Origin of the sequence: Priestia sp. TSO9 (assembly GCF_021029645.1) — a bacterium.
Taxonomy (GTDB): domain Bacteria; phylum Bacillota; class Bacilli; order Bacillales; family Bacillaceae_H; genus Priestia; species Priestia megaterium_E.
The window spans coordinates 1-57,671 of sequence record NZ_JAJEKD010000014.1 but is presented as its reverse complement, the minus strand read 5'-3'; the positions used below and the strand labels follow the sequence as shown (position 1 = coordinate 57,671).

Sequence of the window (57,671 nt, the reverse complement as noted above, 5' to 3'; positions counted from 1 at the left end):
TATATTGAATACCTTTTAATAGGTTCATTCGATGCTGGGCTCATGGCTCAAAATGCTTTAACGGCAGCTGAATCAATGGGATTAGGTGGTGTCTATATCGGTGGAGTAAGACTTAATATTGCAGAATTAACTGAGGTATTAAATTTACCAAAGCATGTGGTTCCTTTAGTGGGTCTATGCATAGGACATCCAGCTGGAGAGAAACCTGGACTAAAACCACGTTTGCCTCAATCAATGGTCATGTTTGATAATCAGTACCAATCACTAGATGAAGAAAAATTAGCAACTTATGACCAACAGATGCGTGAATATTACCAAGATCGTCCTGTTAGCGCACCTTTCACAGTGAAGAAAGTAAAGGGATGGAAAGATCATATTGAGGATCATCTTGAAAGAAGCCAACAGCCCTTCATGCTTGAATATTTAAATAAACAAGGTTTTGCTAAAAAATAAATTGTTTACCATTCACTTAATGCTCCCAACTCTCTAAAATCATATGGAATTGTGAGCAAGTTTATAGATGAAAAATGAAACAGCCTAATTTCTCATTTGATTTATTTATAGAAGAGTTACGTTTTGAAAATAGGTTACGTAAGAGGTTTTGACACTCTTACAAGATAACTGTTTAAACCAATATATTATAAAGGAGATTTTTAAAAAATGAATTTGAAAGAAATCAGTTGGAAAGAAGTTCTAAAAGATATTACGCAGAATAAAGAGACATCAAATATCCCTACAGGCGCGCCTACACCAGAACATATGAGAAAGGCTATGCAAAGCTATATTGATATGATTAATAAAAACTATCATGAGGGTACACATAATTTGTTTGCAGATAATTACACGCTTGAAGATCCATTTGGTACAAAAGCTTTAACAATTAGCAATGGATTTACAGAGAAAGATCTTGAAGATGAAGATGTGCAATTTATTCCGAAAAAAGCAGAATTAATATCTCCAATTAGTACATCGTATGGGAATCAAGCAGCTATGGCATTCAAACTGTGGATGGACGTTGGGGGACAAGAAATTACTATAGATATTATTGACGTCATGACATTTGATGAATCAGGTAAAATAATTGAAGTATTGGCTCATTGGGGTAGGGATAATGTAAAAATAATGAAATAGAAGAAAGAATACTTCTATAAATGATATTCAACAATCAGGCACAATTGTGGATTAAGCGTCCCTTTTCCTATTTAACTATTGGGGGCGTTTGTTGAATAAGGGGTTCTTACATATATAATATGTAAGAACCCCTTATTTATCTATATTATTTGAATTTTAGTCTTGATAAAACCTTATCCGGAATGTCAGTATAGTCATACACTTTATCAAGATTGATTTCTTGCTCCTTCGTTTCTTCCAGGTCGATCACTCTTTTCGAGTTGCCTCTTATTAGATTACCACAAATAGTAAAGGTAAAATTATTTTATGTGAAATGAACATCAATCAGCTCACTTAACCTCATTTTATTTTTTAATTCAAATACTTCATCGATGAAAATAAAGAGATCCCCTAGGGAATCAACAAACTGAATGAATCCTGTATCTGTTATGCATTGGCCTCTCTTATAATATGTAAGGTACACTTGTTTATTTGTATGTAAGGCTTCAATTAAGGTGAAATTCATCTGTTCCATTTGCTCTTCTGTTAAAACAGGTTGAGCTACCTCTAGTTGCTTGCTTATGACTTCTTTTAACCCTATGTATTGCTCTGGCATTGTAGCAAAAGGGCGCCATTTCTTCATTCCTCTATGTTCCATGTTTCTGTCCTCCTTACGCTTTGTGGCCTCCAAGTAAGCCATTTCGATAACGAACGGTTGAATGCTCGAGGTGACTGGAAGCTCGCAGCAAACTATTCTTTCCATAACGCATCCGGATTTCATCAATCGTTTTAGCAAGCGCATGGGCTCTTTCACGCTGATCAATGTCCTCGAATAAACTCATTTGCTCCTCTTCTTGAATGCTTGTGTTTGATAAGGAGATCCCAATGGAGCGAATTGGCATTCCACTATCATAGGTATGTAAGATGGTTAAACAATACGGAAAGATATCTTGGCTTAAGTTCGAAGCTCTCCCCATTTTCTTTTGTCTGGAGAAGCCTCCACCTGTTTGTTTGCTGTAGCCAATGGATAAATGGATCGTTTGAGCCACCACTTGATGCATGCGTAGACGAAAACAAACATCGTCCAATAGCTCCAATAGCAATAATTCCACTTCTTTTCGGCTTGTATAATCTTGAAAGAGAATCTGACTTTTTCCAAAGGAACGAGAGCTAGGAATGTACACATCGGAAATGCGACTAAAATCAATCCCATTCGCATGTTGGTGAAGTTCCTCTCCCATGATGCCAAATTCTTTTTGTAACATCTCTTTCGAAGAAAGAGCGAGTTCTTTTATGGTATAGATGCCTAAACGGTTTAATCGTCTTTCTGTAGCTGACGAGATCCCCCAGAAATCTTTCATTGGATGAATCGACCATAACTTAAAGGGAATATCCTCATATCGCCAATAAGCAACTCCTGTTGGGCTATGCTTTGCTTCATGATCTAAGCTGACTTTAGCTAGTAAGAGATTCGGACCGATTCCTGCGGTAGCTGTCAGTCTTGTTTTGCGATAGATTTCATTAAGTATTCGATGAGCTAGCTCCTCTGGTGTTCGAGCAAATAAATGCAAAGAAGCAGTCGCATCAATAAACAACTCATCAATGCTATACGCATGAAAGTCTTCAGGAGCCACATACTGTAACACCAAACTTGAAATATAGTTGGAAGCTTTGATATATCTCTCCATGGATGGATTCACCACATGGATATCTTTCCTTTTAGGAATGTCGAAAAGGCGACTTCCTGTTTTGATCCCTTCTTTCTTTAATAAAGGTGTGGCAGCTAACACAACTGATCCTGACCTTTTGATATCTCCTACCACCGCAAGCCTTGTTTTCAATGGATCTAACCCCCGTATGACAGAGGAAACTGAGGCAAAAAACGATTTCATGTCGATACAAATAATGATTCTGTTTGGTAGCTGCCCATAATCCATAAAAGAACTCCTCAATTAAAAGAACATTTGTTCTGTATATTATATACGAACAAATGTTCTTTATCCAGTGGAATATCATCCCTTTTCCCGATTATTGCTATCCTATTGGAACTGGAATACAAATTATCTTTTTACTTTTATGCTTTTTCTTTCTTTTTTAATAAGAAAAGAACTTCGAATTACATGATAAAGAGCATTACCAATAACACCAATTAAGGCACTAAACCAAAATAAATTCATTAAATCATCTCTCATTCTTAAATTTTTAGAGGATGCTACAGACGATTTTTTCCTCTATACAAGTAATAGTGAAATGAAATATTAAAAACTAAAAAGATTTTATAAAAAGTTAAATTTTTTTGAAATGAGGATTTTTATATTAAGACACGATATTAAAAAGAAAAGGAAGACTGAAGAGGTAATAACCCTTCAAGCTCATTTGAAAATAAAAACTAATTAGTAATAAAGTTACAATGATAATTAAAAAATTCCATTTAAAGATGTATAATTACTTATAAGATAGATAGCATAGCTAAGGGGATGAAATTACGATGAATTTTAAGAAGCTACATATCAAACATTTTAGAAATTTTAAAGATGTAGAAATTGAATTAGACAATAAAAATGTATTATTCGGAATGAATGACGTTGGAAAAACAAACTTTTTATACGCAGTAAGATATTTACTGGATAGAGAAGTGAGACAACAAAAGTTTGTAATGTCGGATTTTCACAAAAATGATATAACACAAAAAATAGAAATAACACTTGAATTGGATCTGTCAGACTATGAAACTAGTGAAGATACAAAAAAACTTGTGGCCCAAGTCAAAGGAGCGAGAACTTCAGAGTCTTCAGATATTTTTTATATAAAATTGGAATCTGAATTTGATGAAAGGGAAGTATATGGTGAAGCTATTTTAAAATGGGGAGTAGATTTGGAAAATCTTATAGATATTCCAGCCAGAGGAACTTCTTATATATTAGATAATGTTTTCAAAGTAGTTTATATAAATCCACTGATTGACTTAGATCAACTATTTCATAAAAATAAGAAAATAATATTTGATGAATCTCATAGTGATGAAAATGACATAGGCATTATAGGTGAAATTAAAGGGATAACCGATCAATTGAATGATAAGATAGGCACAATGAATATAATAAAGGGATTTCAAGAAGAAATAACGACTGAATATAAATCTTTAAAAAATGAAAACATTTCTATTGAAATTAAATCGGAGATGTCTATTAAAGGATTTTTTTCAGATGTTATTCCTTACATCAAAAAAGATGGTGATGATAACTATTATCCTACATCCGGTGATGGCAGAAGAAAATTACTTTCTTATTCCATCCTTAACTACATAACTAAAAGGAAAAATTCAGATAAAATTATAATCTTTTTAATTGAAGAACCTGAGAATAGTTTGCATAGATCCATGCAAATTGCACTATCAAAGCAATTATTTCAACAACCTACGTATAATTACTTTTTCTTGTCGACCCATTCCCCTGAATTGTTATATGAAATGGATAATACTAGACTAATAAGAGTATTTTCAAAGGACAGAGTGACCTGTTCTTCACATATGTACAAAGTTGATTCTAACTACAAAAATGTTAAAAGGAAACTTAATAAATCCCTATCAGCTGCACTATTTGCAGAGAGAGTTTTATTGATTGAAGGTCCCTCTGAAAAAGTTCTATTTGAAAAAATATTAGAAGAAACCCACCCTGAATATGAATTAGACGGCGGATACTTACTAGAAGTAGATGGAATTAGTTTCTCACAATATACTGAGACTCTGAACAGTTTGGAAATTAAAACCTTAATTAAAACAGATAACGACTTAAAAGCAAAAAGAGGTTCAAGTTCTACTTATGACCTTATTGGATTTAACAGATGTTTGAAGTTACTGGAAAAAGATAGTTTAGCTCCAATAGAAATTACTCTTGCTGATAACATTAGTAAGAAAGATAAAAAGAGAATACTTAATGAAACAAAGTTAGAAATCTATGGAAAATCAAAAGATATTGTAATGGAGTTGGAAGCTAGTAACATATACTTATCTAGAATAGATTTAGAACATGACTTGAACATTGTTATTGCAGAAAAGATGCAATCGGTTTTAGAAACAACTACTCCTATAGATTACTTACAAACAAGTAAGCTTTATAATATGGTCGAATTAACTAATGGTTTAGATGCTCAAGATTGCGAGAAAATTTTTAACAGTGATCAATTTTGTTGCCTAAAGGAGTTGGTCAACCATGACTGATGAAAAAAGTCGAGAGGAAATTATCGAAGATATTGAAAATGTTCTAATCTCAGCTGGTGCAGGATCTGGAAAGACATCTATTTTAGTAAGAAAAATGAATTGGGATTTAACAAATAATACAACTCATTATAAAATTGCTGCAATTACTTTTACTAAGAAGGCGGCTAAGGAAATTAAGGATCGCCTTGGCGGAAAAGCAATAGGAAGTTTTGTTGGTACTAATGATAGTTTTGTAGAACAAGAAATAATTAGACCATTTATAAGAGATGCATTAGGCAGTAGCTATAATGATAATTTTGATGTAGAATATTCAAAAAGTAAATTTGACACAAGTGAAGAAGGATTAAGCATACTAAGGAATCAGAATATTTTAAGTGCGTTTAATGATAATAAAAAAAATTTTAAATTTCAGCTGGCTCTTAGAATCTTAAAAAGCTCTAAGGCAGCAAGACAATATTTATGCGCAAAATTTTTCAAAGTATTTATTGATGAATATCAAGATTGTGATAAGGATATGCATCAATTATTTATGTATCTAAAAGATGAACTAAAAATAAAACTGTTCATTGTTGGAGATCCTAAACAATCTATTTATATTTGGAGGGGAGCAGACCCGGAATATTTCAAAGGTTTGATTATTAATCCAAATGATTTTAATGTTTATTCACTAACTAATAATTTTCGTTGTTGTTCAGACATTCAAAACTATTCTAACTTATTCTACGAAGAAACAAGACACTTATTTTCTGAGAGAGAATGTGTCGAAAATGTCATTGGAATTAGCGATTCGGGGCCTATAAGTGACATTTTAGACAATTTAACTTCTGGCGAAAATTTACTAAATATTGAAGAAGAGCTAGCTATTTTAGTTAGAACAAATAATCAGGCACAAACAATACTAAACGAATTAAATGAACATGGCTATAATTTCACCTATATACCAAGAACCCCCTTAGATAATGGCACGAGAAACGTTGTGTTACTTATAGAACTTGCAAAGTATGCTAAGAACGATCGTTATTCAATATATGATGTTATAAGTGAATTAGCAGGCGAGTACAGTTCAGCCGATGTAAAAGAAATTAATGATATAATAAAAGTCCTTAAAGAGCAGGATATTGAAGAAGAGCAAATAACAAGGGTATTAACAGACTTGTTTTATAAGTTAAATATTCCTATGGATATTAATGAATTACAATCATTTATAGAAGTAATCAGGGTTTCAGACTATGATATTGCATTTGATGGTAGTACTCATAATCATAAAATTATGACGGTGCATTCTTCAAAAGGGCTGGAATTTAAACAAGTTATATTATTCGCTTCCGATTATAAAATCTATTGGAATCGGGATGTAAATGAACACTATGTAGCTACCACAAGAGGAGAAGAAAAAATGATTGTTATATTAGACGACACCAGGTATATAAATCATTTGCAACAACTAAGGAGTTTATGTAATCTAGATTCTATAGAAAAAGTAATAAAGGTAATATAATTTTTAAAAGCTACTTAAAATACTAAGCCCAATAACAATGAACGCCTTTGTTTTTTTAACAAAGGCTTTTTATTCATAATTTATAATTCCCTCTTATTTCATTAAAAACGTTCGTAAAAGTGTATGTATTTTGGAATACGTTCGTAAATTCTTTTTTAATTTAAACGAACGTAAAAATCGATAAATTTTTTATACATACTCAAAGTCCGTAAAGGTATACTTTTACGGACAACATATTCAAATCTATTACAAGATGTTAAAGTAGTTATTATTGCTAACAAAATGAAAAGATTACCAAATGCTTTTCGAAATAGTTAGTAGTAAGAAGTGAGGTGATTAAATGAAGGCTATATATCCAGGAAGCTTTGATCCAATTACAAATGGACATATTGATATTATAAATAGAGCTAGTGAATTTTTTGATGAAATTTTAGTGGCTGGTTTGGTGAATTCTAAGAAACAATATTTATTTTCTACCGAAGAGAGAAGACAGCTAATTGAACAATCATTTAAAGATAATAAAAAAGTCAAAGTTGATACATTTGAAGGATTACTTGTAGATTATATGAAAGAACACAATTATAGAGCGATTATCAAAGGCTTGAGAACCGTGACTGATTATGGATATGAAGCCCAGATGGCGCTAACAAATAAAAATCTATATAAAGAAGCTGAAACATTCTTTATTCACTCAGAAGAAAAATATTCTTTTCTTAGTTCAAGTATGGTAAAGGAAATCTATTCTAATGGGGGAAGGTTAAGCAGTTATATTCCAGAGCACGTTGAAAAAGCACTTTTATTGAAAGTTCCATGTTACCAGGGATAAATAATGTACACGCACATATTATCTTGGAGTAAGGGTGCTTTTCTATGCTTTTATGAACATACTCTATTTATAGAAGTAAATGAAAAGATCCTACATCAAAATAATGTAGGATCTTTTTGTGTTGTCATGCGGATCATCTTTGTTTAGATTATTTAATCCTTACCTAAATCCCATTTAATAATATGACCTGCGTGGGTAAGTCCTCCTCCGAATCCGTAGAGTAAGAGAACGTCTCCATCTTTTAATTTCCCTTCGTTTATCCCTATTTGTAGTGCTAGAGGAATGGAAACGGAAGAAGTGTTTCCCATGTACTCGACACTAGTTAATGTCTTCTCAACTGGAAAATCTGATCTTTCACATATAGACTCAACCATTCGTAAATTGGCACTGTGTGGAACGAACCAATTTACTTCACTCTTTTGTAGATTTGCTTGTTCTAGCAATTCAGCCATACCTAAAGGAATTGTCCGAGATGCCCACTTATATACTTCCCTTCCGTTTTGCACCATCTTGCCACTTGAACTCAAAGGTTGTCCATGCATGGTAGTAGATAAATTGGTGCGGTATACATGTTTACCTCCCTTTCCATTTGTACCAATATGCGTAGCAATAAAACTTGGGCGCTCTGCATCACTTTCGACCAAAACAGCTGCAGCCCCATCCCCAAATAGAACACACGTAGTACGATCCGTGTAATCTGTAACCTTCGATAACGTTTCTGCAGTTACGACTAAAACTTTATGATGAAGTCCAGATGTAATAAAGGCGTTTGCCATGTGTAATCCATATGTAAAGCCCGCACAGGTAGCATTAAAGTCTAGCGCCCCAGTTGTAGGAATATCAAAGTAATCTTGTATTTGGGCTCCCACGCTTGGAAATGCATAGTCGGGTGTTGTAGTGGAGACAACGATACACCCTACATCCTTTAACTCTTTTTGATACTGCTCCACTAAGTTTTCAATTGCTTTAATAGCTAGGTCAGAAGAATATTCATTTTCATCGGCAATTCTTCTTTCCCTCATGCCAGTTCGTTTCACGATCCATTCGTCGTTAGTATCTACAATTCGTTCTAAATCGTCATTTGTAAGTCTTTTTTCTGGTACGTATGTACCTATTGCTGTAATACGTGCAGTTGATTTCATTATATTCACCCTTTTTTATTACTAAGATATATAAATAGATATTAGTATTAGGTACTAATAAAGTCAATGAAATTATATGAAAAAAATGTAAATTTGGTTTATTTAGACCTAATAATAAAAATAAAAACCCTTTAAAACTATTGATTTTAAAGGGTTTTTTCTTATTATAATACCTGTTGTGTAAATTAAATTTGTGTATGATATATAATTAAAAAAGAAAAATTTGGATAAAGGTATTGTTAAAATTACTTTTATTATGTAAAATTTTCTTATAAAACAGACTATGTGTTACTGGCGTAAACATGGAGAACCATGAGGAAGCACATAGATAACGGCCGTACGCCTGGGCAAAGTATTTGAACATGAGTTCAAATACTTTTTTTATTTGGAAAGGAGATTTTCAAGTGAAAGAAATTGGTTTACGATACGGGATGAATCCAAATCAAAGTAAAGCTAACGTTCAGAATGCTGAGAACACGCCTATTAAAATCTTAAATGGAGAAGCGAGTTATATTAACTTTCTAGATGCATTAAACGCTTTTCAACTTGTTCGGGAGCTTCGACAGGCTACTGATCAACCTGCAGCTGCATCTTTTAAACACGTAAGTCCAGCAGGTGCAGCTGTGTACTCTCCACTAAATGAGACACTTACTGAATCCTATTTTGTTGAAGGCCTAGACCTGTCTCCTTTAGCGATTGCTTATGCAAGAGCGCGTGGGACAGATAGGATGTCTTCATTTGGAGATTGTGCTGCTTTTAGTGATGAAGTAGATGTAACTGTAGCTACTCTCCTCAAAACAGAGGTTTCTGATATGATTGTTGCACCAAGCTACACCCAAGAAGCATTAGAGATTTTGAAACAGAAAAAGAAAGGAAAATATCTAATTTTAGAGATTGACCCAAACTATGTGCCTGATCCAATTGAAAAAAGAACGGTATTTGGCATTACTCTAGAACAACAAAGAAATAATATACAGATTGGAAAGGAAGTTTTTAATCATATTGTTACGACTCAATCTGATATTCCTGATAATGCAAAAAGGGACCTTCTTGTCGCTCTTATTACATTAAAATATACACAATCAAACTCTATTTGTTTCGCCTTAGATGGCCAAACAATTGGGATTGGTGCCGGACAGCAGTCCCGTATTCATTGTACGAGGTTGGCAGCTGAAAAAGCTGATAAATGGTGGTTAAGACAACATCCAAGAGCACTTAATATGAAGTTCAGAGAAGGCATTTCTCGTGTAGAAGTGAATAATGCAATTGATGGATGGTTGAATGATGATATTACTGAAGTAGAAAATGAACAATGGAAACAGTGTTTTAAAGAGATCCCTGCTAGGCTAAGTAAAAGTGAAAAACAAGAATGGTTAAAAAGATTAAAAGACGTTTCTTATGCATCTGATGCCTTTTTACCGTTTCGTGATAATATCGATCGTGCGGCTCAGAGTGGTGTTAAATATGTGGTTCAAACAGGCAATTCTTTACGAGATGAACAAGTTACAGAGGCAGCAAATGAATATGGAATGATCATGGCACATTCAGGTATACGTGTATTCCATCATTAAGCTATGAATTAATATATAATCAAACCAAAAGAGCCAAGATCTCATAAAGGGACTGGCTCTTTTATACTGTTTCCGATAAGGCACAATATGTTAACTAATTCTGAATATCGTGTACAAAGTTCTTTAGTTTAAGAAATCCTTTTTATATCGAACAGCAAGATATATACCTGAAGCAATGAATGCAAGGGAATATTTAAATAAGAAGAAAATTTGCCACATATACTCTTTTGGGAAAATGAGGTCGCACAAAATGATTCCACATAACATGATAAGGGCACTTTTTAAATTTATTTGGTTTGTTCTTTCGTCAGATACACTCATACCCAATTTTTTTTGAAATACGTATACCAAAATTATTGCAATTATAAGCGATAAAAACCCAATACCAATAAGCATATTCCAGTTACTATTTGATTGTTCTGTCCAGACTTTCAAAGGATAAAAAATGGCATTTTCTATTTTGTCAGTTATCATTTCAGTCACTTCCTCTCACATAATTAAAAATATCGTTAACATCTACGCCAAAAAAATCAGCTATTCGATAAGCTAAAACGAGAGAAGGAGAATAATTATTTTTCTCCATTACATATATGGTTTGTTTAGATACTCCTACAGCGTCAGCCAATTCTTTTTGAGACATTCTTTTTAAAACTCGGTGCTCATACACTTTATTTTCAACGTAGTCACCATTTTTTTCTTTCAATGTAATCACCTTCCTTTTTTTGACTACAAACAAATAATACAACAAACTTATATAAAGGTAAAGTAAACTTATACAAAAGATAAATATTATTATACATATTAGTATATTAAAAAGGGTTCGATTCATCGCTAAGAATCGAACCCTTTTTCTATTTCATTCAAAAATATGGATTATTTCTTACTTTCTATAAGAAATATTATGTTAACTAAATCTATGTGCGATATACATAGAAACTTAGATGTTTTGTAAAAGATATTTGACATAATGAAAATATTACCATATACTATAAATGTAAAAAGTCTTTTACATTTTAGAGGTAGGTTGATAAGTATGGATAATCGGATCAAAGAACTTAGGAAATTTAAAAAGCTCTCTCAAGAGGATTTAGCTAAAGCTTGTGAAGTATCTAGGCAAACAATTAATGCTATCGAGAATAACAAATATGATCCAAGCTTAGCTTTAGCATTTCAGCTAGCAGAAAACTTAGAAGTAAGTGTGGATGAATTATTTTTATATCAAAGTGGGAGGAATTCGTAATGAAGAATGTGCAAAGAAATTATATTTTGGGTATTGTGGTTTTGCTAAGCTTCGCTTTTTTTCTAATCACGATGTATATTGCAGATTTTAAAAATGGATATAGTATAGGAGTAACTGGTGTTATAGGAATAGTTGTAGTTTTAACCAGCATATTTCAATTTGCTACTTGGGGATTCGATAGAAAAGTTCAAAAAGATGAAATGGGTAAGAAGGTTGCTACTATAAGCGCCAAAACAAGTTATCATATCTTAACAATCTCTCTCTTTGTTTTATGGGTAGCAGATCGCATTATTTTTGTCAGAAGAAATGATTTCGGCAATATATCTTTATTTGCAGCTATATGTCTGTCATTAGTTATCTTTCCGATTGTTCAATTCTTTTCAGCAAGACGATATAAGTAAAGGTTGAAAAGGCTAGAAACATTACATTTCTAGCCTTTTTAGTTCCTGTAATTGGTTTTATGTTAACTAACAATTAATTAAGTCTCTTTATGTTAAACTGTACATAGAAACATGTATGAGTTTGGAGGCAAGGTTATGAAACGTGCAATAGGTGTATTTCTTATTGCTCAAGCTTTATTAACGTACTTAACTATTAATACAATTTATACTCCTAGTACGACTACCATAGTAGATCGAAACACGGGAGTTACGACAGTTTCATATAGTTACCCTTGGGTGTATTGGTTAAGTTTTATCGGTTTGGGTATTGTGCTTATATTGGGAACATATTTAGTTTTTGCTAAGGTAAAGAAGCAGATCTTTAATTAAAGGTCTGCTTCTTTTATCTACCGATAAAGAGGTATTATGTTAACTAGCTTTGTGTATCGTATTCATTTATTTCTCCCTCTTTATAATGTGTTAAAATGTAATTATAAGGAATAAGAGGTGAATATAGTTATGTTTACAGCTTTAGTAGTAACAGCTTCTATTTTAGTTTTAGCTTGGATCGTTGGACAAAGAGAGCAACGCCAATAATTTTATATGTTATCCGTACGAAGAATTGAGATGATTATAAATGAATAAGAGAAATATGTTAGTCAAATCAATGTTTTTGTTAAGTTTAATTTCTGTAATAGTCTTTAGCTTTATTTTAAAGCAGGGGTTAACTGCATTACTTGTATCTGCTATTTTCATTGCATTAGCAGGAATTTTTATGAAAACTAAACCTACAAATAAAGAAAGCAGCTAATTTTATATTGGCTGCTTTCTTTATTTGTTTCCTAGAATTTTGATTATGGTAAATAACTTTGGGTATCTTACATATCTAAAAATAATTAGTTTGTATTTTGGCCCCCGCCATTTAGTCCTTCTTTTATGTATGCATTGACCTGACTATTTGAAAGCAATCCAATATGTCCAATGCCGTAAAGTTGAATATTTCTTGCTCCTTGCAACCTAGAGAGACTATTCACAACAATTTGATCATTGATGCTGTAGATAGATGTATAAAGAATTTTTTGATTAGGGTCTGTACCTGGGAGTGCTGTAGACGAGACTAAACCATTTGCTCCTCCTAACGTCACGACATTTTCAATCTTATTTCCTCCTCCTAAATATTTAATATAGTATAGCGTGTTCGCTCCTCCCATACTATGAGCAACGATATCTACCTTCTTAGCTCCTGTCTCTTTCAACACTTGGTCAATGTATCGAGCAAGTTGAGGTCCATTATTAAAATTGTTTCCTGTCTTATCTAAAAAATCAATAGCATAAAGATTACTACGATCCCATCCTTGAGTAATTAGATAGTTTTTAATAGGGATGAAATTATAAGATGCACCACTGATTCCATGAACTAGAACGACAGGATTGTGTTCTGATTGGGCCTTTGCACTCGAGGGTTGAAATCCTAAAGCTGATAAGATTAGGGATAAGGCAAAAATTGATGTAATAAGTATTTTCTTCATTTTTTATCTCCTCTTCAAGAATATGTAATTAACAACATGTATAAATTATATATAAAAAATCTAATATGGTAAACATATACTTATAAGGAATTTAAAGTTATATAGATTTAATATCTATTACTTGTTTATCATATGACCTATTAAGATACTCAGAAATAAATTAGTGCTGATAATGTTGATTATGTTAATTAAGAATTTATAGAATCTCTAACCCTTCTTGTGTTAAATTTAAATTCTCTAGAAAGGCGGGAATATTAGTAAAATGCGCAGATGGAAATTTGATAATGGTTTAAAAAAGAAAACTCGAGGGATAAAACGAAAGTGTCGTACGTTTGTTAATTCTATCACTGAATATACGGCTTCTTTACCTAGCCCTGAGGATAATAGCTATTTGGGTTATTGGCACCTTCATATGCCTTTTAATGAGTCATTTATTGATTCTAAAAATACATCAAATTCAGTAAGAAAGCTATGTATGCAGACACTGATTAATCGAATGCAGCATTTAATTGATACAAGAACTGAATTGGAGAAGGATTATCGTATTTATATTCTGATATCATTACCAAAGTTATTTGATTCTCAAATTGTAGTTTTATTTGATAAAGAAGATTTAAATGGATTTTTTGACAGGAATACAGAGGAGCAAAGTTGGACTCTCCTACCATCTGAAAGAAGCATAGAAAAAGAATGGGGATTAGAAATTCCTGAAAATCTAGTTATTAAAGGGTATAAAGAGATTATTAATGACGAAGATTACTTTCACGAAGGCGAGTTATGGTTCATTGGAGAGCTTGTTTGATTATTTAAAAGGATCTTTAATTAAAGATCCTTTTTTTAGTACCTATAAATTGGTATTATGTTAATTACCTTTGTATAGCGCATTAATAACCAAATTTTTGATTTAAAGTTAAATAATGGTGATATAATACAAATAGATCTACACAGAAAGTAGGAATATGATGAATCCAATAGAAAAGCAAAGTTTAAAATTTAGCGCTATGTTTAAGTCATACGAACAATTTTTGAAAAAGATTTTAAATATGTTCTTTACCAGATGGTATCTTATATAAAAAGCTTTTTTGATGCTTATGAGGTACATTGTGTTAATTAGGAATGTTTTAGATGAGAATGCTAAATCTAATGATACAGGAGATGTATGCTTGATTTATATAGTTTGTACAATTGTTGTTGCAATAATTTTTATTTTTAATATTGTTAAAGACCGGAACTTTATATGGTTGTGTATGTTTATTCCTCTGTTGATCCACTTTCTTATTACTCAAACTCATCTCTTTAACTTTATAATTGACCCTTTTGAAATTTGGGTTATTTTAATTATATATATTGCAACATATTTCGCTGTGTTTTTGTATGATTTTAATAAAACGAAGCCTGAAGAAAAGCAGTATAATTAAAATATAATTTAATTCATTAGGCTATTTTTTTAGATAATATAAAGCGTGATTTGGGTTAAGATTATTGATATTATGGATTTAGATCGTTACGAGTAACGAAGTTAATAAATAGTTATATGTTAAAGTAGAGAAGGTGAGTTTTTGAAAAAGTTAGCTCTTAAATTTCTAATCTATTTTTTAGTCTTTTTTATAGGCAATGTGATAATTAATATTCTTTTTAAGTCTCAAGCTGATTTCTTAACTGCATTCTCTACAGCCTTTGGTGTTTCATTTGGACTAGCTGTTATAGAATTTTATACAAATAAAAAATCCAAGGTAGCGTAACGTACTTTGGATTTTTTATTTCCCATAATACGTTTTATGTTAATTATCTACTAAAGCAATGATTTCTGAAAAATCATGTTGAATACTACTATTTAGTGCTATATCCGTATAAAAAAGTAAAAAGAAAGTATTGAGCTAGATTCACGTCCTGGCTCATACTTTCTTTTCATTAAAACTGATATATCGTAAGTTTTATATTTAATTTTATGAATTTTTATCTGCAATTCTACTAAACACAATCGGTTTTGTACTCAAAATGGATGGTAAATGCATTTTAAACTGTGATAACTTTCCTTCTACGTCCATCTCATAGGCAATTAATACATTCATTTCTGTATGAGAAAGATTCCACTTCGTTGTGTACGTGTTGTAATGATGATGTTTCATCTCTATATCAACGGATTTCCATTTTAAATATAACGTATCGTTTTGTTTATACACTTCAATTTTCCCATATGCAGGATGTTCAAATATCCCTGTATACTCTTTTACTGCATGTGTAAGGGTTGTCTCTTTTACTTGTGGAAGAGGCTTATCTAATTCTTTCATCATTTCTTTAAATTTAGCTGTATCTTCTATAGCTCTTTTATGCCAATCAATTGCATCTAGCCCCAGCAGCTCATCATAAATTTGATTCGCAAGGTAAGATGGTAATAACGTTGTTCCAGTGTTTGTTAATATAACAAGTCCGATATTTTCTTCTGGTATAAAAGATACGAGTGCTGAAAATCCATCAATATTCCCACCATGATGAATTACTTTATAACCCCGATATGCACTAATAAACCAGCCAAGTCCATAGCAATTTAGTGTTGTTTCTGATGTAGATAAAAGTGGTTCATCCGGAATTGGAATATGCGGTTCATACATCTGCTGTAACATATCAGGTGTAATAAGTTCATGTTCACCCACTTTTCCTTGATTTAAGTGGAATAGCACCCATTTGGCCATATCTTCTATATTTGAGTTTATGCAGCCCGCAGCACCAACTGTATCGATGTTACGAAATGGAACTTTGACTATATCTTCGTTCTTTTCAATGTATGGAAGTGCATGATCATCTTTTGCTTGTGAAGTAGTAACTGAAAAATTTGTATCTTCCATATGAAGAGGTTGCAGGATATGTTCGGATACATACTGTTCCCATGTCTGATTTGTAATTTCTTCTACCATATAGCTAATGGTTGCATACATTAAATTATTATATAAAAAGCTTGTACGAAATGGTGCATCTAGCTCCAAATATTGAATTTTTTCTGCGATGTCTTTTCGTGTTAGTGAAGATCCATACCATAGTAGTTCATGACGACTAACACCAGAACGATGAGAGGCCAAATCACGAGCTGTAGTTTGTGAGCTTGCTAGAGGATCATGGAGTGAAAAAGCAGGAATATACGTTTGAACAGATTTATCCCAATTAAACTTTTGTTGCTGAGCAAGTAAACTTAGAGAAAGCGTCCCAAAAGCTTTTGTAGATGAACCAATTGCAAACAGTGTACTTGGTGTAACAGGTTTTTTATTTTCAATGTCGCGATACCCAAATCCTTCAGAAAGAATAATTTCTCCATCTTTTATGATTGCGACTGCTGCTCCTGGAACATTTAAATCTTTCATCATTTCCTTTGTATAACTACCCAGGCGACCTGTAAGAGAGGATTTTATTTTTTGCATAAGAATTTTTCTCCTTTACCATTTTTTGTTACAAGTAGGTTATTTCGAGATAAAGAAGAGAAAGACCTTGTTGTTAACAAAGATGTCATATTTTTAGTTTCTGACTAGGAGTTATAATTAACTTAGGTTCATCTGTTCCACTCTGAAGATAATATACCCATGAAATATGTATCTACATATTTCCCTTCCACATAGGCGTGATTTCTTAATATGCCTTCTGTAACAAAACCAATTTTTTTATATAATGCAATAGCCCGTTCGTTTAATCCCCTTGTTGTTAAATAGATTTTATTTAAACGGAGTTGTTTAAATCCTAAATCAATCATTTGCTCCATCGCTATTTGACCATATCCTTGACCTCTAGCTTCAGAAGATAAAAGAATGCCGATACTAGCCCTTCCATGTGCATAATCTATATCTTTTAGGAATACCCATCCAACCAATACTTGTTCATTGGTCTCAATGCCTAAAATTAAATCGTCATTCATTCTTTTCTTTTCTACTTCCTGTACTACCTCTTCATAAGTTAAAGGTGTCCTACCTACCATTAGCATTGCCTGTTCATCATTTAACCATTTATGTAAATGTTGAATATGGGTTGTTTCAAATGGGGTAAGATATATTTTTTTTGTACTCATTTATTTATCTGCTCCTTCTGCTCCCAACCAGCGAATTTTTTAGAATGTTAATAACAAGCTATACATCCTGTCATACTTCATCTCGTAAATATTACTGACAAAGGTAGAAATGTATTTCTAGTCACGATGTAATTAAAGGTGAATATTAGTAAAATAGGTAAATGTATAATTGAATTAAGCCATTAATCTGTTTTTAATTTGGAATATACATTAAGATCTATAAACTTTCCTTTTGACTTCTCTACTTGCCTAAGTGTTCCTTCAAATGTAAAATTCAACCGACGTAAAGTTTTAATCGAATTAATATTTAAAGGCTCTACTTTTGCTTCAACTCGGTTTATGTCCAAATCTAAAAAAGCATAATTTAATAAACTGTTAATAGCTTCAGACGCGTACCCTCTTCCCCATACTGCTTTGGAAAGCTCGTATCCGATTTCAACTTTTGAATGCTCGAAGTCTAACATGTTATAGCCACATGATCCAATAATTTCACTTGTTTTTAATTCAATAATAGCAAAGCGAATAGCCTTTTTTTCAGTAGCTAGTTTATTTAAGAGGTTAATCATATCCCTTGCTTGTTCTATCTCGGTAAAATTGTTAATATTCATGTACTTAGTTACATGAGGGTCAGACCAAATTTTAAATAAATTAGTTGCATCGGATTCGTGCATCTTTCTTAGGTGTAACCTTTTTGTATATAGCTCCGAAATCAATAAAGTTTCCTCCTTATATTTTACTAACAAGAATAATATCTAAAGGTATTTATTGTGGAATTTTAATAAAACTCAGAATTCTATTTATTTAAAGCATGCCTTTCCTCTGATTCTAAGAGCAAAATTATATTTATTAAATACATATAATAAAGATGATGTAAACTCTCCCTATTTTTACTCCTATTAATTCAGGTAAAACCCTTAATCTACTTGATCATATGTTTACTCTTTATTTGGCTTTAAAGCCAATAAGGCTCCAAAATATTGTGAAGCTGTAGTAAAGCTGATAAATGCACATAACTCACTAATTTCACAATCTGTGAACGTTTCCTTCAACACGTGAAAAAAGGATTCGTTTATTTCCTCTCTTTGTTTTAGAAAAACTTCTGCAAAACCTACAGCAAGAGACGTTTTTTCATCAAATAAATCAGGGTTAGGCTTTCCTTTTGCTTTACAATATTCGCATCCATTTTTTTGAGCTAATGTTCTTCTAACTTGCTCTTTCAAAGAAGCTGAGAGGCTGTTATCCCCTTCTAAAACTTCTCCCAGATTGTTCCAAGCGCTCAATACATTTGTATTATGGCCTAATAGCTGCTGAAAAGAAGTACTTCCATTACTGGATAAAGAGATATTTGTCATAATATTGATTCCTCCTTATTATTTTTCATCCCTTATTCTAAAATTTTTCAGTTCCTTTGAGAATTTAATTTGAATTAAATAACATTGAAATAAGATGCAAATAGAATCCAAAATCATCTCTTTCATTACAGATGTAATGCAAAGAAATTATATATATTTAAAAGCTATCTTTATCGGCATATTTAATCACACTAAACCGAAAGTTGATGTATAGAGAATTTCATAATCGGTAAAAAGAAAACACAACAGCCCCTTGAGGCTTTGAGGAGGCCTTTTTGTATATGTTCTTGAAACGCTGGTTATGTGAACTAAGAATATATAGGATATCAAATATTATGGTATAATAAGTAATTATATTAATATTTTGGTATTTTATATGATGAAAAAAGGAGGTATTTTAATGGGAAAGGTATTATTCTTTAATTTTCCTGGAGAAGGCCATGTTAATCCCACTATTGCACTCGTAGAAGAGCTAGTGAAAAATGGAGAAGACGTGGTCTATTACTGTGTAGAAGAATATAAAAATAAAATTGAAAAAACAGGTGCTTTATTTCGTCCCTATGAAAATTTCACACGAAATATAGATCCAATGAAAAGGCTGATGGAAAAAATAGATCCCCTCGAAATGTTGCTATTTATGGGGCGGTCAATGGATAAGATTATAGAGGATGTTCTAAACGAAATAAGCGAAGAGAAGTACGACTACGTTATTTATGATAATAATTTCGCTGCAGGGTGGATTATTGCTGATGTACTGGGAATCCCTAAAATATCTTCTTGTACAACATTTGCCTTTAATGAGGATATCTTTTCAGCTCTCACAAAGAGCAGAGGAGAAATGGATAAAACCTCCCCAAAGTATCGAGAAATTGAAGAAATATCGACAAAATGGAAATATAAATATGGAGTAGTTCTTAGTGATAGACAAAACTTGATGTCTTGCCCTGGAGATATCACGATTGTATTTACCTCTAAGTTATATCAACCCTATGCTGATAAATTTGATGAGTCTTTCATCTTTGTTGGTCCTTCTATTGCGCCACGGAAAGATGTAGAAACTCTTCCCTTAAAAAGTAGCCCTAGTAATAAGCTTATCTTTATCTCTATGGGAACGGTATTTAACCAGCAACCTCAGTTATATACTACCTGTTTTAAAGCATTCCAAGAAAGTCCAGCTACAGTTGTATTATCAGTAGGAAAACAGACTGATATTCACCAGTTTAAAGATATTCCACCTAATTTTATCGTGCGTAATTATGTACCCCAATTAGAAGTACTACAACAAGCAGATGTTTTTATTACTCACGGTGGTATGAATAGTTCGAGTGAAGGGCTTTATTTTGGTGTTCCTCTCGTTGTTATCCCTGTTATGGGAGATCAACCAATAGTGGCTAATCGAATTGAAGAATTAGGAGCTGGTTTACAACTTAATCGTCAAGAACTAGATGTTCTTACATTAAGAAAGACAACAGAACAAGTACTATCAAACCCCTTATTTAAAGAAAAAAGCTTAATAATTGGAAAATCTTTAAGGGATTCTGGAGGGTACAAAAAGGCAGCAGAAGCTATTTTAAAATTTAAAAGAGATGCAAAAATAGAGGATTTTATTTAATCTTATCTAATTTTTAACCTTTAAGTCGGGAAATAAAAAATTAATGAGGATGGAAAAGAAGTCTCAATGGGAGACTTCTTTTTACTACCGCCTAGAAAAACATTATGTTAACTAGCTATGTATGTCATATACAGCTTAAAAAACGACAAACCTACTGAACAGAGATCAGTAGGTTTTTCTGCTCTTGGAGAAGAGATTCATGTTGGACATTAGATGCCTCACGGCGTCATGAGTAGTTTGCTTAACATAGTCAGTAACTATACATCATAAAAAAGAAAGTCTACTGGGGATCTCAGTAGACTTTCTTTTAGTTCATTTATAAAACCTCGAAGTTAATTTTACTTCTTGTTATAAGAATATGTACGTTTGTTCTCTTTATAACCTGTACCAACATATAAAACCAGTTGAAAAGTGGTTCTTTCACTGGCTTTATACGAGGTGTATTTATTTAATGCATTATAGCATCGTAGATAGTTTACGCAAATTCATTTTGCATTATAAATACTACTCAATAACTTATGTATTAAAAAGAAAACCCCACCTGACTTGCCAGAGGTGGGGTTCCTTTAGAAACTCTACATGTAATTAGTTTACTCAAAATACTATTAATTATCCGTCTGTATAAGAGCCGAGTATAAATTACTTTTAATAGAGGTTCCGAAAACATATTTTATGTAAACTAAAATTGATCCTAGAAAGCCAACTTTATTAGAAATGAGGATAGTTTGGTTGTTCTTAGATGCTAGAAGCTAAAATGTCCAATCCATAATATTAACTATATAGATTTTTCTTCATTAACAAAAATAGTTACCATGCATTAGTAAAACCACCTATAGCTATGGCAATCACTATTAGACCTATGGCCATATAAAGAAAGGGTCCTCTTCCTTTCCACTCTAAATAGGTAGTGTAACTATTAAAAACGAGCGATGACCCTAACAAAACAAGGCCAAATGACTTCAAGTAAAGTGAATGTTGAAAGTAAGAAGCGATAGCTAGAATGGCTCCCACTACAGCCAAAAGCACATAAAATACTTTCAATACTTTAAGATATGTCATGCACTTCCCCCTTTTGCATCAACCATATACTATCCTCTGTTACCCAGCATATGTTTGTCCAATATGAATTTAGTTCTAATTTCTAAAAATAATCAAATAAACATTTGAATATTTTTAGAAGTTGGCGCCGCCTCTAGTGCTAGGTGTGGCTATTAATATTTAACTTCACTATCCATAAGGTACATTACGCAAAATTACTTGTAATAAATTGTGCTTAATAAAAAAGACCCCTTGCCCATATAGGCAAAGGGTTTTCAAATTTATCGGAATAGGGGGAATACGTTCTTAGTCTGCACAGTTTTATAGATTGATATACATATATGCTTTGAAAAGTTTTCCTTAGTGGTTTAGCGCTGACAATATATTTTATGTTAAGTAAATTATAAAGTATTTCATACAAATACTTCGTTTTATTATTAATGACGACAAATAACCACCTTTTCTACAAATTGACCTAACCTTATATCACCAAATATCAATGGATTTAACACCGATTCCGTTTATCCAGATGAAGTAAGAAGATACCTTTTCCTCAGAGTCCATTAGAAGAAATATTTTTCATCCATTCTTTTTTTAATAATGCATACTGAAGAGTATTTTCGTACTTAGGAGTTCCATCTTCGTATTGAGTAAACGAAATAAACTCAACAAAATACCCTTCTTTACGCATCTCTAATTTTTCACATAGTTTTTGTGATTTGTAGTTATCCTCCTCAACGTATGCATAGACTCTTCTTGCATCCTTTTGAGTAAACAGATACTTAAGGAACACCTTCACACTTTCGATTGCGTACCCTTTTCCTTCATATTGAGCATTAAAATGCCAACCAATGGAATAAGTATCTGGCTCTTCCTTTAAGTAGAATATTTCTCCTATTAGATAATCATTGTCTTTTAAGCAGACTGCAACAAAAGAGTCGTCTTTTGTTCTTTTTTGAATTTTTAAGGAAGATTCTTCTATTGTGTGAACTTGGTCTTCAAGAAAGCAGTTTACCCTTGGATTAGCCAAGTATTCCAAAAGACCTTTAGAGTCTGCTTTAGAAAAATTTCTTAATATTAATCGATTAGTTTTAATTTTTTTCATTAACAATTCTCCTAACTTATATTTATGGGGTAAGGTAACAATAATGGTTGACTACGTTTTTTGATTTTAGGTGTTAACATCTTCAGCAACGCGTTCACCAATATCAAGCACACGCGAGATATTTTGTACAATTTCCGGAAGTCCGACTACCGCCTCTTGGAACATCCAAATATAAGCCAGGACTGCATAAATAGCACCAGCCGTAATACCCTCATCATCTGTAAGTCTAAGGAGTGTGGCTAGAGTTAAGAGAATGACAACAATCTCCATCATCCCCCATGTTTTAGCCTCAGCGTTAGAAATAGCAACACGCCACAAACGTAATCGTGCAAAATGTTTTTGAACAATGGTAAGTGGACGATGAACGACTATATCTGCCTCTTCTTCAATCCGGTTGTTAAGTGCGTGATTCAAACGATAAGAACGTCGACCGAACCAATGGTTTATGATTAGTATTGGAATTAGTGCCAATAAACTTAAGAACCCAATAAACCGGTCATAAAGAAATAACATGATAATAGCGCCTAAAAATCGAATAACCGTTGTTACAACTGCCGGTAGCTCCATTTGAAAGAAATCTACTACCTCCCGAGACAGTGAGACGCGTCCTACAATTCGAGTTCCTTTTACTCCATCAGCACGCTGACGCTCCACCATATCTCCAGCAACATTAGAATAAATCCCAACAAATACTTTTGTATCGTAAACGTGTCTGAACAACCCAACTCCTAGGTGAAGGACCCATAGTAAAGCAAGTGGTATAAGACTAGAAGGATTCCCTTTAAGCAAGCCATCGATTGCAAAACCAGTTGTTGCAGCATAAAGAAGATCACAAACATTCTCAATAATGGTGAGTATATACGTAAGGCTAATTCCTTTACGGTTTTTTGACCATATACCTCGAAGAAGTTGACTCACAGGGGATTTTGTCTTTTTTATCATTTGCATCTTTCCAACTCTTCCTTTTCTTTAATTAAACAAATTTTAATTCTATTTATCACTTTATCTTCACATTCATCATCAATTACTCTTTTCACCTACATAAAAAAAGTAAAGAACTTATCATTGCTGTTTATATCTCCTTTCCAGTACAATGAACATCATAAAGTATATGGTTACCGTATAGTCAAGGAGGATTTTATGAGTGAAGAGTTAGAAAAGTACTTTACTACTGGGCAATTCGCGAATCTCTGTCGTGTAAAAAAGCAAACGCTGTTTCATTATGATGAGATAGGGTTACTTTCACCTAAAATAAAAAAAGAGAATGGATATAGGTACTATTCGTATGATCAATTTGAAGTCTTTCAATTGATTGCCTTATTTAAAGAATTTGGTGTTCCATTAAAAGAGATAAGAATTCTCTTAACAGATAAAAAACCAAGAAATATGATTACACTTTTAAAGGAAAAGTCTTTTGAAATTGAAGAAAAAATTAATAATCTTAATCACTTACAAGCAATTATTCAAACGCGTTTACAGTTAGCAGAACATGCCTTAAAAACCGACTTTTCCTCTATTTCATTGCAGTCTTTAGATGAGGAAAAGTTTATGGTTAGTGAAAATATATTAGGAGAAGCAGAACAAAAATATACTGCAGTTATTCCGGATCTCATTCATTATACTCAACTTCATAAATTAGATAGAGGATATCCCATTGGAGCAATACTTGCGAGAGACCAAATCCAAAAAAAAGAGTTTTACAATTACAAACACTTATATATCAAAATTCCAAAAGGGATAGAAAACGTACATTATCACGTACGTCCCCAAGGACTATATGTTGTTGGATATCAAAAAGGTGATGAAACTGAACATGCTTACAATCGAATTATTCAATTTGTTGAAGAAAAAGGGCTAAAAATAGGCGAATATGCATATGAAGAATACGTGATTGATGAGATAATGGCGGATGGAATTGAGAATTCAATTACAAGAATTCAACTTCAAATTCAGAGCTAATAACAGGTTTTAGTTTATACAGGCAATGAACATCATGGTCACTAAAGGTTTAAAAAGCAAAAACCCCCTATTTTCGTAGGGAGTTTTTCTATAGGTTACTGAGGTTCTAGACTGGAGATACTTCTTAGTATCTTGACTAGTTTTCCCTACTAATTATATATTATGTATTATTTTTTTAAGTTATTTATAAGAATTTTTCATATAAACACTAATATTGTTTTTAAATCATAATATTCTGTCATTTATAATGTAAATTGTAACCGTTTTCAATTATAATGAGAATTGGGTTGGATAGCAAGCGTGTCTGTCATTGTATGTGGCATAGGCGGTGCCAATACAAGATACTTTGTTAGTCTGTATGTATAAGAGATTGCTAGTTAGGAAATAATAAGAAATAAGAGCATGGACAAAGGAGGTAAAACGATTGAGCGAACATAAACAGGGCTTTTCTACATTTATTAAAGAAGAACGATTTGACCTACATTCGTACCTTACTTATCTATTTATTAATGAGTGCCAGGAGAATCCAGTAAATGAGTTAGAAAAGGAACATGTAAATCAATAAATTTTGAACGTTGAAAGGATTACTAATGATGAATGAAAAAAAGTGTAGGTGACTTAATCTTTCTGAATAGAAGGAACAAGTCGCCTATTTGTATTTCGTCTAAACATTCCTGGTTCTTAAAAACGAATCTCTCTACTTCGTATAACTCCCTATTATATCTTCTTACCTTTAGATGAATTATTAAAAAGACGATAGTTAAATATAAATTATAAAATAATTTGTATCTAGTAAGCCCTTATTAAAGTAATTATTAATATAGTTAAATATTAAATTTAAGTTATTTAAAAGAGTAAATATATAAACTACATTATAAAAATAAAGGTTTTACTATTTACTCTAACTGACGACAAATTGTGAGTTTTTCTACAAGATGTGTAATAGTTAACGCTATTTTTAATAAAATACGTTAAATGTTTCTCTTGTTAATAAGAGTAAGTTAACTATATACATGAAGTATTGTACTTATAATGAATATAAAAAAGACCAATATCGTATTGGTCTTTTTTCACAAGATAAACCTACTTGTTCAGATGTCTTTAAGTATTATATGTTTCTCTACTTTATTCATCTAAAATGATAAAGGTATACTTATTTCACTTTCACATTAGTTTCATTCACTCTATTTTTTTCTAATAGAGTTTGCTGTATTCCATGTTTGTTTTCCATTCCCAACCTCATAACATTTTTGTTATATGCGTTATAAAAAATATGCATTTCATTTATAAAAAAGCCTAATGTACCATAGAAGAGGATTAAGTTTCAAGAAATTAACTGGAGGTAATTAGTATGGTCAATCGTAATAAATTGTTTCTATTTGCACTTATACTAGCTGCATTTAACCTTAGGCCGGGTCTAACTTCAGTTAGCCCAGTATTACATGGAATAACGAAGGATCTAGGTATGAGTTCTACTTTAGCTAGTTTGCTCACTTCCATTCCTTTGTTATGTTTTGGTTTTTGTTCGTTATTTGCTGGTCGTTTAGCAAATCGCTATCAACCAGAGAAGATGATTACTTTCGCTATAACTTGCATAGGTATTGCAACATTTATAAGGGCCTTTACAAATTCTTCAATTTACCTGTTAATAACGGCTTTATTAATTGGTGCAGGAATTGGTGTTGTAAGCCCTTTGCTTTCTGGTTTTATTAAAAGTCATTTTCCAGACAAGGCAGCATCGATGATAGGCATATACTCTACTTCAATGGTAGTGGGTGCATCTATTTCTATTGGGCTAACAACACCACTTCAACACTGGTTCAATAATTCATGGAAAAATGGATTAGCATTTTGGAGTATTCTTGCTCTACTCGCTATTCCACTTTGGCTTATGGTAATAAAACAATCCCGTATTCCTGTAAGTAATTTTTCACAAAAGACGAAGGCTTCTTTACCATTAAAAAACAAAAAAGCCTGGCTATTAACTTCTTTTGTAGGGATTGTAACTCTTCTATTTTATTGTTTTGCAGCATGGCTACCAGCCATTGTAGAGGAAAAAGGGTGGACACCAGCATTTGGTGGTCTTGTAGGTACAATTGCTATGATTTCACAGCTACCAGCTACTCTTTTATTACCTAGTCTTTTAAAAGTGCTACCGAGCAGAAGGTTTTGGATTACAACCTTTACCTTAAGTATAATAATTGGTTTATCCCTTTTATGTTTTACAAACGTAACACCTATTGTTTCAAGTATATGTTTAGGAGTTGGTGCCGGTGGTCTTGTGTCGCTAACTTTGTTGTTACCATTAGATATGGCATCTTCCCCTCTAGAAGCAAGTACTTGGTCAGCAATGACTCAAGCAATTGGATATATGATTGGTGCAGTCGGCCCATTTATAATTGGATTTCTGCATGATTATCTAGGAAGTTTTGTTCCGACATTATATCTTCTTATAATTATAGGATTCATTGCCATCTTATTAGGGTGGAAAATCACCAAACCAGCTAAAGGTAAAGCAGAGGGCTTACCTGTGAAATAAAAACCACGAAGTAAATCGTGGTTTTTATTTTAGCTTTTAAAAAAGCTAAACAACTTTCAAAGTATAGAATGATATTACTGTGTGCAGGAGAAGGTTTAGCCACATGAATACATTTGGTCAGATAAATAGTAGCGATTATATAGAATCACACATGGATACCGCCTACTAATAAAGACTTATATTACTCGATTATTAGCTTAAGACATATTTTTCACATTTCTGAGGTGACGTTATGGATTTACATGATTTAACAGGCCATCTTATTCATCGAACAGATGTAAGAGCAATGAATTATTTCAAGAAAAAGCTCAAACCTTATGGCATGACTCCAGTACGATGGAGCATCATTAGTGTTCTAGATTCTCAAAAAGGGATCACCCAAACAGAACTAGCAGAAGCAATTGATAAGAAACAAACAACTATTGTAGAAATGATTTATGCGATGGAGGAAAAAGGACTCTTAAAAAGAATATACAGTAAACGAGATCGTCGCTTACACTATCTATTTCTTACAGAAAAGGGGGAAGAGTTAAAGAAAATTCTTTCACCTTTAGTTGAAGACGCTCACCTCTTCATCACGCGTCAATTAAGTAATGAAGAAAATACTCAACTAAAGACATTGTTAAACAAGGTATATAACGGTATACAATAAGCCGTGTTACTGAATATTCCTTATAAAGAGAAACCTTTTTTATAAGCATTCAATAAATACTCTTCCTAGCCACTACCATTCATAAATAGTAGAAATAAAAAAGACAGCCACTTTTTGAATCAAACAGCTGTCTTTTTTATATGCACTAAATAGCAACACATGTTTATTTAAGTACTATTTAAGCATCTTCTTGAGCAAAAAGGGTACGAGCTGTTTGGATAAAAGCATCTGTCGCTTTGGATATATCTTTCATATCTAGCACTGCTATATTGATATCTCTATACGTATCTGGTTTTAACTCACGAACAACAACTTGGTCTGGCAACCACCAAATATTTTGTTTTGTTGTAATGGTAATTCCTAACCCTTCTTGTATCATACTTAATCCTGTCTCTATATAATCCATCTCAAACCGTACTTTAGGAGTCAAGTTATACTCGTTGAATAGAGCATGAATCTGTACCTCATAACCGCATTTTCCAATTAGTATATCTTCACCTTGTAGGTCAGGAATACTTATTGTTTCTTTCTGAGATAAAGGATGGCTTGAGTGCATAAGTACAATCAGTTGATCTTTAATTAAAGGTAAGGTATCAAAATCTTTATCAGGAGGAATGATAATTCCTACATCAATGCATCTGGAACGTAACCACTCTTTTACTTGATCTACACTACCTTCCGAAAGCTTGATTTCTATACCAGGATACTGACTTTCCATTGCACGTATGATCTTAGGAATAAACCTAGTACAAGCAGTTCGGTAAGCGCCAATGTGTACCTTTCCAATTTCTAACCCCTGTTCAGCCACAATTAATTCATCTACTTTTTGTAATTCACTCAGGATTGTTCTAAAAGTAATTAATATTCTCTCTCCTACATCTGTAAAAGATATTCCATTCTTCTTATCTCTTTTAATTAACTTCGTTCCTAATTCCGATTCAATTGTTGCAACGGTACGACTTACCGCAGGTTGTGTCATATGTAGCTCTTCACCGGCTTTTGTAAAACTTCCTGTTTCTGATATCCGGACAATAAGTTCAATTTGTGATTTGTTCATATCAATTTTGTTATCTCCTATATAATTAATATGCATTTCATTTGTATTAGAATCCAATGTATCATGAAAGAGAATTAAACTTCAAGAAATTAACCGAAGATAATTAGGATTAGCGATTGTAATAAATTATTTTCATTTGTGCTTATAGTACTGTTTTGAGGATTTTATTTTTAAAGTGCAGTTGGCTTTAGCAATACTATATAATCATCCATCAGGAAAATGAGATCTCTATAGTATACTTGCAACCATAATGTTAGCTTGTACTCATATGGGGTATCTAATTCATTCAGAAAAAGGGGTACTAACAATGGAGGATAACTCGAAGTTACAGCAGGCGACAAAAATATATAAAGCACTCGGTGAACCGACCGGATTAAAGATTGCTCGTTTGCTTGCTAATGAAGCAAATTTATGTTGTTCGGATATTGGGACAAAACTTGAATCAATTGCTGGATCAACTTTATCCCATCATTTAAAACAATTAACTGATTGCGGACTTCTGAGTACTTATAAAGAAGGCACATATATATACTACAGCCTAGACCGTGAGTTAATTGGAAAGTATGCTCCATATGTAATGGAGTAATTTCTCTTAGTTCTATATTGCTATACTTAAGGAAATATAGAACTAAGAGGTATGATTTTTCTTGTCTGGATTATGCCTAAATTGCTTGATAGGTATCCTCATCTAAATTCTGAGTATATCCATTACTAGTACTTTAGATAAAAAGGCTAAAGCAAATCATCTATCGTTATTATAAGCGCGTTAAATTCATGTTGTGTCACCTTTATAAAACATTTCTGAAGAAATTGTAAAGGTCACTTTGTCTACGTGCAAAAATCAGCTCTTTACAGCTAATTTTTCAAACGCTCGGTTAATGTATGAACTTAAATCTATATTTCTGGAAATATCGAAATATAAAACAAAAGGAGAATGAATAATGGCAATTAAACCTGTTGATTTAAAGAAAGCATACCGTTTATTACAAGTAGGTCCAACAACCATGATTTCTGCTAAACACGATGGGATAGAAAATGTAATGGCAGCCGCTTGGGTCGGTCTGGTGGGAAATAATAAAGTGATGGCATTTATCGGCAAACAAGCTTTCACACGTGAACTCGTTGAAAAGAGTGGTTATTTTGTAGTACATGTTCCAACTGTTAAACAAATGGAAACTGTCTTGTATGTTGGTGAGCACAGCTCTAAAGAAATAGACAATAAACTTGATAAGATCTCACTATTTTACCAAGAAGAGTTTGATTTACCACTAGTTGAAGGTTCCGCTGGGTGGCTAGTATGCAAGGTTCTTCCAAATTCTGAAAATGAACAAGAACATGATCTTTTCATGGGTGAAATTGTCGGTGCTTGGAGTGATGATCGAGTATTCAACAACGGACATTGGATTTTTGATGATGCTCCCGATGAATTGCGTACAATACACTATGTTGCTGGCGGTCAATTCTATGCTATTGGAAAAGGTACTAAATTTAATCACGGACCTGGTACAGACTAAATAAATCGGTAAAGAAAACTCTCACAGTCCCATTTTGGTTAGATGAAATGGCCAAAGAGGAAATGCTTTTGAGGATGGACTGAGTCTTAAGAACAAGTAAAAATCAGCCTTACAAAAAAAGTGGCCTTTCTCTAACGAGAAAGGCCGCCCATATTGTTTACTTATTTTGTTTGAGAGTTACATTTTCAACTACCACAGCTTTTTCAGAACCTGTAACTGAATTGGAACTTGTTCCTGTCTCCATTGTAAAGGCCAGTATAACAACGGCTGTCAAAGCAAGTCCTCCAACAGCATAAGCAGCGTAACGCTTTAAGCTCTTTACAGTTAATTTTTCAAACGCTCGGTTAATTTGCAAGATGTCAGTAGAGTATAAAAAGTCAGCTTCTTAATTCATGGTTAATGCCTGCATCGTAGAAAAATTGTTAATACTGCTTTTTGATTAATTTTCTTTTAAATGATACCCTTTGAACTCGTAACCGTACACGCTCGTCAACTCTACAAAGCTCTTATAGGAATAAGTGATAGCAACCGGTGTGCCTACTTGGACTTTAGCATAAAGCTTTTCGATGTCTGCATTATGCATTCTCACGCAACCTTGACTCACGTATTTTCCAATGCTGTTTTCATTGTTATTGCCGTGAATGCCGTATGTATCACCATACGTACCGTTTGCATTTAATCCTAACCAACGTTTCCCTAACGGATTGCGAGGATCGCCCCCAGGAATATGTCCTGTATAGTAAGGGCGGTTTTTAATCTTGTTTACCACTTTAAAAAAGCCAACAGGTGTTTTATCCCACGTTTTACCCGTTGCTACTGGATCAACGATTTCAATATAACCATTGTGAAAATACGCAAGCTTATTGTAGTATTTGTTAATGATGATTAAATCCTGATTCGCTGGCTTACTTGCTGCTTCTGTTTTCCCCTGATTTGCTCCACATAATGCGACCATTAATAATGTAAGAACGGTCATTGATTTCATAAAAATGTTCTTCATAAAAACTCTCCTCTTTTTTATATTTTTATAAGAAACAAAAAAAGCACCTTTCAATTAGAAAGATGCTTTATCGTCACAATCATTTATAAATCAAACCCTAATTAATCAACGATTTTGACATGCAGAGAAACGCTCTCTGACGAAATTAACTTTTGTTTTGCATATAACTGCTCATTCGATCCGAATTTCAGCACCTATTAAGAGCAAGAAAAAAACAGACCTTACTACACTGAAGGTCTGCTCTTACTTACTTCTTTATTAATTTTTTCTGTATGACGACAAGAAGGAAAAGAGGAACAGCCAAAAAAGCGAGTGCCATTCCCATCTCGTACGATTAGATCTTGCCCACACTTTGGACATTTACGAGGTTCGGGTGTGATATTTTCAAAGATTTCCCGTGCCTTGAAAACGGGGTTTACTTCATTAATAAACTTTTGAAGATCCGCCCGATCCAATAAGGTCACATCACATGCAGCTGCAAGCTCTTTCGCTTGTTTCGTAAAATAACTATTGGTCACAACCCACGCCTGATTCGCTTTATAATACGCTTTTGCCCCATACACTTCTTGTACAGCTGAAATACTGACCCGATTTTTAATTCCATATCGTTTAGCTTGAATGACAATTCTTTCTTTGCCTTTCATCACTAAATCAGCCCCAAAGTCACCAGACTTCTTGGTTACTTGAGGTTTATATCCTAACTGTTGGAAAAGGGCCTGCAAATAAATTTCAAACTGATAACCATCCATTTTATCAATATAGGGCATACCCGACTGGGCTAACTCTTTCATATACCTCCGTTCACGAAGGACACGGTAAGCAAATTGAGAAAGTTTCACTAAAATCATGATAAGAAAGAGGTAAAATACACCTTGAAACACTTTATCCATTCATTGAAAGCTCCTGTTCAGTTTGTTTATTCCGGAGACGTGATGCTACAGGCTGAATGCTTTTTCCATTCTTCTTTAATTCGTCGTTCCAATCTTTCGCTCCTTTTGGAATATCTGCTCTTATTAAATCAGCATTAACGATTTGGTTCATTTTGTCAATAAATTCTTTTCCCCCTTGGTCATTATCGACAGCTAACACCATTTCTTTGATACCTAAGCCTTCTTTTCGAGCTTCGATATAAGATTGTGCAACCGTTTTAGGCTTTAAACCATTCATACTAATAAGGCGTGTGTTCTGCAATTGGTTTTCTTGTATACTCCAATAAGAAAGTAGATCAATTGGACTTTCAAAAAAATGAATTTTATTTGGGCGACCAACGTCAACTGAAAAGCCTGTATGTGGGTTATCGTTCGGTAAGACTTGTTTAAAGGAACCACGCTTATTACTTATAGAAGCTGTGCCTTGCCGATCCGCCCCAATTACCTTTCCTTTACCTCCATGTTCACGCCATTTAAACACGACATTGTTCCGTTTGTCCTGGGCGATTAAATCTTTTTGAAGAAGCCAGTCAACCAACCGAGAATCTATTTTACGTTCTTTTATGAGATAGTCCTTTATTTTGCTTTGCTCCTTTACTTCTAACTCTTTTGGATAGCGAAAAGGCTCTTTTGATGGTGAAACCGACGGTTGCTCATGCGAATGAGAAAGCTCTTTATAATCACCTTTGTTGATATCTAATACGGCTTGTGGAAACGACATCCCATAATACATTTGAGCGAAACTGATCGCCCCGTATCCTGTTTCATTCCGGCTATTCCATGCGTACATGTTTCCTTTGATGAGTAAACTATCATGTTCCGTATGACGATAGTATTTTCCTTCTTTTACAAAGGTTTCGCCTTTGGCTTCCAGATACGACAACAAATCAATATCTCTTGCTTTCATAACCTCCTCCTCCTTGACATGTTTTCGTTCTCCCACTTAAATCCCTCCTTCACTCCACGATATGAAAAAGGAGAGCTTTTCAGCCCTCCCACTCTGTCTAAACTTTTGCTTTTTTTAACGTTCCATTTCTTGTGTCTGATCCCGTTTTTTTGAAGAAAATGCTCCACTGTTCCGTGCAAAAAATTTTGTAAATCCGTTTTGTGATTTCTCTTCTTTTTTCTGCTTGTCGTGATCCTTTTTCTCTGTGTCCAACGCCTTTTCAAGCTTCGTTAATTTCTCACGTTGAGAATCAGTCAAATTCAGCTCTTTTAATTCCTGCAGCACTTCTTTTTTCAATTTGTACACCTTATCAAAGGAATGCTTTTGTTCAAATTCCTTCATTTTGGCCAAACGCTGTTCTTTCTCTTGAGATGTTTCTTGCTTTTCGACAGGAGCCTTTTCTGCTTTAGCTTCCTTTTTCTCTTCTTTAGAAGAATCTTTTTCATCTGATATGCCTAATTGGGCTAACAAACTTTGTTTAAATAGCTGCTTATACTGTGTTTCTTCACTAGGCTTCTGAATAACTTCTAGTACTTCTTGTTTGTAATTTTCTTGATATTGCTCCTTTTCTTGTGTTTGTTTTCGTGCTTGAAACTGATGAGAAAGTTCATTTTCCATTCCTTTCAATTGGTCAGAAGTAAACTGTTTTTCCTTTAAAGCACTTGATTTCAACATCACATAATCGTTTTCTGCGTTCACCCGGGCTAACATACTATCAATATCTTGAGGCTTTTCTTTTTCATGCGCTTGTAAAAATGTAAGGTAGCTTGTTTTGAGCTGCGTTTCTCGATCTTTCTCTAAAACAGGATTCACATCATGACTTCTCAAAAAATCAACGGTTGCTTCACTTTTATAGGCTTGTTTTTGCCCTTTTTCATCCGTAGAAACAAGTAAAACCTGCGGTTTTTCCTTTCCTAGAGCTGATTGTGTTAAGTAAACAGCACCAGAAGGGATGTCTTGCAGCTGTTTCTCACTGATGTTCGCCCAATCTGCCTCAATTTTTTCATTTTGTGGGTGCTTCATATACTTCTTTAATTCTCGTTTATCGGAAACGATTGTTTTAAATTGGTCATTTGAAAGAGATGTTACTTTTTGCATGATCGATTCCTCCATTTAATTTATATTTGGACATAAAAAAAGAGAGCATGTATGCTCTCTCACCTTTCTAGATCCTGTTCTTCTCTTTTTCGTTTACCTGTACTTGAACGTTTTTGGAGTTGCATTTGACTGCCCACTTCCATACGGTCTTGAAAAGTAAGAGATTGTTCTTGAACTTGACCATGGGTGACCCCCTTTTCATTTCTATTCATCGTTAAGTCAACCTGGTGCTCAAGTTTCACGACTTCTTCCTTTGTCATCCAACCATTTTTAATCGCCTGTGTTTTGGTTGAATAGTAGGTTTCTTCAGCCGTAACACGCTCTAGAATGCTGTCTACATCTTGTACGGATTCTTCTCGTTGCTTTTGTATATAATTTCCATACCCTTCTTTCATCTTGTTATGCACGTTCTCAGAAGAAAGAGGATCTGCTTGCTGCTGTTTTTCATCGTTTTTTTCCGGTGACTGATTTTTTTCTCGTTCTTTTACCAACGTCTCTTCAATTGTTTCAATAAAACCAACGGACGTTTCATGTACTTCTTTTAAAAGCTTGGTTTTATCTTCAAAGCTCTTTCCTTTCGTCCAGTGTGAAAGATAATCGAGGGAATACTCACTCGTATCAATGCCAAAGTAAGAAGAAACGGTATAAGCTGTCATTTCCGCCTGAAATTCTTTTTCGGCAGCTGTATAGTTTAGATATGTGTCTTTGGTGTGAAGTTTCGCATGTGCCAATTCGTGAATCAAAGTTTTTACATTTTGACGTTCAGAGTTACGGGGATTTAACGCAACTTCTTTTGTTAAGGTATAGGAAACTCCTTTTACAGCGCCAAGCTCTTCTTTTGGTTGAATAATAGAAATACCATTCTTTTCAGCAATGGCTTCCATTCCTTTATAAAGTGCCTTGTAGTCCTCCACGTTGCCTTCTAACCAACGATTCGGAAAGATCTTAGGTAAATCACTCGCTTTTGCATTCGTCTGGGAAATCTCAAAAACATGACCGACTGAAAAGTACAGTCGGCCTTGAGTGACTTCTTTTTTTCCCTCTTGAATCAACTTCTTTTCTTGAGGAGTGGCTTTATTAATCGACTTTAATTTCCCATTTTCATCTTTAAATTTGGGAACCGTTTTGTTTGGAACAAGGATCTTAATGCCTTTCTCCCCTTTATTGACAGAGAACCCTTTATCTTTCCAAAACTTAAATGATCCAACTGCTTGAGCACCAAAGAACTGTTCCTGAATAAGAGCTGTGTTGGACATCGAGTATTGATAAAACTTACCCATAAAAGATAAATAGTCTTTTAGTTCTTCGGCAGAATGAAAATGCTGCTCGACTTTATTCTCCATACCTTTCGTTAACTCTTCAACCTCTTTACGCTTATCTTCAACTGATTTTTTCGCATACGCTTTACTCATTTTCATCCTCCTCTTCTTGATAGGAGATCCCCTTAAGCTCTTCTAATTCTTGTTCATACCAAGGTTCCTCTAAATCCACAAAAAGCTTCTGTGTTTTGATATTCATGGGCACCAACATATTCTCTTGATGCACGACATATTGATGAAACTCCTTCGCTTCTTCTGGACTTAAATTCACCTCTACTTCTTTGTCTTGATACTGTACAATGGCATGATCCTCTCCTACAGCTTTAATCGAAGCTAACACTAAATCTTTGTTAAAAAACATAATGATTAATTCCTCCTTTTAGTAGTTAAATCTCTTTTTATATGAAACAATCAATGAGATTGTTGTTTCCCTCTCGATTCTTCCCAATCAATTCGTTTTTGACGCTGATTTGCAATTCGTTTCTCAACTGTTTCCCTCGCTACTCTTGTACTATCCATCTCCTGCATACTGGTGGTCATCAATCCTTTAAATCCATGATGAAAGAAAAGACCGTTCATATATTCAATTAAAATTTGTGTATTTTTATCTGCTGCGTTCGCTCCTAGTTTTGTTTTTGTCATCTCACCTTTTAATGTATGAATCTCTTCCCATAAAGCTTGAAATTCATTTTTTAAAGACTCATGGAGATGATGACTCACTACTTCCGTAATATACTTTAATGACCATTCATTACTCTTAGATGCTTCATGTTCTTTGCAAATTTGTGCAATGGCATCACCCGTGTAGCGCAATCCATGCTCCTCTTTAAATGATTCAATATACGCTTTTGACTCATCTTCAATAGCTAACTTCATTCGTTGCTTCTCCATCGATTAATAGCCCCTTTCATAGTCGTTTTGTTGGTTACAATCACGTTCTGTTTCACGTTGCATTCGTTCATAATGCTGTTGGTTTTTCCAACTTTCATATTCGCTTTTAAACGCTTTTTCTATTTTGCGAAGTGAAAAATGTACAGGTACATGCTGCTTGTATTTCGCTGTTTGATTCCCAGACTGCTTTCTATCTAATAGACGTTTTACGTCTTGCTGCTTTCGATCATAAGCTTTCATTTCTTGCAAAAATGCATTTCCCATTCGCTTATATAAATCATCTATTTTCGTTTGCCTATAATTTTCATAGCGTCCTTTATCCCTCGTCCCTTCCCCATATGCTTTCTTTAATTCTTTTACTTCTTTATCTAAGTTCTTTATTAATTGCTGATACTCTTTTTGATGATATTTTTTGATATATTTTTCACTCAATGTATCAATATAAGGTTTCAATGGCTTAATGGTATTGTAACTATATTGCCACTGCCTTTTATCTTGAGGAAGATGATTATAGACCATTAAAAACAAGGGTTTTAATTCTCGATTGCGCCATGCAAAAGAAGAATCTTGTTTCTTTTGGTCAACCATTTCTTTGCGGATTAAATGATTAATTCTATCCTGATTTTTTCCTCGATCCCTAATTTGATTAACAACGGTTGACTTCATCACATCTAATGTTTTGGGCTTTCTCTTTCCTCGACTACGTGTAGGATTTGGTTCAACTGTTGCAACATGAATATGGATGTTGTCCGTATTGTAGTGTATAGCTGCTGACCAAACAGCCGACTCATTTAACCTTTCCCTTTCAAGCATTTTACTCATGGCTTGTCGTGTAACATACATCAACTTTCGTTCATCGACTGTATGTGTTCGAGCGTCATAAATCCCTTGTTCTTGCAGCCAAGGATTATGAAATGTAATGACGTCTTGCCACATAATACTGTTATTTTTTTGTGCTTCCTCAAAACTTTCTTTCAGTTTTGCTTTTTGTTCCTCCTTTAAACGATCATACTTATGTGTAAATAATGAAGATGTTTTATCAGGGTTTCCCATATAATCTTGATAAAGAGAAAAGGAATGCGCTACTGACCTATCTTCTTGTTTTGCTTCATCCCGATCTACATATTCAACATATTGCTGAAAGGCTTTATGATGAGAAGTAATAAATTTTGTTTTTACTACAACGCCTGGTACAATATTCGTTCTGTTAATAGCCTTAGACATTCTACCTCACCTCACTACTTACTCTTCTACTTCTCCAATCATTTCGAGTAGAATGTGGTTCATGTTTTCCATCGATGTCGCACATTTTTCCATCATAATCATATTCTTTTCTATCAAACTTTCTAGTTCATGTTCTCGCTCAACTTGTTCACGAAAAAAGGCCAGTGTTTCAAGCTGCCCTTTTAAAAATTCCTGTCTAGACAATTTATGTTTCTTTGCTAACTCATCAATTTTTTTAACAGCAATAGGATCTACATTTCTTATTTTAATTTCCATATTTCATGTCAACTCCTCAGAATAGTGGTGCTCCTCAAAAAATAGAGAGAAAGAGCATAAGGGTTTTTTGCTATCACAGGGTGTGATAGGCTAGGCAAAGCCTAGCAAAACCGTGATATCACGGAAACCCTCAAAGTGGCGACTCTCTGGCGACTCCAAAACGGTGTCTGGCGACTCTCTGGCGACACATTGGCGAGTCAGTGGCGACACCTCTTTTTTCACTTCATGGCTAAATCTTGTTGCTTTTCATTCAATTTTTGGAGCTTTTCCTGTAAACTTTTTTGTTCATCTTCATAAAGCTGAATGCTTTCATCACTGGATTGAATGGCATCCTTTTTCATCGCAATTTTTGATTCGGTATCAGCTTTTTCCTCATTCACTTGGTACTTCATATCACGTTGTAACTCGTTCACTTCTTGTTGAGTTTGATGTTTATGTTTGGCTTCTACGGTGATTGCTTTTTCATAGTTTTTCATTTTCTTTTTGACAAACTGTTTCTCTAAATCATTGACCAAAAGTGCATATTCTTGTTTGCTTTTGGTTCCTTTCTCTTCTTCACTTTTCGTTTTTCGTTGGTCAGAATAGAGTGTCGTAATTAACGCATGAGCATCTATTTCTTCTGTTGAATCTGTTTCTGAACCACTCGTTACATCATCCACGTTTACCGTTTCTTTTTCTTCATTTTCTTGATAAAGATCAAAGGCAAGTGCTTCCCAATTTGGAGATAAATCGCTGATTCTTACCACATAATAGCCATCATCTTCATACAATAAATGAACAGGTAATTTGATGTTTGGATTTGCTTTTTCTTGTGCCACAAAGCTTACTTCTTCTTCATCCGTTTGATCCATTTTGATGACCATATCGAGTGAACTTGAAGCCGGATGATACACACGATTTTCAATAGTGACGGTTCCAGTAATGTTTGAAGAAACAGATTCGTAGGTGTTCGTATGATACAAGGGATCTTCTGTTTTTAAGTAAAATTTTGATGTCAGTAAGGATAAAAAACCGATAAAGAAAAAGATTAAAACGGCTGTATACTTCCATGATCGATTGCGATTTAAATTAAACCGATAGTCTTCCAATTGCTTTTTAAATGCCACCTGTTCCACCTCATTTCATGATTTCTGTTTTCAATTCTTCGATACTATAAACCACCCATTTGTTCGCTTCTTTTCGTAAAGAAACTTTGATAATGTCATGCGTTTGATTGTCCACATTCTCATCTTTTATGACAAGATGATTCGTAAACTCAGCAATCACTTCGACCTCTTCTTGCCCTCCATCATAGTGTTGAACATAAAGCTGTACATCCTTTGGAGTCGAGGTATAACTATCTCCATATACGAACTTTTCAGAAGGATAAAATTGCTCATAAAGCTCTTTGTCCATGATAGATTTTGCAACTTTCTTTCGTTCCTCAAATCCTTCTTTTTCACGATGATAAGACACATCGATGAATTGATTAACCGTATTCAAGTAATCTCGTTTTTGTTGTTCTTGGGCAGAAGGGCGAACTTCACTTAGTTGTTTTTTTAGCTCTTTATTTTCTTCTTTTAAGCTGTCATTTGTGACTTGAATTTGTTTCGAAGCTGTTGTGTTGGAGATATTATGGTTAAGGTAGATATTGAAAATGGTCACGCCTGCCACCACAACGGCAAGCGCTCCAAATAGTAGTGCTGCTTTATTTTTCATCGTTTTTTCTGCAATATAAATGCGAAGGTGTATTCGTTTGATCACTTCTCCATTTGTGACTTGACGATATAACTCTTTCATATCTAAATATTGTTCTTGTGCATCCATACGATCAATGTTTTCCTTGGCATTCACATGCCGTGCATTTTGTTCTGACATATTTTTATTGATGGCTTCCACAACTTGTTTTCGCTCATCGCTTACTACATCTAAGGTTGTAATGGCATTTGGCATGTTCATGATCGGTTCCAACCAAAAATCGTTCACGTTCGTTGGGTACTCATAAATATGAATACAAGTCGAATACCCATCTCCGTTTCGAACAAGGTTTTCTTTAAAGCTCACGCCTCCTTGGAGCTGAATCTGTGCCACAAAATAAGGGTTGTATCCTTTTTTTCGCTTGATTTCTTGAGGTGTTTTCTCTTTTTTACGAAAAGGTAAAGTCATCATCGGTTTATCATCCTTTCTTATTGTTTATTACCAAGCTTGGCGTTTTGATTGTAGAGTTTATAAAGAAGATTAATTTGTTTTTCATCTGAAACAGGTAATAGAGGAACAGCCAGTTGAATATCTCGCATAAATTGGTCTTTTCGCTCTTTTACAGCGCGTTCAGTCGGTCCATATAGAAAAAGAAAGTATTCTCGATTGGTTCGCCCCCATTCTAAATATTGAAGTTCTTTTAATTTCTTTCGCAAAAACCGAAGGGATAACGCATTGTTGGCTTCTCGAATTTTCTTTTCAAGATACTGTTGCTGCTTTTGAGTTGAAACGGGTAAGTTTAACGAGATAATTTTAAACGGATCTTTGTCGTCCTGATATGTTTTGGCCAATGTATAAATATTGCGCCCTGCTTCTTGGTCATGCATGGCATTGATATCTGTACTTTGAAGCTGCCAGATTCCAAAAAAGCCTCCCTCATCTTTTAGCTGAAATAACCCACTATCTTTTTGATCTATAATGGGAATAATATCAGCCACACTTTTCTTTACCTCCGGTAGTTTCTCTTTCTTTTTTTCCTTTCTATCCTTGGGAGGTTGTAACAGAGAAAAAGGATTCTTTTTCTTTGCCCGATCGATCTGTTTATCCATCTCTTTTTTATCAAAAAGAAGAGTTTTACTTCTCTATTCTTTTTTTCAAGGTATTTACCGACTTTAATTGATCATTTTTCAATACTCTTTCATCGAATACCACCATCTTACTTATCCTCCTTTTAACTCCTGAATAGGACTTGATTAAATTATGAGTAGTAACTTGTATCAATAGACAAAAAGAAAGAACGTGTTTCAATAAAAACACGTTCTAACTATAGATTTTTACACTATTTGTTTAGTAAAATGTTTGTTTCTGCAAAAATAAACTAACTAATAAACCATGGTTCCTTTAACTTTCTGTATTCTTACGTATTAATTTATCACGATCAATAAATTGAGGAGGTTTCTCCATCCAAGAACGCTCAATTAACATATTCGCTCCATCCTCAGCATAGGCTCCTGATTTCAAAATAAATTTACTATAAAGAGCTGCTAAGTCATGTCGTATACTTAGGGACATGGCACTTCCATATGTTGCAACTCCAAGGGCACATAATGCATTAACAAAACAAAGCATAATCTGCTCTGAATAAGGAGCGATAGTGGAGTCCGTAACACACGTATCCCAAGTCATAGAAGCTGGAATATCGCTTTCATGTAACGTCTTATGAGTATGATAAAGAATATCTGAAGTAATTTTCGTGCCCCGTATAAAATGTTTTTTTATTTCACTATCCTTCACTACTTGAGAGAAACCTAAAAGGATATCCTTCCCTAGTTCATTATTAAGTGATGTCATATATAAATGAGAGGTTTCCAGTGCAAGTAGAGATCGTTTGTGTCCAAACCATCCGGTCAGAAACCTCTGCTCTGTCACAAACTCTACTTCCTTTGGATAATCCATATAAGGTGGCCGAATAAAGACACCTTTTTCCTTCATGACTTCTCGTGTAGCACCATTAAGGAGAATCGCCTCCTCCACATATTTATGGAATAAATGATGAATATCTTTCCGACAAGCCAATGTAATACCACCTGCATGTGCGGTCATCCCAAATTTACTCATGTGTAGAAGATAGGCCATATAAAAAACATCTGTAAAAAGACGTGGCGCACTTAGTTTAACGTGTTTCTCTACTGGATACCCAACTGGCTTAGGAATTCCCTCTCGTTGAAAAAGCGTTTCTATTTCTACTAGGTGCCCTTGAGCTACGTTAATGGTTTCCTCTAAAAGAAGTTTTACATCAGAGTCTTCCACCGTTTGTAGAAAATGTGTAACGATACAAATATTTAAACTATCATTCATATAGGTATTCCAAAGGTTTGAGATTTCAGCGCTTGTAAGACGCGAAGATTTATTCATTTCTACCATATATTATCCTCCATTCACGTTTACCTTTTACATAAATTGGTAATAATAAACGTGAAGTTTGAGAATGTTAACTTGGACTTTCCATTCAGAACCATCCTATCTACCAGGGATGGTTTTTCCTTATTGTTAATATGGCTCTCTTTATTCTTGTTCCCTATCTACCGCACAATAAGTGCTCTTCTTTCGTACAAGTGTAAGCAATAACGCTTCATACATCCATTTTGGAGGATTCGTGCTTGGTCTAACAATCATCAATAAACCAAGTATGCCCATAAAGACGTAAAAAGGAATTTGAATTATAGGATGAATGAAAAAACCTAACATCATCATGACTATAAGTAAGCAAATAATGAACAACAAATCAAAGAGATAAAGAGATTTATTAATCTTTAATTTCGTTGAGATTTCTTTCGGAATATTATAGTTTCCCATGACTCTTCCCCTTTCCATAAAAAAGAGGAGTAACGCTTGTTACTTCTCTTCTGGTTTATTCCGGTTCTTTCATCCAAGGTTTCGTAAATCTCGCCCTGTATTTCGTCCAATTTGATAAGAGCGTTTTGTTTCATGGACCGTTTGTGAATGATCAATACGTTCTTTTACCTTTCCTATGCTCTCTTTGACGTTGTCCCGTACCACTTGTGCTTGATCCACCCCTGTCGGCATGGAAGCAGAAGGTTCTCTTGTTGGTATAGGGTAACTTATTTCTATAGAAAAGCTACCTTCACTTGTACTCCCACCGTAACCGGAAGTCTCGATTTCCTCATGAACAGGTGTACTCGCACTTCCTAAAGAAGAGCTGCCTCCATTTGTACTTCCATTCTGACCAGAGGCTTGCATTTTATCTTGTAAAGATGTGCCTTGACCTGATCCTTTTCCTTCTGAAGCATTCCCTTTATTTCTAATATATGAAATCTCTTTTTGTTCACATTAAAATAAATAAAACTGCTTTTTTACCATTTTTTGATTCATATGATAGTCTATAGTTTCATCTTTTATAAAAAAGAATTTTTTGTTACTCTAATCAATCCTAAATGTTCCATGAACTCAATAAACATTTTCTACATTTGAAATAGAAATTACCTTAATTCAATTCTTAAAAATAGATAATAAATGCTATTGGTTTATTGTTGTATTGTTCTCTCCTATTTTTATAAAACAGAGATTGGTGTTAACAAAAACAACAAGTTGATCTTTAGTCTAACTTAACGATCGCCTTTTCTGACTCTCAAAACTTAAGTTAAACTAAAAACCACATAAGTTCACCATACATTCACCACAAAACACATTACCATTCACATAAGTATAACTTAAGTTAAACTAATATCTTAATAGTTCATAATATAAACCATATACACAAATTTGAAACAGGAATTGTTGATTTTTTGTCGAAATCATATAAAATTAAATGAACAGATGACTGTGAACTGGGTGAACAACCGCAAGCCCAGCAGGTGAATGACTGTGAACTGGGTGAATATAAGTAAACAAGGTGAGTAATTAGCCGTGAATCGAATGAATACTCATAAAAATCATACGTGAACGACTATGAACTGAGTGAATGTACATAAAATATTAGTAAATGGTGGTGGATTGAATGAATACTTCTGAAAGTGCAAATTTTATTGGTGTACCAGAAGCATCTGAGTATACCAATATTCCTCCTGAAACATTAAAAAGATATTTAATTAATCATGAACAGTTTTTGAATTTCAAAAAAGAAGGTAGACGCTATAAAATAAGTATTGAATCACTAGATCTATTAAAAAAAATCCGTGAGCTCTATAGTGAGGGCTTACTAAAAGATGATGTAAACGATAATTTGGCAAGTGATGGGCTTCCTATAACTATTACAGTCAAGAATCAAGAAGAGAAAGGCTCTATCTCTATAAACGATGAGCTGAGTGAAATAAAAAAAATGTTACAACAACAAGAACAACAAATGACACAACAAATGCAATTTAATCAAAAGTTAGTAGAAGAGTTACAGAAAGTTAGCCAAACCAATCAAGAATTAAAGCAAATGATAAACAGAAAAGATACTGAGTTGATTGGTGAGTTAAGAAAAGGATTATCAGAAAGCAAAAGAATGATTGAAGAAGCTTCTGCTAGTGCAGAGTTAGAAAAGAAAAAAACATGGTGGGAAAAATTAATGGGTAAATAATAAAAAGCTTCTACCTAGTAGAAGCTTTTTATTATTATAGTGTTGTAAGCTCATTATAAAAGTTACTGATTATAACATATTTTCAATATATTGAGGAGGGGTATTTTTTTGACCCTCCTCATTTTTTAAAATGAATTGTATAATAAAACGAATTTATTGTTAGGGAAAAACAGTTAAAAAGAATTCTTTTGAGATATATTACTAATTTTTATTGAATTATGAGATTAATTAACGCTATAATAAAACTAACAAAAATGTCCGGAATAGAAAAAAGACTTCAACTGTTTAAGTAGTGCGACCAACACACTTAAACCGTTCACCCTAATTACGGTAGGGAAAACACTTGTCGAAGTCTCTTGTTAATAGAGTTAGTTTTTCTATAAAATAAAACTTATGTTTTTATTTTATACGAAATTGACATCTATTTCAAGGGCTTAGTTCATCAAAATCAAGGCATTGTTTTCCTTTTTCCAGGGAAACAGTGTCTTTTTTGTGTTCCTTAAAGGAGAAGATGAACAAATGACAAAAATATTAACCTGTTATTTAAAAGATGTAGATACCTTCAATGGACGGTTCAAATGGTTATGGACCAACAAGTCCACGCTTCGTAAAAAGAAAGAAGAGTTTTTAGAAAGTCTTCGTACCCATTTTAAACAACAACAATCTGCTATACATAAAGAGTTCCCTAAGAAGAGGATGGAAATGCTCGATCACGTCATCTATAACCTAGTGGCTACGGGCATTCAAGCGATTCGTTCTGAAACGCTGATGAAGAAATTTAATGTTTCCAAAAGTACGGTTTCTCGTTTTGTACGCTCGTTAAAAGCGACTCCGTTTGTACTTGTGGCACGTTACATTAAAGAGGATGCAACAGGTACTCATCCTGACAGTTATGTATTTATCCTTAAAAGCCATAAAAACTTTCAGCACGTTTGCGACGAAATCTTTTTTGCCCATGATACAACAGGCATACAAACGCTTCAACAAGAAGAAATGACCACTCCTGTGACACGTCCTGTGACGTCTCCAGAAAGTGCTGAAAACGTTGATACACCAAGCTTAGAGGCCGATAAATCACCTGATGCCTTTATTAACCTTGATTTACCTGTAAATCATATAAATAATCATTTAATGTCTGTTTCACAGTCATTCAGCTATATCAAAGGTGTGCCTAAGAAAGTGAATCAAGTTTATGCAGGTAAGTATGGACATCAACTACAAGACTTTTATGCTCGTATTCAAAATGCTGCCAAAGCCGTAAAACGAGATACGAAGATGGAGATTAAAAAAGAGCAAGTACATGAAATTGCGTATTCAACCATTGTGGGATTAGATAAGTATGTGCATGAAGCCAATCAACAAAGCAATCCTTTATCCCTACGGGATATGTGTCGATTAATCTATCAAATTGCGAAAAATCAATTCTATGAATTAGCAAAGCCTAAATACCAGGATTATTCATCAGTATACGCAAATCAACAAGAAGTTATACATAACGAAAGTAAAGAAACACTATTGGCTACACCAAAACGAATTATTCGTAAAGAACTTGTTCCAGATTGGTTAAAAGCAGAACAGCAGCAAGGTCAATCTAAACAAGAAGCAGAAGTTACAGTAGATCAACAGCTTGAAATGATTCAGTTAAAGCAAGATTTAGGACAAGAACTCACGCTAGAAGAAGAAAACTTGCTGCAGCAGCATAGCTCCACGTATAGCTTGTTGGAGATAGCTCAGGTAAAACAAGACTTAGGACAAGGTTTAACGCCAGAGGAACAAGAGTGTTTGCGTCAATACAACCAGTTAAAAGACACAGCTTCCTAATCAAAAAAGTAGAAATCTTTTAGAAGCTGATGTTTTAATAGAATATGTTTATTTAGAACTGTGTTCTAAATAAACAATAACTAATAATTTACGCAGGAGGAGACTATTATGCCACATAAAATTACCTTAACTGGATCAGCCACAGGACCTTTACGAGAATATGATCGCTACGTTGCCTTTGATATGCGTGAAAAAGGGTCACCATCTGCGCCTAAAGGATTAAAGAAGAGTACCTTTATTTCGTATACGGTGTTTGTTGCGAAGAAAGCCTTTAATAAAACGGGGCTCACGAAGAAAAGCATCATGCATGAAAAATTTTTAATTCAAGGGGAACCAACGTTAGACATTCCCATTGATGAATGCCCTGGTGAAGTAGGAGTAATTTGTTTCCAGATTACTGTCCTTCCTAACAAGAATGATAAAGAGAAGAATCAATCGGAAGAGAAAAAAGACCCTAAACAAGAGGCTTCTGCGTCTCCTGAGGCCCTGCAGAAGACGGAATCTAAAAAACAGGAAGAAGCGCAAGCACCTGTTTCTCAACCTGTAGCAAATGAACAGAAGAAAGAAGCAGAAACGGTACAGCCAGAAGTCAAAGAAGCACCTGTACAAGAGAAAAAAGCTGAGCCAAAACCGAAAACCCTACCGAATCAACCAAAAGGCACACAGGATCTTGTAAGCTTTGATGATATTATTGTTCCTGAAGAGTTCTTAAAGACACGACCAAACCCTGAAAAAACACAAAAGGTAATTGATTTTGTGAAGCGTACAGGGCGCCTCGATGAGCCTTTGACGATTGAAAAAGAATCAAAGATCTTAAAAGATGGATACCGTCGTTATGTGGTCGCTAAAACAGTCAAAATGGATAAAGTTCCTGTTGTATATGAGTATCAAAAGTAAGAACTCAAAGAAAAAGGAACGATTGTTTAGAGTTTCACTGACAAATTAGACAAAAACAGACTAAACAAAGTGATAACCTATGTCCAATGGATAAAAAGGTAAATGAAACAGGATTTAATCTCTGTTGAGGTAAGATGAACATCTTCACTACTATTCTCTATACGTAGCTTTCTATGCATCTAGGTCGCGAATTGGAGGGAGATATAGTGACTAAAAATCAAAAACTGTGGACGAAGGAAGAAGATTTATTTCTAAAAGAACAATATGGGCGGATGACACTCCAAAAAATTGGTGAATGTTTAAATCGTAGTAAAGAATCGGTTAATAAACGGGTCTCACGACTACAACTTCGCAACAACCAGAATGGCATACGCAAAAAATGGTCCCCTGACCAAGATATTTTCTTAAAAGTAAATATTAATAAGATGAACAATCGAGAGATTGGAAAACATTTAGGCAAGAGCCCTTCTTCTGTTGCGAATCGAATTAGGCTGTTAAAATTAGTACGAAAAACGTCATTACGTAGATGGACAAAGAAAGAAGATGAATACTTAGTAAAATGGTATGGAGTTAAGTCACTTGACCAAATATCTAGACGCTTAAAGCGAAGTATACAAGCATTAGAGTCTAGGTTATATCGTTTAGGTATACGTGGCGTAAGAGTTCATCTGGGAAATGTTACAGTATATGAACTAGCAGAGTGCCTGCAAGTTGATGTTCATACCATTTATAACTGGATTCAGAAAAGAGAATTGCCCTATAACATCTTGAGAGCAAACACACGAACATTTTTAGGAATTGACGTAGCAGCCTTTTGGAAATGGGCACAACAGAACAAGGAACTGATTAATTTTTCTAAGGTATCCCTGAATACTCTTATTCCAGAACCCGACTGGGTAAAGGAACAAAGAAAATATGATTATTTTAATCGGCCTAAATATGAAAATAAAAAGTGGACTGAAGAGGAAGATGCCCGTCTATGGTACATGTTTTATCAAAAAGGTCGTACTCAACAAGAAATTGGCCAACTAATCGGTAGATCAGCACATGGAATTCAACGGAGATTACACCGACTACGGAAAAAGAAGTTACCTCAATAAATCCTACCTTTTTGTGATTGTTCTTACTGGTCCCACATAGTAGTCCTTTCCATTGCACATTAATATTGTGAAACAGCCTTTTTATAAGAAAGGTAGCTCTGTAGAAGCATAGAAACTTACGTTATGCCTGAAAATGTTATATTTTACACTTTAATAGTATCTATTGTTTTCTTCCATAAATGAGAGGACTCTATAAGGATAGATGGGATTCTCTTTTCTCCTTCACTGATTAAATTGTGTTTTCTGGCGTGATAATTTAGGAATTGCTGTTGTTAGAGGCGTTCTTACGTTCTCTGAGGCAGTCTGTTTTTTATTTTCCATTATACTCAAAATCTATTCATACCTATAACAAAGACCGCCCATTATGTATCAGTTTATAAGGCGGTCTTAACTGTATTCATGCTATATGACTATGACCAAAATATCGACATTATTCCAATAGGGCATTAAATCATATTCAAATCGTTAAAATTATTTCCATCAGTTTATCCCACTTATTAATTGAGTATCCTTATAGGTTATCTTAGCTTCTTATTTCTTTTCCTCATCACTCAATTTCTTTAAAATATCCTCTAACATCTGTTTTCCCTTTAGAGTCAAATAGGCATGTTTTGAGTTTAATAAAGAAAGAGCTAATTCCTTGGTCATATGTAATCACCCCAGTTCTTCATAGAGCACCTTTCTAAGTCTTAATAAACAATATGAGAGATACCTTGTCCATTATGTTCATTTTTTTTGAAAAAATGTATAAAAAGTTAAACAGAATGGACAAAATATTAAAAAAGGAGGTTTAGGATAATGTGGTGGAAGAATCCAAGACGCTCAAAGTTTGGTAGATGGTTAGAAAAAAAAGGTATCTCTCAAAGCGATTTTGCAGAAGAAAGTAAGGTATCTCGTACAACAATTTCAAAACTATGCAATAATAATGAATACATTCCGAGTGCATCTACTCTAAAAAGGATTATGAGAACGGCTAGAACAATAGACAAGAATAAAAAAGCCAATGACTTTTTCGATATATGAGGTAGACATATTATATACGTACACATATAGATTAATAATTTAAGTATATAAGATTCTCTATTCTAACTAATAGAAGGCATTGGTTAATGTATGCCTTGTAATGGTAAATCCCCGCAAAACCCAGTCCATTCATCTCCAATACAACTTTTCTGTACTAATGGTTAGTTAACATAAAACCTCTTCTGGTACATATCACAAAAAGAATTCCCTGTGGCATAATGGTTTTGTCTGGGGTTCTTTTTACAGAGTATACAACTTTTATACATTCTTGATTTAACAAGACTTTGGTTGAAGACGGAGGTTAGAGTAATGTATAAAAACGCCCCTTATGCACGTAGTTAATTTTTGAAAATTCAATAAATTACCACTATATTCTACCTACACAATCCACGTATAATAAGAAAGCGACAAGAAAGAAGGGATTGTGTATTGAAAAGTAAAATGAATCAGTTGTTTGCAGAACAAAAGAGTGTTCATATACTGTATTCTTATGACCAGCAAGAAACGTATATACAACAAGCTGTAAGTTATATTCAAGAGGGGGTTCTTGCTGGAGATTGCATTCTTCTTATTGAAAATGACCGTTTTTATCCTTTTATTCATAACCATTTAAAAGCACTCTTGACCACGGATCAAATGAAAAAAATTCATCGTATAAACAACTTTGATTTCTATTATTCAAGTGGTAGTTATCATCCTCCTGCTATTCTTGCTTACTTTGAGAAGAGTGTACAGCTCTATCTAGAAAATAATCTTTCTTTTAGATCATGGGCACATGTAGAATGGAGTACGATGGAAGATCCGTTACATCTCATTGAAGATTTTGAAAGAATTGTGGATGATGCGGTGAATAAACTCTCATTTCCATTAATTTGTGCATACAAAGGAGAGAGGATGCCCGAGTATCTCCAAACTATTTTAATGAAAACACACCCTTATGTTCTCGTGGAAGGTGATGTAATTACTTCTGAACAATATAGGCCCTAACTGATGTAGAATAAAATAAAAGCGCTTACGTAATTATACGAAGCGCTTTTTTATCGTTAAGAGAATGACTAGTTCTCGTTCTTCCATTCAGTTTATTGCCCTTCTTAAACTTTCTCTTTGTTTCCTTATATCTCTTCTGTTTAACTGTCGTAGCCTAAATGTTAATTCTAACTAGTCGTATTTATTTTGAAAATTTTCTTTTCAAAGGATAAAAATTACTTTTTTACGTTAAAAACATGATAAAATAGACTCGATGGTTCCACTATAAAACCATTACTTATTCGTAGCGAAGAAGAGCCCTTTCAGTCCTTAACTAATTAAGGGCTTTTCTTGTTTTCCTCGTGTAATTTCCTTATGTTAGATTGATCTTAATTCCACTAGAAGAAGCTGATGGTCTTACCCTTACTTCTTTTGTTTGTTTCGAAGAACTTTTATATTTCTCCATCAACTCATGAATGCTTGTTACTTGTATAATACGAATGTGTTCGAAGGATAATGCATACCGAATAAGCGTAATTGCAATAATGATAGCTTCTAGTCAATTTATCAGTATTTAAACAAAAAAAGCGACCTTATTGGCCGCCGTAATCCTACTCGTTATTTTCAAATAAATTAAAAGAAAGTTGCTCGGCTCTTTTCCTATGGTAATAAGCATTTTTAACTCGTTTTACTCGTTCTCTATTTTCAATGTAATAATCTCGGTCACGAATAGAAACGCAAGCTTTACAGTATGGTCCAAGGTGACCGAACCCATCGTTTTTATGATGATAGTTCTTTGCATATTTTAATTCGCCGCATTCACGGCAAGTCTTAGCGACAACTTGTCCGTCAGCGTCTGTAAAGTATACGAATCCTCTCGGCTTTTTTCTTTCCTCATATTCCTGCGCCAGTAGTTCTTCTCGTAGACTCATATTCGCTCACCTCCTCGGTTGCCTTAGTATTGCTACTTATCCTCTTTTATTATACGAATTAATTCCATTCGATACCAGTATGCAAATCCATTGCCTTCTCCGCGTATGACAGTTTTGTCTCCTGCAGACGCCTGGATTGATTCAACTTTATCTAACTCTTTCTATGTTAGTGATTATGCTGTTTTCAGAACCCTTTGCAAATGCGCGGATGAAAGGTGTATAAACAGGCTACCTTTAATTATTTTGAGGTAGCCTGTTTTGTGTGATTACAAACACTTTTCTAGTACTCTATGTTAAGTTGATTTTAATTCCCCCAGAAGAGGAGGTGGTTCTTGACCTTACTTCTTTTGTTTGTTTGGAAGACCCCTTATATTTCTCCATTAATTCATGAATGCTTGCTACTTGAATGATGCGAATATGCTCTGAAGACAGAGTATACCGAACAGGTGTAATTAAAATGACAGAAGGGAAGATCGCTGATTGGTCCTCAGGCTGCCAATGCAAGGCTTTCCAATCATCTGAAAAGAAGAACTCCTCATAAAGGTCAATCTTTGCCTGCATTTTCTGTTCTGAATAATGATTACGTTGAATTTCAATCCAAAAAGGAGATCCTTTAAAGATACAAAAGAGATCAGGTTCAATGCCTCCTTTTCGTCCTGTGGGCTTATCTTCGACAATAACCTGTTTAGGCACACTATACGTACACATTTGTTTATAGATATCTAGAATGGAAAGGAAATGTAATATTTTTTGAGAGTTCTTTTTAATCTTCGCATCCACAGGTAAATAGACCGTCGGAGAATACTGCTGAGTGCGTTCAATTAGCTCTAATCGATATAAACGTACCATCACGCTATTACACGCATTTATGGGTGATTTCAGCTGTTTAAAGAACAGTTCCACTAATGAGTCTCGATCCACAGCCCGAAACTGATTGATAAACGTAATGATGTCTTTATCACGCTGAGATAACCGAAAGCTCATCGCTGTTCCTCCTTCTCTAACAATCCAAAGATAGACTGTGACACAACCTCCAGTTGAGGTTCAGGATCTTTTACCTTTGTTTTATAAGGTGAAAGTAGTTCCTTACAAGCCTCTTCATCTAAGAAATAGGCTTGAAACTCCTTCACCTCATCAATTTTAATTTTCATGCGCCCCCTGGCTGCAGCATCAATTTCTTCTGCCCCGAGTACTCCAGCTACTTTCGCATTCGTGGCATCGGCTTGCCTTCCAGAAATCCGCACCCTTAAATTAGCTTTTAACGCAGAGTTTAATAAATCAGCATCTGGGCGCTGCATGGCAATAATCGTATGGACACCTAGCGCACGACCTTGGCTTGCAAACTGTTGAATCATCTCTACAAGCTCCGTTTCTCTCTTTACTATGGACATTTCATCAATTACCACAACGATACGAGGCAGCTTAAAAGGAAGCCTGCTGATATGTGTTACGCCATGTTCTAACAGTAAATCGCCTCGCCGATACATTTCAGCTCGTAGTAACGCAAAAGGTTTTCTCATATCCTTGACTTCAAAACAAAGCGCATCCACATGTTCAATGCCATGAAACAAACCTAAATCAGCTCGTTTAAGATCCACTAATACTAATCGCAAATCATCAGGCGGTGTATATTTCACCCATGTGGTCAAAATCACGCGCATTAAGCTGCTCTTTCCTGCTCCAATTTCACCAGATATCAATAAGGTTTCCAAATCCGCAAAGTCCCATGAAACGGGGTTTCCATAGATATCTTGACCAATACAAACAGGAAGCTCCATCTTCTCAATATGAGGATGAATAACCTCATAATTATAATTGAGCATCTTAGGTAGGCTTTTGTGATGAACGGTGATACTAAAATTCTTTAGGTTGCCGTTTATTTCGATGTTACCGCCTAATACTTGTCGTAAGGCCCATCTTTTTTTCGTTAAAAGTTCAGGGTCGATCCCATTTAGTAAAGAAAAGGCGTACCGAGTGTACGTATGGTGGTTATCGATTTGATGAATTTTCGGAAACAGATAGGAGGTACGGTCTCCTCGTTTCACCACCCGGTAAATCTCTGCTGTACGAAACGCTTTAATAAGCTTTCCACGCAATTTTAGTTTCTCAAACATCTAGAACCCTCCTTAAAACATAAATGTCGCAAAGAAGTAAAATAGAGCCCCATAAAAGGTGACAGGCAAGATAAAGCGCATTACTTTTGAGAACTGATCAACGAGATCAATGACACCCCATCGCTCTAATATTCGTTCGATGATAGCAACCCCTAAGACAATGCCTCCTAGGGTCAGAATAGTGGGGTCAAGCATGGCTAGTGGACTAAAAGGAACAAAGGAATAAGCCTTGAAAGGACGAGGTCTCTTGAGAGGTGGTTTTGGGGATGGAGAAAAAATTTTTCGAAAAGGAAACCTTTGTGTTTTTCTCATGTTGATACCTTCTTTCAATCTTTTAATTTTTTTGCTTTTGAAGTGCCTGTTTTTTTAGCTCCCCGCATTCGGTCGCCCCCTTCGCCTCTTCGGCTCAGCTCCCTTACAGATTCCACAAATGGCTTCAACAGAGTTATAAGGCTTGTATTAACGAGGTAGCAATACTGAACTAGCTACTGATTAGATAACGGAGTTACAATACTTTAGATACTATGTAGCTACTGCGGTAAGCTTGCCTGTCCAATCGAAAAATAACAAAGAACCTTTGCTGCAGTAGGTAATGAGGTAAGAGGTGTATTATTTCTGATTTTTCGAATTTTTGTTGACAATCTAAGAAAACAAGTGTAACCTTTTTTCTAGTTGAATAAATTGAATATTCTTATCTCGAGAGGTGGAGGGACTGGCCCTAGGAAGCCTCGGCAACAGACTGTTAAAGTACTGTGCCAATTCCAGTAGCAATTTGCTTGAAGATAAGAAGAGAATCCATAACGATTATTAACCTCTTCTTATCTGTAAGAAGAGGTTTTTTATTTTGAAAAGAAAGAAGGAAATAAAACCATGACGAAGACATTAGTGAAGGCTCCATTTAAAGCTGATCACGTAGGCAGCTTTTTACGAACGATTCCCCTTAAAGAAGCGAGAGAAGCGTATGCGAATGGGAAAATTAATAAGGGCGATTTAAAATCTGTAGAGGACAAAGAAATTGAAAAACTTGTCCAGAAACAAATTGAGGTAGGGCTTAAATCCATCACTGATGGTGAATTTAGACGCTCATGGTGGCATTTGGACTTCTTATCAGGATTAGAAGGCGTAGAGGAGTTTGAAACAGAATATATCAGCCAATTCAAAGGTGCAAAAACAAAAAATAAGGCGATTAGGGTAGTAGGTAAAGTAGACTTCAATCATCATTATATGCTGGAACACTTTACGTTCTTAAAAGAAGCTGTCGAACAGTATGGTGATGGAAGCCAAGTTGCTAAATTCTCTATTCCAAGCCCCAACATGTTATTTACTCGAATTCAAGAAGATACATATTACAAGGGAAGCAGAGATCAATTTTATCATGATACTGTGGCTGCTTATCAAAAAGCTATTCAGGCCTTTTACGACGCAGGCTGCCGTTATCTACAACTAGATGATACTTCCTGGATTGATTTCGTTTCTGAAGAACGCATCAATGCGGTTGTTGAGAAGCTTGGTATGGATGTAAAAGACATTATCGATACTCGAGTAAGTTGCTTAAATGATGCTATTTCTAAAAAGCCTGAAGATATGCTCATTACTATGCATATTTGCCGTGGAAACTTTAGATCTACGTATATCACAAGTGGCGGCTATGATACTATATCCGATGCCATCTTTGCTAACTTAGATGTAGATGGGCTTTTCCTTGAATATGATGATAACCGTTCAGGAGATTTTGAACCATTAAAAAGCTTTACAGGTAACAATCAAACTGTTGTATTAGGGTTAGTAACATCTAAATTTCCTACACTAGAAGATACTGAGATTATTAAGCAAAGAATCCAAGAAGCAAGTCAGTATGTTCCTCTAGCTAACTTGTCATTGAGTCCACAATGTGGCTTTGCAAGTACAGAAGAAGGAAATGTGTTAACAGAAGAGGAACAATGGAATAAAATTAGTCACATAATTAAAATTGCTCAAGATGTCTGGGGAGTTAACTAAAAAGGGAGATTTGTTTCTTAATTTTATACAAGCAGCATTCTAGATGTGTTGAAATACGATAAACAGGCGAATCTTATAAACGGAAAAAGGAAGAATGGATATCCATTCTTCCTTCAGCCATCATTATAAAGTTTTATTAGAAACGTCCGCCGCCAAGTTGTTGCTCAGCCATTTGCACAAGACGCTTAGTGATTTCGCCACCTACTGATCCGTTTGCACGTGCAGTTGTGTCAGCACCAAGGTTTACACCAAATTCGCTCGCGATTTCATATTTCATTTGATCGATTGCTTGTTCAGCACCGTATACTACTAATTCATTGTTGTTGCTGCTTTTGTTGTTTGCCATGTTGTGTCACCTCCTTGTTTCTTTTAAGTTTCCTATTGTAGAAGAAGTGCATTCGTGGTAAAAAATGGATGTATCATTTCTATGTCTGCTCCCTATACTAATTTTTAGAAACAAATGACACTGTAAAAAGTGGGATTAGATGTTTCATTTCCTTGTCATGAAAATTAAACATTTGCCATGTTCGAAAAAAGAGCCGTATCTTTTAGATACAGCTCTTTTTTATATTTATTGATGACGAAGCTTTTCAATTTCTTCTATAGAAAGCCCTGTTAATTTACTTATTATATTGCTCGCTATACCTTCTTGGATCATTCCAATGGCCATTAATTTTATAGCTTCTTCTTTCCCTTTTCTTTCGGCTCTTTTTAAAGCTGACTTCTCATCTAACAATGCTTTTCTTCGGGCTTCATAAGCTAATAATACTTCTGGATCTTGGCTTACGCGTTCCCACTCATCTATTGCTTTTTTTAGCACGTGATCTTCTTGCATTGCAATCTCCTCCAATACTTGAGTGATTTCTTCATCTTCCGATGCTTCAAGCAATAATAACCATCGTACAAGCTGATCTTCTCGTGGATCTACCTCTCTGTTACGCCATTTAATTAATAATTTAGGTAGCTCCATAAAATGAATTTCTATCATATCCGTTAAGAGTAATTTTTGTTCACGTTCATATAACTGAAAGGTGGAGTGATAATGATTAATATGAGATAAATAACGGAAGTTTACAATGTTGATGGTAATGGTTTTACAAAGCTCTCCGTAGTCCATGCCTTCTTTCATTTGGCTGCTATACATTTTGGACCAGTAGTAGAGTGTTCGCTTTTCCATATCATGTTTATTATTAAGTTGGATTTCTATATTGACGCGGCTTCCATCTTCTAATTGCGCGTGTACATCTAAAATCGAACGTTTATCTTCTTGGTTTTCTTTATTAAAATGCGGATCTAATAACTGAACCGTTTGAATCTTCTTTTCATCTGGAAAGCGAAGTGCTGCATTTAAAAAGGCAGCTAAAATGGATTCATTTCCATGTGTGCCAAATAACGATTTAAACGCAAAATCGACACGTAAATCTAATCGTTTTGTCATAGTGCCCTCCATTTTCTTTTATGTTTGTTATTAGTATATCACGACTAGATTTCTTCTTCCTATATCACACGTTCTAATTCGATACGCTCACATTGAAAAACTTGTTCCTCTATTAGGTACAAGATCTTCTTAACAACCCATTACTGAATATAATTAGATAAATAATAAGAGAGCTTTCTTCTGGTTTAAGTGCTGCAAGACACTAATAAGGTGATCCACGTCATCTTGAGAAATGGGTAAAAGTTGTACTAGAGTATTTTTAATATCTGTTAATATACATAAGTCATATAATTCATGATCAGTGAAGATAGTTTGAAGGGGGGTTAATCTGAATAGTAATGGGAGATTGTCATATAGGTCAGTTCCACACTTAACAAAAAAAAGTTGTCGCCATAATGGTCCATATTGTGTAATCATCTCATGTTCGATGATACTTACTATTGTTATTTCAATTTCAAATAGCAACATATAAGACTTAAATATGAGCTCTTTTTCCATGTGCATTACTCCTTTTATAGGATTTTTAAAATAAGTTAAATTATAGTTGTCCTGCGATTCACTGTGCCTGCCTAGGTATACATCGAATGCATAGATGCATTTCTTGCTACTTTTCCATCAACACCACCCCTCTCTCTCTATTTGACCATCGTTGATCCTTTATCCTCTATTAGTGCAATCATTTGAGAAAGGTAAACAACTCTTTGTTCTGAGTTTTGGTCTCAATAAAAAAAAGCTCCGAATGGCTGTTTGAAACTAATGTTTCTGTATCTTAGAGATAAAAAGATAAGATCATTTTAGAATGTCAATCTACTAAAATTCCTAAAATAGTACATTTCATTACTATTTACCTCCATTTTACTACTAATTATCATATATAACATGACTTTTTACACCTTTATAAGTAAAAATATTCAATTTATTTTATATTAACGTATGGTTTCGTGTAGTAAAATTAATTTTGCTATAAAAGAACACTACATATGAAAATACATTTATAAAAGGGGATAAAACAATGAAAAGTCGTGTTATCAAGATTGTTTCTT

Annotated in this window: 59 protein-coding genes, 2 pseudogenes and 2 riboswitches (1 of these 63 running past the window's edge); of the genes and pseudogenes, 25 read left to right on the top strand and 36 right to left on the bottom strand. The window is 34.2% G+C overall.

Annotated features, from left to right (window positions below):
- Both nfsA and LJC66_RS14595 read left to right on the top strand, forming a co-directional pair.
- Window positions 1-453 carry the 3' portion of an oxygen-insensitive NADPH nitroreductase gene (gene nfsA / locus LJC66_RS14600; RefSeq protein ID WP_230932877.1) on the top strand. It extends 288 nt beyond the left edge of the window, so only the last 453 of its 741 coding nucleotides appear in the window; its start codon lies off the left edge, out of view; the stop codon is at window positions 451-453.
- 207 nt (window positions 454-660) lie between these two features.
- Window positions 661-1,131, top strand: coding sequence for a nuclear transport factor 2 family protein (locus LJC66_RS14595; RefSeq protein ID WP_230932876.1), 471 nt, complete (start codon window positions 661-663; stop codon window positions 1,129-1,131).
- A 304-nt stretch (window positions 1,132-1,435) separates the two neighbouring features.
- Here the strand turns inward: LJC66_RS14595 and LJC66_RS14590 are convergent, their stop codons facing one another.
- Both LJC66_RS14590 and LJC66_RS14585 read right to left on the bottom strand, forming a co-directional pair.
- Window positions 1,436-1,768, bottom strand: coding sequence for a YolD-like family protein (locus LJC66_RS14590; protein WP_230932875.1), 333 nt, complete (start codon window positions 1,766-1,768; stop codon window positions 1,436-1,438).
- Window positions 1,769-1,781: 13 nt separating this feature from the next.
- Complete coding sequence (locus LJC66_RS14585; protein ID WP_230932874.1) at window positions 1,782-3,047, bottom strand: Y-family DNA polymerase; 1,266 nt, start codon at window positions 3,045-3,047, stop codon at window positions 1,782-1,784.
- A 551-nt stretch (window positions 3,048-3,598) separates the two neighbouring features.
- On the opposite strand from LJC66_RS14585, the gene LJC66_RS14580 reads away from it, so the two are divergent.
- From LJC66_RS14580 to coaD, 3 genes are all read left to right on the top strand, one after another.
- Entirely contained in the window at window positions 3,599-5,329 is a 1,731-nt protein-coding gene (locus LJC66_RS14580; RefSeq protein WP_230932873.1) for an ATP-dependent nuclease, read from the top strand.
- The gene (locus LJC66_RS14575) at window positions 5,322-6,827 is read left to right on the top strand and encodes a UvrD-helicase domain-containing protein (RefSeq protein ID WP_230932872.1); all 1,506 of its coding nucleotides are present in this window, start codon (window positions 5,322-5,324) and stop codon (window positions 6,825-6,827) included. The genes LJC66_RS14580 and LJC66_RS14575 overlap by 8 nt, the downstream gene beginning before the upstream one ends.
- A 340-nt stretch (window positions 6,828-7,167) precedes the next feature.
- On the top strand, window positions 7,168-7,653 hold the full coding sequence (gene coaD, locus LJC66_RS14570) for a pantetheine-phosphate adenylyltransferase (RefSeq protein WP_216876807.1): 486 nt from the start codon (window positions 7,168-7,170) through the stop codon (window positions 7,651-7,653).
- 152 nt (window positions 7,654-7,805) lie between these two features.
- Here coaD and LJC66_RS14565 read toward each other — a convergent pair whose 3' ends face one another.
- A complete protein-coding gene (locus LJC66_RS14565; RefSeq protein WP_230932871.1) occupies window positions 7,806-8,795 on the bottom strand; it encodes a ketoacyl-ACP synthase III in 990 nt (329 codons plus the stop codon).
- 277 nt (window positions 8,796-9,072) lie between these two features.
- Window positions 9,073-9,151, top strand: a riboswitch (ZMP/ZTP riboswitch).
- A gap of 48 nt (window positions 9,152-9,199) precedes the next feature.
- Between LJC66_RS14565 and LJC66_RS14560 the strand changes: the two genes are divergently transcribed.
- Entirely contained in the window at window positions 9,200-10,366 is a 1,167-nt protein-coding gene (locus LJC66_RS14560; RefSeq protein ID WP_230932870.1) for a phosphoribosylaminoimidazolecarboxamide formyltransferase, read from the top strand.
- 123 nt (window positions 10,367-10,489) lie between these two features.
- Here LJC66_RS14560 and LJC66_RS14555 read toward each other — a convergent pair whose 3' ends face one another.
- Complete coding sequence (locus tag LJC66_RS14555; RefSeq protein ID WP_230932869.1) at window positions 10,490-10,840, bottom strand: DUF2178 domain-containing protein; 351 nt, start codon at window positions 10,838-10,840, stop codon at window positions 10,490-10,492.
- Window position 10,841: 1 nt separating this feature from the next.
- Window positions 10,842-11,069 carry a helix-turn-helix transcriptional regulator gene (locus LJC66_RS14550; protein WP_230932868.1) on the bottom strand — a complete coding sequence of 76 codons (228 nt, stop codon included), beginning with the start codon at window positions 11,067-11,069 and terminating at the stop codon, window positions 10,842-10,844.
- Between the two features lie 330 nt (window positions 11,070-11,399).
- Here LJC66_RS14550 and LJC66_RS14545 point away from each other — a divergent pair, with 330 nt between their 5' ends.
- The 3 genes from LJC66_RS14545 to LJC66_RS14535 all read left to right on the top strand — a co-directional run bounded on the left by LJC66_RS14545 (window position 11,400) and on the right by LJC66_RS14535 (window position 12,376).
- On the top strand, window positions 11,400-11,606 hold the full coding sequence (locus LJC66_RS14545; RefSeq protein WP_230932867.1) for a helix-turn-helix transcriptional regulator: 207 nt from the start codon (window positions 11,400-11,402) through the stop codon (window positions 11,604-11,606).
- Complete coding sequence (locus LJC66_RS14540) at window positions 11,606-12,007, top strand: hypothetical protein (protein WP_230932866.1); 402 nt, start codon at window positions 11,606-11,608, stop codon at window positions 12,005-12,007. The genes LJC66_RS14545 and LJC66_RS14540 overlap by 1 nt, the downstream gene beginning before the upstream one ends.
- A gap of 135 nt (window positions 12,008-12,142) precedes the next feature.
- The gene (locus tag LJC66_RS14535; protein ID WP_230932865.1) at window positions 12,143-12,376 is read left to right on the top strand and encodes a hypothetical protein; all 234 of its coding nucleotides are present in this window, start codon (window positions 12,143-12,145) and stop codon (window positions 12,374-12,376) included.
- 506 nt (window positions 12,377-12,882) lie between these two features.
- Here the strand turns inward: LJC66_RS14535 and LJC66_RS14530 are convergent.
- Window positions 12,883-13,515 (bottom strand): esterase/lipase family protein, encoded by a 633-nt coding sequence (locus LJC66_RS14530; RefSeq protein ID WP_195694697.1) that lies wholly within the window; start codon window positions 13,513-13,515, stop codon window positions 12,883-12,885.
- A 262-nt stretch (window positions 13,516-13,777) separates the two neighbouring features.
- Between LJC66_RS14530 and LJC66_RS14525 the strand changes: the two genes are divergently transcribed.
- Both LJC66_RS14525 and LJC66_RS14520 read left to right on the top strand, forming a co-directional pair.
- The gene (locus LJC66_RS14525) at window positions 13,778-14,317 is read left to right on the top strand and encodes a DUF3916 domain-containing protein (protein WP_230932864.1); all 540 of its coding nucleotides are present in this window, start codon (window positions 13,778-13,780) and stop codon (window positions 14,315-14,317) included.
- A gap of 757 nt (window positions 14,318-15,074) precedes the next feature.
- Window positions 15,075-15,257: a hypothetical protein gene (locus tag LJC66_RS14520; RefSeq protein WP_230932863.1), complete on the top strand. Its 183-nt coding sequence runs from the start codon at window positions 15,075-15,077 to the stop codon at window positions 15,255-15,257.
- A 204-nt stretch (window positions 15,258-15,461) separates the two neighbouring features.
- Here the strand turns inward: LJC66_RS14520 and LJC66_RS14515 are convergent, their stop codons facing one another.
- The 4 genes from LJC66_RS14515 to LJC66_RS14500 all read right to left on the bottom strand — a co-directional run bounded on the left by LJC66_RS14515 (window position 15,462) and on the right by LJC66_RS14500 (window position 18,918).
- Window positions 15,462-16,928, bottom strand: a complete 1,467-nt coding sequence (locus tag LJC66_RS14515; protein WP_230932862.1) for a serine hydrolase — start codon at window positions 16,926-16,928, stop codon at window positions 15,462-15,464.
- Between the two features lie 128 nt (window positions 16,929-17,056).
- On the bottom strand, window positions 17,057-17,566 hold the full coding sequence (locus LJC66_RS14510) for a GNAT family N-acetyltransferase (protein ID WP_230932861.1): 510 nt from the start codon (window positions 17,564-17,566) through the stop codon (window positions 17,057-17,059).
- 182 nt (window positions 17,567-17,748) lie between these two features.
- A complete protein-coding gene (locus LJC66_RS14505) occupies window positions 17,749-18,279 on the bottom strand; it encodes a GNAT family N-acetyltransferase (protein ID WP_230932860.1) in 531 nt (176 codons plus the stop codon).
- 222 nt (window positions 18,280-18,501) lie between these two features.
- The gene (locus LJC66_RS14500; protein ID WP_230932859.1) at window positions 18,502-18,918 is read right to left on the bottom strand and encodes a carboxymuconolactone decarboxylase family protein; all 417 of its coding nucleotides are present in this window, start codon (window positions 18,916-18,918) and stop codon (window positions 18,502-18,504) included.
- Between the two features lie 400 nt (window positions 18,919-19,318).
- Here LJC66_RS14500 and LJC66_RS14495 point away from each other — a divergent pair, with 400 nt between their 5' ends.
- Window positions 19,319-20,530, top strand: a complete 1,212-nt coding sequence (locus tag LJC66_RS14495; RefSeq protein ID WP_230932858.1) for a macrolide family glycosyltransferase — start codon at window positions 19,319-19,321, stop codon at window positions 20,528-20,530.
- 807 nt (window positions 20,531-21,337) lie between these two features.
- On the opposite strand, the gene LJC66_RS14490 is transcribed toward LJC66_RS14495, so the two are convergent.
- From LJC66_RS14490 to LJC66_RS14480, 3 genes are all read right to left on the bottom strand, one after another.
- Window positions 21,338-21,589 (bottom strand): hypothetical protein, encoded by a 252-nt coding sequence (locus LJC66_RS14490; RefSeq protein ID WP_230932857.1) that lies wholly within the window; start codon window positions 21,587-21,589, stop codon window positions 21,338-21,340.
- A 532-nt stretch (window positions 21,590-22,121) separates the two neighbouring features.
- Window positions 22,122-22,673 carry a GNAT family N-acetyltransferase gene (locus LJC66_RS14485; protein ID WP_230932856.1) on the bottom strand — a complete coding sequence of 184 codons (552 nt, stop codon included), beginning with the start codon at window positions 22,671-22,673 and terminating at the stop codon, window positions 22,122-22,124.
- Window positions 22,674-22,739: 66 nt separating this feature from the next.
- On the bottom strand, window positions 22,740-23,621 hold the full coding sequence (locus tag LJC66_RS14480; RefSeq protein WP_230932855.1) for an ABC transporter six-transmembrane domain-containing protein: 882 nt from the start codon (window positions 23,619-23,621) through the stop codon (window positions 22,740-22,742).
- Window positions 23,622-23,813: 192 nt separating this feature from the next.
- Here LJC66_RS14480 and LJC66_RS14475 point away from each other — a divergent pair, with 192 nt between their 5' ends.
- The 4 genes from LJC66_RS14475 (at window position 23,814) to LJC66_RS14460 (ending at window position 27,823) form a co-directional block, all read left to right on the top strand.
- Entirely contained in the window at window positions 23,814-24,632 is an 819-nt protein-coding gene (locus LJC66_RS14475) for a MerR family transcriptional regulator (protein ID WP_230932854.1), read from the top strand.
- 424 nt (window positions 24,633-25,056) lie between these two features.
- The gene (locus LJC66_RS14470; RefSeq protein WP_230932853.1) at window positions 25,057-25,197 is read left to right on the top strand and encodes a hypothetical protein; all 141 of its coding nucleotides are present in this window, start codon (window positions 25,057-25,059) and stop codon (window positions 25,195-25,197) included.
- Window positions 25,198-25,983: 786 nt separating this feature from the next.
- Window positions 25,984-27,171, top strand: a complete 1,188-nt coding sequence (locus LJC66_RS14465; RefSeq protein WP_230932852.1) for an MFS transporter — start codon at window positions 25,984-25,986, stop codon at window positions 27,169-27,171.
- Window positions 27,172-27,403: 232 nt separating this feature from the next.
- Window positions 27,404-27,823, top strand: a complete 420-nt coding sequence (locus LJC66_RS14460; protein WP_028408085.1) for a MarR family winged helix-turn-helix transcriptional regulator — start codon at window positions 27,404-27,406, stop codon at window positions 27,821-27,823.
- 178 nt (window positions 27,824-28,001) lie between these two features.
- On the opposite strand, the gene LJC66_RS14455 is transcribed toward LJC66_RS14460, so the two are convergent.
- Window positions 28,002-28,880, bottom strand: coding sequence for a LysR family transcriptional regulator (locus tag LJC66_RS14455; protein ID WP_057241905.1), 879 nt, complete (start codon window positions 28,878-28,880; stop codon window positions 28,002-28,004).
- A gap of 307 nt (window positions 28,881-29,187) precedes the next feature.
- Here LJC66_RS14455 and LJC66_RS14450 point away from each other — a divergent pair, with 307 nt between their 5' ends.
- Complete coding sequence (locus tag LJC66_RS14450) at window positions 29,188-29,466, top strand: ArsR/SmtB family transcription factor (protein ID WP_230932851.1); 279 nt, start codon at window positions 29,188-29,190, stop codon at window positions 29,464-29,466.
- Between the two features lie 355 nt (window positions 29,467-29,821).
- Window positions 29,822-30,394 carry a flavin reductase family protein gene (locus LJC66_RS14445; RefSeq protein ID WP_025753556.1) on the top strand — a complete coding sequence of 191 codons (573 nt, stop codon included), beginning with the start codon at window positions 29,822-29,824 and terminating at the stop codon, window positions 30,392-30,394.
- Window positions 30,395-30,833: 439 nt separating this feature from the next.
- Here LJC66_RS14445 and LJC66_RS14440 read toward each other — a convergent pair whose 3' ends face one another.
- The 15 genes and pseudogenes from LJC66_RS14440 to LJC66_RS14370 form a co-directional block, all read right to left on the bottom strand.
- On the bottom strand, window positions 30,834-31,394 hold the full coding sequence (locus tag LJC66_RS14440) for a L,D-transpeptidase (RefSeq protein ID WP_230932850.1): 561 nt from the start codon (window positions 31,392-31,394) through the stop codon (window positions 30,834-30,836).
- Window positions 31,395-31,618: 224 nt separating this feature from the next.
- Window positions 31,619-32,284: a restriction endonuclease gene (locus LJC66_RS14435; protein ID WP_230932849.1), complete on the bottom strand. Its 666-nt coding sequence runs from the start codon at window positions 32,282-32,284 to the stop codon at window positions 31,619-31,621.
- Window positions 32,277-33,230, bottom strand: coding sequence for a DUF3991 and TOPRIM domain-containing protein (locus tag LJC66_RS14430; RefSeq protein ID WP_230932848.1), 954 nt, complete (start codon window positions 33,228-33,230; stop codon window positions 32,277-32,279). Before LJC66_RS14430 ends, LJC66_RS14435 begins: the two co-directional genes overlap by 8 nt.
- Before the next feature lie 114 nt (window positions 33,231-33,344).
- Complete coding sequence (locus LJC66_RS14425; protein WP_230932847.1) at window positions 33,345-34,367, bottom strand: guided entry of tail-anchored proteins factor 1; 1,023 nt, start codon at window positions 34,365-34,367, stop codon at window positions 33,345-33,347.
- 425 nt (window positions 34,368-34,792) lie between these two features.
- Window positions 34,793-35,779 (bottom strand): annotated as a pseudogene (locus tag LJC66_RS14420) (ArdC-like ssDNA-binding domain-containing protein); the annotation flags it as partial.
- Window positions 35,772-36,047, bottom strand: a complete 276-nt coding sequence (locus LJC66_RS14415) for a hypothetical protein (RefSeq protein ID WP_043977016.1) — start codon at window positions 36,045-36,047, stop codon at window positions 35,772-35,774. The pseudogene LJC66_RS14420 and the gene LJC66_RS14415, both read right to left, overlap by 8 nt.
- 50 nt (window positions 36,048-36,097) lie before the next feature.
- The gene (locus LJC66_RS14410) at window positions 36,098-36,577 is read right to left on the bottom strand and encodes a hypothetical protein (protein WP_230932846.1); all 480 of its coding nucleotides are present in this window, start codon (window positions 36,575-36,577) and stop codon (window positions 36,098-36,100) included.
- A 3-nt stretch (window positions 36,578-36,580) separates the two neighbouring features.
- A complete protein-coding gene (mobP2, locus tag LJC66_RS14405; protein WP_230932845.1) occupies window positions 36,581-37,801 on the bottom strand; it encodes a MobP2 family relaxase in 1,221 nt (406 codons plus the stop codon).
- 18 nt (window positions 37,802-37,819) lie between these two features.
- Window positions 37,820-38,077 carry a hypothetical protein gene (locus LJC66_RS14400; RefSeq protein ID WP_057240358.1) on the bottom strand — a complete coding sequence of 86 codons (258 nt, stop codon included), beginning with the start codon at window positions 38,075-38,077 and terminating at the stop codon, window positions 37,820-37,822.
- 218 nt (window positions 38,078-38,295) lie between these two features.
- Window positions 38,296-39,183, bottom strand: a complete 888-nt coding sequence (locus LJC66_RS14395; RefSeq protein WP_230932844.1) for a hypothetical protein — start codon at window positions 39,181-39,183, stop codon at window positions 38,296-38,298.
- Window positions 39,184-39,772: 589 nt separating this feature from the next.
- Window positions 39,773-40,222: pseudogene (locus LJC66_RS27970) on the bottom strand (VirB4 family type IV secretion system protein); the annotation flags it as partial.
- Window positions 40,223-40,242: 20 nt separating this feature from the next.
- The gene (locus LJC66_RS14385; protein ID WP_230932842.1) at window positions 40,243-40,752 is read right to left on the bottom strand and encodes a hypothetical protein; all 510 of its coding nucleotides are present in this window, start codon (window positions 40,750-40,752) and stop codon (window positions 40,243-40,245) included.
- 403 nt (window positions 40,753-41,155) lie between these two features.
- Window positions 41,156-42,178: a DUF3231 family protein gene (locus LJC66_RS14380; protein WP_230932841.1), complete on the bottom strand. Its 1,023-nt coding sequence runs from the start codon at window positions 42,176-42,178 to the stop codon at window positions 41,156-41,158.
- Window positions 42,179-42,319: 141 nt separating this feature from the next.
- Entirely contained in the window at window positions 42,320-42,610 is a 291-nt protein-coding gene (locus LJC66_RS14375; protein WP_230932840.1) for a DUF5592 family protein, read from the bottom strand.
- 69 nt (window positions 42,611-42,679) lie between these two features.
- Window positions 42,680-43,015 carry a hypothetical protein gene (locus tag LJC66_RS14370; protein WP_230932839.1) on the bottom strand — a complete coding sequence of 112 codons (336 nt, stop codon included), beginning with the start codon at window positions 43,013-43,015 and terminating at the stop codon, window positions 42,680-42,682.
- Between the two features lie 757 nt (window positions 43,016-43,772).
- Between LJC66_RS14370 and LJC66_RS14365 the strand changes: the two genes are divergently transcribed.
- The 6 genes from LJC66_RS14365 to LJC66_RS14340 all read left to right on the top strand — a co-directional run bounded on the left by LJC66_RS14365 (window position 43,773) and on the right by LJC66_RS14340 (window position 50,167).
- A complete protein-coding gene (locus LJC66_RS14365) occupies window positions 43,773-44,339 on the top strand; it encodes a hypothetical protein (RefSeq protein WP_057240758.1) in 567 nt (188 codons plus the stop codon).
- A gap of 519 nt (window positions 44,340-44,858) precedes the next feature.
- A complete protein-coding gene (locus tag LJC66_RS14360) occupies window positions 44,859-46,160 on the top strand; it encodes a replication protein (protein ID WP_230932838.1) in 1,302 nt (433 codons plus the stop codon).
- 108 nt (window positions 46,161-46,268) lie between these two features.
- Complete coding sequence (locus LJC66_RS14355; protein ID WP_230932837.1) at window positions 46,269-47,057, top strand: ParB N-terminal domain-containing protein; 789 nt, start codon at window positions 46,269-46,271, stop codon at window positions 47,055-47,057.
- 206 nt (window positions 47,058-47,263) lie between these two features.
- Entirely contained in the window at window positions 47,264-48,157 is an 894-nt protein-coding gene (locus tag LJC66_RS14350; protein ID WP_230932836.1) for a sigma-70 RNA polymerase sigma factor region 4 domain-containing protein, read from the top strand.
- Between the two features lie 798 nt (window positions 48,158-48,955).
- A complete protein-coding gene (locus LJC66_RS14345; protein WP_016766661.1) occupies window positions 48,956-49,180 on the top strand; it encodes a helix-turn-helix domain-containing protein in 225 nt (74 codons plus the stop codon).
- A 429-nt stretch (window positions 49,181-49,609) separates the two neighbouring features.
- Window positions 49,610-50,167 (top strand): MEDS domain-containing protein, encoded by a 558-nt coding sequence (locus tag LJC66_RS14340; RefSeq protein ID WP_230932835.1) that lies wholly within the window; start codon window positions 49,610-49,612, stop codon window positions 50,165-50,167.
- Between the two features lie 590 nt (window positions 50,168-50,757).
- Here LJC66_RS14340 and LJC66_RS14335 read toward each other — a convergent pair.
- The 4 genes from LJC66_RS14335 to LJC66_RS14320 form a co-directional block, all read right to left on the bottom strand.
- Window positions 50,758-51,078, bottom strand: coding sequence for a hypothetical protein (locus LJC66_RS14335; protein ID WP_016766664.1), 321 nt, complete (start codon window positions 51,076-51,078; stop codon window positions 50,758-50,760).
- A gap of 288 nt (window positions 51,079-51,366) precedes the next feature.
- Window positions 51,367-52,062 carry a hypothetical protein gene (locus tag LJC66_RS14330; protein ID WP_230932834.1) on the bottom strand — a complete coding sequence of 232 codons (696 nt, stop codon included), beginning with the start codon at window positions 52,060-52,062 and terminating at the stop codon, window positions 51,367-51,369.
- Window positions 52,059-53,192, bottom strand: a complete 1,134-nt coding sequence (locus LJC66_RS14325) for an FtsK/SpoIIIE domain-containing protein (protein ID WP_230932833.1) — start codon at window positions 53,190-53,192, stop codon at window positions 52,059-52,061. Before LJC66_RS14325 ends, LJC66_RS14330 begins: the two co-directional genes overlap by 4 nt.
- Window positions 53,193-53,204: 12 nt before the next feature.
- Window positions 53,205-53,504, bottom strand: coding sequence for a hypothetical protein (locus LJC66_RS14320; RefSeq protein ID WP_230932832.1), 300 nt, complete (start codon window positions 53,502-53,504; stop codon window positions 53,205-53,207).
- Window positions 53,505-53,880: 376 nt separating this feature from the next.
- A riboswitch (SAM riboswitch) is annotated at window positions 53,881-53,981 on the top strand.
- Between the two features lie 81 nt (window positions 53,982-54,062).
- Here LJC66_RS14320 and LJC66_RS14315 point away from each other — a divergent pair.
- Window positions 54,063-55,190: a 5-methyltetrahydropteroyltriglutamate--homocysteine S-methyltransferase gene (locus tag LJC66_RS14315; protein WP_230932831.1), complete on the top strand. Its 1,128-nt coding sequence runs from the start codon at window positions 54,063-54,065 to the stop codon at window positions 55,188-55,190.
- Window positions 55,191-55,326: 136 nt separating this feature from the next.
- Here the strand turns inward: LJC66_RS14315 and LJC66_RS14310 are convergent, their stop codons facing one another.
- From LJC66_RS14310 to LJC66_RS14300, 3 genes are all read right to left on the bottom strand, one after another.
- Window positions 55,327-55,536 carry an alpha/beta-type small acid-soluble spore protein gene (locus LJC66_RS14310; protein ID WP_230932830.1) on the bottom strand — a complete coding sequence of 70 codons (210 nt, stop codon included), beginning with the start codon at window positions 55,534-55,536 and terminating at the stop codon, window positions 55,327-55,329.
- 225 nt (window positions 55,537-55,761) lie between these two features.
- Complete coding sequence (locus LJC66_RS14305; RefSeq protein ID WP_211079995.1) at window positions 55,762-56,628, bottom strand: Rpn family recombination-promoting nuclease/putative transposase; 867 nt, start codon at window positions 56,626-56,628, stop codon at window positions 55,762-55,764.
- 153 nt (window positions 56,629-56,781) lie between these two features.
- Entirely contained in the window at window positions 56,782-57,126 is a 345-nt protein-coding gene (locus LJC66_RS14300; protein ID WP_230932829.1) for a hypothetical protein, read from the bottom strand.
- Window positions 57,127-57,671 lie beyond the last annotated feature (545 nt).

What these genes read in the sequence shown, in the direction of transcription:
- LJC66_RS14485 (WP_230932856.1), bottom strand. Translation starts at nt 22,673, where the DNA reads ATGAAAAAAATTAAAACTAATCGATTAATATTAAGAAATTTTTCTAAA.
- LJC66_RS14555 (WP_230932869.1), bottom strand. Translation starts at nt 10,840, where the DNA reads ATGATAACTGACAAAATAGAAAATGCCATTTTTTATCCTTTGAAAGTC.
- LJC66_RS14355 (WP_230932837.1), top strand. Translation starts at nt 46,269, where the DNA reads ATGCCACATAAAATTACCTTAACTGGATCAGCCACAGGACCTTTACGA.
- LJC66_RS14400 (WP_057240358.1), bottom strand. Translation starts at nt 38,077, where the DNA reads ATGGAAATTAAAATAAGAAATGTAGATCCTATTGCTGTTAAAAAAATT.
- LJC66_RS14360 (WP_230932838.1), top strand. Translation starts at nt 44,859, where the DNA reads ATGACAAAAATATTAACCTGTTATTTAAAAGATGTAGATACCTTCAAT.
- LJC66_RS14595 (WP_230932876.1), top strand. Translation starts at nt 661, where the DNA reads ATGAATTTGAAAGAAATCAGTTGGAAAGAAGTTCTAAAAGATATTACG.
- LJC66_RS14445 (WP_025753556.1), top strand. Translation starts at nt 29,822, where the DNA reads ATGGCAATTAAACCTGTTGATTTAAAGAAAGCATACCGTTTATTACAA.
- LJC66_RS14415 (WP_043977016.1), bottom strand. Translation starts at nt 36,047, where the DNA reads ATGTTTTTTAACAAAGATTTAGTGTTAGCTTCGATTAAAGCTGTAGGA.
- LJC66_RS14540 (WP_230932866.1), top strand. Translation starts at nt 11,606, where the DNA reads ATGAAGAATGTGCAAAGAAATTATATTTTGGGTATTGTGGTTTTGCTA.
- LJC66_RS14460 (WP_028408085.1), top strand. Translation starts at nt 27,404, where the DNA reads ATGGATTTACATGATTTAACAGGCCATCTTATTCATCGAACAGATGTA.
- LJC66_RS14480 (WP_230932855.1), bottom strand. Translation starts at nt 23,621, where the DNA reads ATGCAAATGATAAAAAAGACAAAATCCCCTGTGAGTCAACTTCTTCGA.
- LJC66_RS14335 (WP_016766664.1), bottom strand. Translation starts at nt 51,078, where the DNA reads ATGAGTCTACGAGAAGAACTACTGGCGCAGGAATATGAGGAAAGAAAA.
- LJC66_RS14425 (WP_230932847.1), bottom strand. Translation starts at nt 34,367, where the DNA reads ATGCAAAAAGTAACATCTCTTTCAAATGACCAATTTAAAACAATCGTT.
- LJC66_RS14590 (WP_230932875.1), bottom strand. Translation starts at nt 1,768, where the DNA reads ATGGAACATAGAGGAATGAAGAAATGGCGCCCTTTTGCTACAATGCCA.
- LJC66_RS14525 (WP_230932864.1), top strand. Translation starts at nt 13,778, where the DNA reads ATGCGCAGATGGAAATTTGATAATGGTTTAAAAAAGAAAACTCGAGGG.
- LJC66_RS14370 (WP_230932839.1), bottom strand. Translation starts at nt 43,015, where the DNA reads ATGCAAGCCTCTGGTCAGAATGGAAGTACAAATGGAGGCAGCTCTTCT.
- mobP2 (WP_230932845.1), bottom strand. Translation starts at nt 37,801, where the DNA reads ATGTCTAAGGCTATTAACAGAACGAATATTGTACCAGGCGTTGTAGTA.
- LJC66_RS14575 (WP_230932872.1), top strand. Translation starts at nt 5,322, where the DNA reads ATGACTGATGAAAAAAGTCGAGAGGAAATTATCGAAGATATTGAAAAT.
- LJC66_RS14545 (WP_230932867.1), top strand. Translation starts at nt 11,400, where the DNA reads ATGGATAATCGGATCAAAGAACTTAGGAAATTTAAAAAGCTCTCTCAA.
- LJC66_RS14435 (WP_230932849.1), bottom strand. Translation starts at nt 32,284, where the DNA reads ATGGATAAAGTGTTTCAAGGTGTATTTTACCTCTTTCTTATCATGATT.
- LJC66_RS14440 (WP_230932850.1), bottom strand. Translation starts at nt 31,394, where the DNA reads ATGAAGAACATTTTTATGAAATCAATGACCGTTCTTACATTATTAATG.
- LJC66_RS14585 (WP_230932874.1), bottom strand. Translation starts at nt 3,047, where the DNA reads ATGGATTATGGGCAGCTACCAAACAGAATCATTATTTGTATCGACATG.
- LJC66_RS14345 (WP_016766661.1), top strand. Translation starts at nt 48,956, where the DNA reads ATGTGGTGGAAGAATCCAAGACGCTCAAAGTTTGGTAGATGGTTAGAA.
- LJC66_RS14450 (WP_230932851.1), top strand. Translation starts at nt 29,188, where the DNA reads ATGGAGGATAACTCGAAGTTACAGCAGGCGACAAAAATATATAAAGCA.
- LJC66_RS14305 (WP_211079995.1), bottom strand. Translation starts at nt 56,628, where the DNA reads ATGACAAAACGATTAGATTTACGTGTCGATTTTGCGTTTAAATCGTTA.
- LJC66_RS14510 (WP_230932861.1), bottom strand. Translation starts at nt 17,566, where the DNA reads ATGAGTACAAAAAAAATATATCTTACCCCATTTGAAACAACCCATATT.
- LJC66_RS14535 (WP_230932865.1), top strand. Translation starts at nt 12,143, where the DNA reads ATGAAACGTGCAATAGGTGTATTTCTTATTGCTCAAGCTTTATTAACG.
- LJC66_RS14380 (WP_230932841.1), bottom strand. Translation starts at nt 42,178, where the DNA reads ATGGTAGAAATGAATAAATCTTCGCGTCTTACAAGCGCTGAAATCTCA.
- LJC66_RS14500 (WP_230932859.1), bottom strand. Translation starts at nt 18,918, where the DNA reads ATGACAAATATCTCTTTATCCAGTAATGGAAGTACTTCTTTTCAGCAG.
- LJC66_RS14300 (WP_230932829.1), bottom strand. Translation starts at nt 57,126, where the DNA reads ATGGAAAAAGAGCTCATATTTAAGTCTTATATGTTGCTATTTGAAATT.
- LJC66_RS14515 (WP_230932862.1), bottom strand. Translation starts at nt 16,928, where the DNA reads ATGCAAAAAATAAAATCCTCTCTTACAGGTCGCCTGGGTAGTTATACA.
- LJC66_RS14580 (WP_230932873.1), top strand. Translation starts at nt 3,599, where the DNA reads ATGAATTTTAAGAAGCTACATATCAAACATTTTAGAAATTTTAAAGAT.
- LJC66_RS14530 (WP_195694697.1), bottom strand. Translation starts at nt 13,515, where the DNA reads ATGAAGAAAATACTTATTACATCAATTTTTGCCTTATCCCTAATCTTA.
- LJC66_RS14325 (WP_230932833.1), bottom strand. Translation starts at nt 53,192, where the DNA reads ATGTTTGAGAAACTAAAATTGCGTGGAAAGCTTATTAAAGCGTTTCGT.
- LJC66_RS14315 (WP_230932831.1), top strand. Translation starts at nt 54,063, where the DNA reads ATGACGAAGACATTAGTGAAGGCTCCATTTAAAGCTGATCACGTAGGC.
- LJC66_RS14475 (WP_230932854.1), top strand. Translation starts at nt 23,814, where the DNA reads ATGAGTGAAGAGTTAGAAAAGTACTTTACTACTGGGCAATTCGCGAAT.
- LJC66_RS14490 (WP_230932857.1), bottom strand. Translation starts at nt 21,589, where the DNA reads ATGACATATCTTAAAGTATTGAAAGTATTTTATGTGCTTTTGGCTGTA.
- LJC66_RS14410 (WP_230932846.1), bottom strand. Translation starts at nt 36,577, where the DNA reads ATGGAGAAGCAACGAATGAAGTTAGCTATTGAAGATGAGTCAAAAGCG.
- LJC66_RS14330 (WP_230932834.1), bottom strand. Translation starts at nt 52,062, where the DNA reads ATGAGCTTTCGGTTATCTCAGCGTGATAAAGACATCATTACGTTTATC.
- LJC66_RS14320 (WP_230932832.1), bottom strand. Translation starts at nt 53,504, where the DNA reads ATGAGAAAAACACAAAGGTTTCCTTTTCGAAAAATTTTTTCTCCATCC.
- coaD (WP_216876807.1), top strand. Translation starts at nt 7,168, where the DNA reads ATGAAGGCTATATATCCAGGAAGCTTTGATCCAATTACAAATGGACAT.
- LJC66_RS14465 (WP_230932852.1), top strand. Translation starts at nt 25,984, where the DNA reads ATGGTCAATCGTAATAAATTGTTTCTATTTGCACTTATACTAGCTGCA.
- LJC66_RS14375 (WP_230932840.1), bottom strand. Translation starts at nt 42,610, where the DNA reads ATGGGAAACTATAATATTCCGAAAGAAATCTCAACGAAATTAAAGATT.
- LJC66_RS14455 (WP_057241905.1), bottom strand. Translation starts at nt 28,880, where the DNA reads ATGAACAAATCACAAATTGAACTTATTGTCCGGATATCAGAAACAGGA.
- LJC66_RS14495 (WP_230932858.1), top strand. Translation starts at nt 19,319, where the DNA reads ATGGGAAAGGTATTATTCTTTAATTTTCCTGGAGAAGGCCATGTTAAT.
- LJC66_RS14310 (WP_230932830.1), bottom strand. Translation starts at nt 55,536, where the DNA reads ATGGCAAACAACAAAAGCAGCAACAACAATGAATTAGTAGTATACGGT.
- LJC66_RS14365 (WP_057240758.1), top strand. Translation starts at nt 43,773, where the DNA reads ATGAATACTTCTGAAAGTGCAAATTTTATTGGTGTACCAGAAGCATCT.
- LJC66_RS14565 (WP_230932871.1), bottom strand. Translation starts at nt 8,795, where the DNA reads ATGAAATCAACTGCACGTATTACAGCAATAGGTACATACGTACCAGAA.
- LJC66_RS14430 (WP_230932848.1), bottom strand. Translation starts at nt 33,230, where the DNA reads ATGAAAGCAAGAGATATTGATTTGTTGTCGTATCTGGAAGCCAAAGGC.